The organism is Pseudomonas sp. WS 5411, from assembly GCF_012985595.1.
Lineage (GTDB): Bacteria > Pseudomonadota > Gammaproteobacteria > Pseudomonadales > Pseudomonadaceae > Aquipseudomonas > Aquipseudomonas shahriarae.
Window position 1 is genome coordinate 1 of the sequence record NZ_JAARMC010000029.1, and the last position, 57,671, is coordinate 57,671.

Annotated in this window: 47 protein-coding genes and 2 pseudogenes (1 of these 49 running past the window's edge); 7 read left to right on the top strand and 42 right to left on the bottom strand. The window is 54.6% G+C overall.

Translation table 11 applies throughout. The features are described 5' to 3' along the window. Positions 1-288: 288 nt before the first annotated feature. From HBR93_RS24405 to kdpF, 6 genes are all read right to left on the bottom strand, one after another. A complete protein-coding gene (locus tag HBR93_RS24405) occupies positions 289-984 on the bottom strand; it encodes a response regulator (protein WP_169961263.1) in 696 nt (231 codons plus the stop codon). Between the two features lie 49 nt (positions 985-1,033). Continuing rightward, complete coding sequence (locus tag HBR93_RS24410; RefSeq protein ID WP_169961264.1) at positions 1,034-3,685, bottom strand: sensor histidine kinase KdpD; 2,652 nt, start codon at positions 3,683-3,685, stop codon at positions 1,034-1,036. 126 nt (positions 3,686-3,811) lie between these two features. Further along, positions 3,812-4,357, bottom strand: coding sequence for a potassium-transporting ATPase subunit KdpC (kdpC, locus tag HBR93_RS24415; protein ID WP_057439203.1), 546 nt, complete (start codon positions 4,355-4,357; stop codon positions 3,812-3,814). A 55-nt stretch (positions 4,358-4,412) separates the two neighbouring features. Next, entirely contained in the window at positions 4,413-6,476 is a 2,064-nt protein-coding gene (gene kdpB, locus HBR93_RS24420) for a potassium-transporting ATPase subunit KdpB (RefSeq protein ID WP_057439204.1), read from the bottom strand. 5 nt (positions 6,477-6,481) lie between these two features. Further along, a complete protein-coding gene (gene kdpA, locus HBR93_RS24425; RefSeq protein WP_115127834.1) occupies positions 6,482-8,176 on the bottom strand; it encodes a potassium-transporting ATPase subunit KdpA in 1,695 nt (564 codons plus the stop codon). Positions 8,177-8,184: 8 nt separating this feature from the next. Further along, on the bottom strand, positions 8,185-8,274 hold the full coding sequence (gene kdpF, locus HBR93_RS24430) for a K(+)-transporting ATPase subunit F (RefSeq protein ID WP_032863112.1): 90 nt from the start codon (positions 8,272-8,274) through the stop codon (positions 8,185-8,187). 400 nt (positions 8,275-8,674) lie between these two features. Between kdpF and eat the strand changes: the two genes are divergently transcribed. From eat to HBR93_RS24445, 3 genes are all read left to right on the top strand, one after another. After that, positions 8,675-10,039 (top strand): ethanolamine permease, encoded by a 1,365-nt coding sequence (gene eat / locus HBR93_RS24435; RefSeq protein ID WP_169961265.1) that lies wholly within the window; start codon positions 8,675-8,677, stop codon positions 10,037-10,039. Between the two features lie 111 nt (positions 10,040-10,150). Then, positions 10,151-10,318: a DUF2897 family protein gene (locus HBR93_RS24440; RefSeq protein WP_081044204.1), complete on the top strand. Its 168-nt coding sequence runs from the start codon at positions 10,151-10,153 to the stop codon at positions 10,316-10,318. 134 nt (positions 10,319-10,452) lie between these two features. Then, positions 10,453-11,043 (top strand): TetR/AcrR family transcriptional regulator, encoded by a 591-nt coding sequence (locus HBR93_RS24445; protein WP_057439206.1) that lies wholly within the window; start codon positions 10,453-10,455, stop codon positions 11,041-11,043. Between the two features lie 17 nt (positions 11,044-11,060). On the opposite strand, the gene HBR93_RS24450 is transcribed toward HBR93_RS24445, so the two are convergent. From HBR93_RS24450 to HBR93_RS24560, 23 genes and pseudogenes are all read right to left on the bottom strand, one after another. Continuing rightward, a complete protein-coding gene (locus HBR93_RS24450; protein WP_169961266.1) occupies positions 11,061-11,396 on the bottom strand; it encodes a helix-hairpin-helix domain-containing protein in 336 nt (111 codons plus the stop codon). Between the two features lie 108 nt (positions 11,397-11,504). Then, a complete protein-coding gene (locus tag HBR93_RS24455; RefSeq protein ID WP_169961267.1) occupies positions 11,505-13,499 on the bottom strand; it encodes a nucleoside-diphosphate sugar epimerase/dehydratase in 1,995 nt (664 codons plus the stop codon). 87 nt (positions 13,500-13,586) lie between these two features. Beyond that, entirely contained in the window at positions 13,587-14,627 is a 1,041-nt protein-coding gene (locus HBR93_RS24460; protein WP_169961268.1) for a glycosyltransferase family 4 protein, read from the bottom strand. Then, a complete protein-coding gene (locus HBR93_RS24465) occupies positions 14,624-15,586 on the bottom strand; it encodes an SDR family oxidoreductase (RefSeq protein WP_169961269.1) in 963 nt (320 codons plus the stop codon). Before HBR93_RS24465 ends, HBR93_RS24460 begins: the two co-directional genes overlap by 4 nt. Beyond that, positions 15,586-16,839 carry a glycosyltransferase family 4 protein gene (locus HBR93_RS24470; RefSeq protein ID WP_169961270.1) on the bottom strand — a complete coding sequence of 418 codons (1,254 nt, stop codon included), beginning with the start codon at positions 16,837-16,839 and terminating at the stop codon, positions 15,586-15,588. Before HBR93_RS24470 ends, HBR93_RS24465 begins: the two co-directional genes overlap by 1 nt. Before the next feature lie 13 nt (positions 16,840-16,852). Further along, the gene (wecB, locus tag HBR93_RS24475; RefSeq protein WP_169961271.1) at positions 16,853-17,983 is read right to left on the bottom strand and encodes a UDP-N-acetylglucosamine 2-epimerase (non-hydrolyzing); all 1,131 of its coding nucleotides are present in this window, start codon (positions 17,981-17,983) and stop codon (positions 16,853-16,855) included. Positions 17,984-18,007: 24 nt separating this feature from the next. Then, positions 18,008-19,126 (bottom strand): NAD-dependent epimerase/dehydratase family protein, encoded by a 1,119-nt coding sequence (locus HBR93_RS24480; protein ID WP_169961272.1) that lies wholly within the window; start codon positions 19,124-19,126, stop codon positions 18,008-18,010. Positions 19,127-19,129: 3 nt separating this feature from the next. After that, positions 19,130-20,165: pseudogene (locus HBR93_RS24485) on the bottom strand (polysaccharide biosynthesis protein). A gap of 310 nt (positions 20,166-20,475) precedes the next feature. Continuing rightward, complete coding sequence (locus HBR93_RS24490; RefSeq protein WP_169961299.1) at positions 20,476-21,258, bottom strand: AglZ/HisF2 family acetamidino modification protein; 783 nt, start codon at positions 21,256-21,258, stop codon at positions 20,476-20,478. Between the two features lies 1 nt (position 21,259). Further along, a complete protein-coding gene (hisH, locus tag HBR93_RS24495; protein ID WP_169961273.1) occupies positions 21,260-21,874 on the bottom strand; it encodes an imidazole glycerol phosphate synthase subunit HisH in 615 nt (204 codons plus the stop codon). After that, a complete protein-coding gene (locus HBR93_RS24500; protein ID WP_169961274.1) occupies positions 21,871-23,013 on the bottom strand; it encodes an N-acetyl sugar amidotransferase in 1,143 nt (380 codons plus the stop codon). The genes hisH and HBR93_RS24500 overlap by 4 nt, the downstream gene beginning before the upstream one ends. Before the next feature lie 30 nt (positions 23,014-23,043). Further along, entirely contained in the window at positions 23,044-24,342 is a 1,299-nt protein-coding gene (locus HBR93_RS24505; protein WP_169961275.1) for a hypothetical protein, read from the bottom strand. 124 nt (positions 24,343-24,466) lie between these two features. Continuing rightward, positions 24,467-25,714, bottom strand: coding sequence for a hypothetical protein (locus tag HBR93_RS24510; RefSeq protein ID WP_169961276.1), 1,248 nt, complete (start codon positions 25,712-25,714; stop codon positions 24,467-24,469). Positions 25,715-25,760: 46 nt separating this feature from the next. Beyond that, on the bottom strand, positions 25,761-27,008 hold the full coding sequence (locus tag HBR93_RS24515; protein WP_169961277.1) for a hypothetical protein: 1,248 nt from the start codon (positions 27,006-27,008) through the stop codon (positions 25,761-25,763). Between the two features lie 65 nt (positions 27,009-27,073). Beyond that, the gene (locus HBR93_RS24520; RefSeq protein ID WP_169961278.1) at positions 27,074-27,835 is read right to left on the bottom strand and encodes an oxidoreductase; all 762 of its coding nucleotides are present in this window, start codon (positions 27,833-27,835) and stop codon (positions 27,074-27,076) included. Next, complete coding sequence (locus HBR93_RS24525) at positions 27,822-28,523, bottom strand: acylneuraminate cytidylyltransferase family protein (protein ID WP_169961279.1); 702 nt, start codon at positions 28,521-28,523, stop codon at positions 27,822-27,824. Before HBR93_RS24525 ends, HBR93_RS24520 begins: the two co-directional genes overlap by 14 nt. Further along, positions 28,520-29,527, bottom strand: a complete 1,008-nt coding sequence (locus tag HBR93_RS24530; protein ID WP_169961280.1) for a Gfo/Idh/MocA family oxidoreductase — start codon at positions 29,525-29,527, stop codon at positions 28,520-28,522. The genes HBR93_RS24525 and HBR93_RS24530 overlap by 4 nt, the downstream gene beginning before the upstream one ends. Before the next feature lie 11 nt (positions 29,528-29,538). Then, complete coding sequence (locus tag HBR93_RS24535; protein ID WP_169961281.1) at positions 29,539-30,585, bottom strand: nucleotidyltransferase family protein; 1,047 nt, start codon at positions 30,583-30,585, stop codon at positions 29,539-29,541. An 18-nt stretch (positions 30,586-30,603) separates the two neighbouring features. After that, positions 30,604-31,272, bottom strand: a complete 669-nt coding sequence (locus HBR93_RS24540) for an acetyltransferase (protein ID WP_169961282.1) — start codon at positions 31,270-31,272, stop codon at positions 30,604-30,606. Next, positions 31,269-32,354, bottom strand: a complete 1,086-nt coding sequence (gene neuB / locus HBR93_RS24545) for an N-acetylneuraminate synthase (protein ID WP_169961283.1) — start codon at positions 32,352-32,354, stop codon at positions 31,269-31,271. Before neuB ends, HBR93_RS24540 begins: the two co-directional genes overlap by 4 nt. Before the next feature lie 3 nt (positions 32,355-32,357). Continuing rightward, positions 32,358-33,512, bottom strand: a complete 1,155-nt coding sequence (gene neuC / locus HBR93_RS24550) for a UDP-N-acetylglucosamine 2-epimerase (RefSeq protein WP_169961284.1) — start codon at positions 33,510-33,512, stop codon at positions 32,358-32,360. Next, entirely contained in the window at positions 33,509-34,660 is a 1,152-nt protein-coding gene (locus tag HBR93_RS24555) for a LegC family aminotransferase (protein WP_169961285.1), read from the bottom strand. Before HBR93_RS24555 ends, neuC begins: the two co-directional genes overlap by 4 nt. 9 nt (positions 34,661-34,669) lie before the next feature. Further along, complete coding sequence (locus tag HBR93_RS24560) at positions 34,670-35,650, bottom strand: NAD-dependent 4,6-dehydratase LegB (RefSeq protein WP_169961286.1); 981 nt, start codon at positions 35,648-35,650, stop codon at positions 34,670-34,672. A 580-nt stretch (positions 35,651-36,230) separates the two neighbouring features. Here HBR93_RS24560 and HBR93_RS24565 point away from each other — a divergent pair. The 4 genes from HBR93_RS24565 to HBR93_RS24580 all read left to right on the top strand — a co-directional run bounded on the left by HBR93_RS24565 (position 36,231) and on the right by HBR93_RS24580 (position 41,003). After that, positions 36,231-37,265 carry a glycosyltransferase family 2 protein gene (locus HBR93_RS24565; protein WP_169961287.1) on the top strand — a complete coding sequence of 345 codons (1,035 nt, stop codon included), beginning with the start codon at positions 36,231-36,233 and terminating at the stop codon, positions 37,263-37,265. Between the two features lie 95 nt (positions 37,266-37,360). Then, positions 37,361-38,050: a hypothetical protein gene (locus HBR93_RS24570; RefSeq protein WP_169961288.1), complete on the top strand. Its 690-nt coding sequence runs from the start codon at positions 37,361-37,363 to the stop codon at positions 38,048-38,050. Then, a complete protein-coding gene (locus HBR93_RS24575) occupies positions 38,047-39,861 on the top strand; it encodes a hypothetical protein (RefSeq protein ID WP_169961289.1) in 1,815 nt (604 codons plus the stop codon). The genes HBR93_RS24570 and HBR93_RS24575 overlap by 4 nt, the downstream gene beginning before the upstream one ends. 101 nt (positions 39,862-39,962) lie before the next feature. Then, the gene (locus tag HBR93_RS24580) at positions 39,963-41,003 is read left to right on the top strand and encodes an acyltransferase family protein (protein WP_169961290.1); all 1,041 of its coding nucleotides are present in this window, start codon (positions 39,963-39,965) and stop codon (positions 41,001-41,003) included. A gap of 333 nt (positions 41,004-41,336) precedes the next feature. Here the strand turns inward: HBR93_RS24580 and HBR93_RS27100 are convergent, their stop codons facing one another. The 13 genes and pseudogenes from HBR93_RS27100 to HBR93_RS24645 all read right to left on the bottom strand — a co-directional run. Next, positions 41,337-41,750 (bottom strand): metallophosphoesterase, encoded by a 414-nt coding sequence (locus HBR93_RS27100; protein ID WP_346266855.1) that lies wholly within the window; start codon positions 41,748-41,750, stop codon positions 41,337-41,339. A 256-nt stretch (positions 41,751-42,006) separates the two neighbouring features. Further along, positions 42,007-43,543, bottom strand: a pseudogene (locus HBR93_RS24590) (IS3 family transposase). Between the two features lie 53 nt (positions 43,544-43,596). Next, positions 43,597-44,865, bottom strand: a complete 1,269-nt coding sequence (locus HBR93_RS24595; protein ID WP_169961291.1) for a Wzz/FepE/Etk N-terminal domain-containing protein — start codon at positions 44,863-44,865, stop codon at positions 43,597-43,599. 345 nt (positions 44,866-45,210) lie between these two features. Beyond that, positions 45,211-45,444 carry a lipopolysaccharide assembly protein LapA domain-containing protein gene (locus HBR93_RS24600; RefSeq protein WP_057439219.1) on the bottom strand — a complete coding sequence of 78 codons (234 nt, stop codon included), beginning with the start codon at positions 45,442-45,444 and terminating at the stop codon, positions 45,211-45,213. Positions 45,445-45,469: 25 nt separating this feature from the next. Further along, entirely contained in the window at positions 45,470-45,766 is a 297-nt protein-coding gene (gene ihfB, locus HBR93_RS24605) for an integration host factor subunit beta (protein WP_032888918.1), read from the bottom strand. Between the two features lie 329 nt (positions 45,767-46,095). Then, positions 46,096-47,790, bottom strand: a complete 1,695-nt coding sequence (gene rpsA, locus HBR93_RS24610) for a 30S ribosomal protein S1 (RefSeq protein ID WP_029298694.1) — start codon at positions 47,788-47,790, stop codon at positions 46,096-46,098. 121 nt (positions 47,791-47,911) lie between these two features. Then, on the bottom strand, positions 47,912-48,601 hold the full coding sequence (gene cmk / locus HBR93_RS24615; protein WP_057439220.1) for a (d)CMP kinase: 690 nt from the start codon (positions 48,599-48,601) through the stop codon (positions 47,912-47,914). Then, positions 48,598-50,808, bottom strand: a complete 2,211-nt coding sequence (locus HBR93_RS24620; protein ID WP_346266856.1) for a bifunctional prephenate dehydrogenase/3-phosphoshikimate 1-carboxyvinyltransferase — start codon at positions 50,806-50,808, stop codon at positions 48,598-48,600. Before HBR93_RS24620 ends, cmk begins: the two co-directional genes overlap by 4 nt. Positions 50,809-50,836: 28 nt before the next feature. Beyond that, positions 50,837-51,949, bottom strand: coding sequence for a histidinol-phosphate transaminase (gene hisC, locus HBR93_RS24625; RefSeq protein ID WP_169961293.1), 1,113 nt, complete (start codon positions 51,947-51,949; stop codon positions 50,837-50,839). 9 nt (positions 51,950-51,958) lie between these two features. Continuing rightward, positions 51,959-53,053 carry a prephenate dehydratase gene (pheA, locus tag HBR93_RS24630; protein WP_025113086.1) on the bottom strand — a complete coding sequence of 365 codons (1,095 nt, stop codon included), beginning with the start codon at positions 53,051-53,053 and terminating at the stop codon, positions 51,959-51,961. Further along, the gene (gene serC, locus HBR93_RS24635) at positions 53,053-54,138 is read right to left on the bottom strand and encodes a 3-phosphoserine/phosphohydroxythreonine transaminase (RefSeq protein ID WP_057439234.1); all 1,086 of its coding nucleotides are present in this window, start codon (positions 54,136-54,138) and stop codon (positions 53,053-53,055) included. Before serC ends, pheA begins: the two co-directional genes overlap by 1 nt. 227 nt (positions 54,139-54,365) lie before the next feature. Next, on the bottom strand, positions 54,366-57,020 hold the full coding sequence (gene gyrA / locus HBR93_RS24640; protein ID WP_057439222.1) for a DNA gyrase subunit A: 2,655 nt from the start codon (positions 57,018-57,020) through the stop codon (positions 54,366-54,368). A 332-nt stretch (positions 57,021-57,352) separates the two neighbouring features. Further along, a protein-coding gene (locus HBR93_RS24645; protein ID WP_169961294.1) for a membrane-targeted effector domain-containing toxin crosses the window boundary here: on the bottom strand, positions 57,353-57,671 show its 3' end. It continues 4,613 nt past the right edge of the window; the window shows 319 of its 4,932 coding nt (coding positions 4,614-4,932); its start codon lies beyond the right edge, outside the window; it ends in the stop codon at positions 57,353-57,355.

Sequence of the window (57,671 nt, forward strand, 5' to 3'; positions counted from 1 at the left end):
CACCCCGGCATGGATGCCGGGGTAGCCGCGACACGGCCATGGATGGCCGATCGCGGCGGGCCCACGGAGCAATGCCTGACTGCGGGCATGCCGAGCCTAGGCGAGGCACCGAGTGGTGGGGCAAGAGTGTTTTGCTTACTTTTGCGCTCTACAAAAGTGAGCCGCCGTAAGGGCGGAACCAATAGCCGCCGTAACCGCAAAAACGGATATGTACACAACCCCAAGAACCACGAAAGAGCTGTGTAGATACCTATGCCGCGATAGCGCCGGCCCAGCAATCACAATCTTTCAGCCCTCAGCCCCCAACAACCGATACCCCACCCCCGCCTCGGTCACGATAAAACGCGGCTGGGTCGGGTCATCCGCCAGCTTCTGACGCAAGTGCCCCACCACAATCCGCAGGTAGTGGCTGTCTTCGGTATGGGTCGGGCCCCAGATATCCTTGAGCAACTGCTGCTGGGTAATCACCCGCCCAGGGTGGCGCGCCAGTTGCGCCAGCACCGCGTATTCCTTGCGGGTCAGGGCCACGTCGACCCCCTCCAGCAGCACCCGCCGATAAGCCAGGTCGACCATCAGCGGGCCAAACTGCAGGGCGGCCTGCTGCGCCTCGCCGGTGGGCGCCTGGCGCAACAGCGCACGTACCCGGGCGAGAAACTCCTGGATGCCAAACGGCTTGGTCACGTAGTCGTTGGCCCCACCGTCCAACGCCTGGACCTTCTGCCCTTCGCCAGCACGTACCGACAACACCAGCACCGGGGCCGTCGACCATTCGCGCAACTCGCGCAGCACCTGCTGGCCGTCCATGTCCGGCAGGCCCAGGTCCAGCACCAGCAGGTCCGGCTTGCTCAAGGCCGCCTGGGCCAGCCCTTCGGCGCCGGTCCCGGCCTCGATTACTTTGTAGCCCTGGGAGGCTAGGCTGATGCGCAAGAACTTGCGGATCTGCGGCTCGTCATCAATGACCAAAATCGTCGCAGTCTGGTTCATGGTGTTCCATCACAATCACTGAAAAAAGTTAAGAGTAGCGCACTGCGTCTCACGCTTCACTGTCCGGGCTCGGCTGGGTCTGCAACGGCAGGAACAGGGTGATGCACGTGCCCCGCCCGTCTATGCCCTCGGTCACGCTGATATGCCCGCCGTGGGCGCCGACCATGCCCTGGCAGATTGCCAGGCCGAGCCCGGTGCCCTGCCCGCCCCGGTCGCCCCGTGCGGCGGTGTAGAACATATCGAAAATCTTCGCCCGCTCTTCCTCGGGAATACCCGGACCTTCATCACTGACGGAAAAAAACACCGCCTGCTCGGCGACGCCAGCACGCAGTTGCAAGCGGCCATGGGGCGGTGAAAAACGCGCGGCGTTTTCCAGCACATTGACCAACGCCTGCTCGATCAAGGCGGCATGCACATACAGCAATGGCAACTCTGGCGGCACATCGGTACCCACCTGCAACGGCGCCAGCACGGCACGCAAACGGCCGAGGGAGCTGCCGACGATATCGCCGGGCGACACCCAGTCCCGCGCCAGCTTCAAGGCGCCATGGCCGAGGCGGGTCATGTCCAGCAGGTTCTGGATATAGCGGTCCAGGCGCTCGGCTTCGTCGCGGGTGCCTTCCAGCAACTCGCGGCGATCTTCCAGGGGAATGGCTTCGCCCAGGGCCAGCAGGCTGTCGATGCTGCCGCGCATGGAGGTCAGCGGCGTGCGCAAGTCATGGGACACCGAGGCCAACAAGGCACTGCGCAGTTGCTCGGTCTCGCCATGCAAACGGGCGGCCTCCAGGTTCTGCGCCAACTGGGCGCGGGCCAGGGCCTGGGCCAATGGCTGGCTCAAGGCCGTGAGCAGGCGCCGACGTTGGCCACTGAGCTCCAGGCCAGCCTTGGGGCTGACGCCGAGCAGGCCCAGCGGACCGTTTTCAGCAGACAGCGGCCACCACCACCAACGCCCAAACGGCAAGGTTCCGGTACCCATGCCCGCCGGCTGGTCGTGCTGCCAGGCCCAGTCGGCGGCGGCGCGCTCGGCCTCGGTAAAGGTCAGCGGCCCGCCGGTCTCGACCGTCCAGTCACCGGGCCCGTCGCGATTGACCAGGCACAACTGCAAATCGCTCCAGCCCTGCAGATGATGGGCCGCCGCGCTGATCACCGCCTGGCGATCAGTGGCAGCGGTGAGTTTGCGCGACAGGTCGAGCAGTTCGCTGGTTTCTTCCTGGGTGTCGCGCAGGGCCTGCAATTGCCGACGCTGGCGGGCGGCGAGGTTGCCGGTCAGCGCCGCCATCAGCAGGAAGAACAGCAAGGTCAGCACATCTTCTTCACGCTGGATAGCGAAGGAGAAATTCGGCGGAATAAACAAAAAGTCATAGGTCAGGAACGACAGCGCAGCGCAGGCCAATGCCGGCCCCAGGCTGCTGCGCACCGCCACCAGCAGCACTGCGGCGAGGAACACCAGAGAGATGTTGGGCAGCGGCAGAATACTCGACACCGCCCACGCCAACGCACTGGCCAGCACCGTTGCCAGCAGCGCCAGGGCGTAATCGAACCACACCAGGCCACGCACATCGGGCAAACGCGGCGCGGCGGGTGTTCCATCGCTGTCGAGGATATTGATTTCCAGGCCCCGGGCATTGCGCAACAAACGCGCCGCCAGGCCGCCACCGAACAGTCGGCGCCGCCAGCGCGGGCGCGACTGCCCCACCAGCACCAGGCTGGCACGACGCTCGGCAGCATGCTGGATCAGGGTCTTGGCCACCTCGCCGGCACGCAGCAACACCACTTCGCCACCCAGACGCTCGGCCAGTTGCTGGGCATTTTGCAGCCTCAGCCGAGACTGTTCGTCACGCACCCGGCCGTTGTCCACATGCACCATGCTCCAGGGCAGATGCCGGCGCTGGGCCACACGGCTGGCGTGACGCACCAGGCGTTCGGCCTCGGCGTCGCCATCCACCCCCACCAGCAAGCGCCCGCGCACGGCGGGCGCGGCCTGGCCCAATTGCCGGTAGCCCTGGGCCAGATCGTCATCGACGTGCGCGGCGGCAGTCTGCATCGCCAACTCGCGCAGGGCCATGAGGTTGGTCTGGGTAAAGAATGCGTCGATGGCCGCGCGCGCCTGCTCCGGCACATAGACCTTGCCGTCGCGCAGGCGCTCCAGCAGCTCGCGGGATGGCAGGTCGATCAGCAGTAACTCATCGGCCTCCTGCAAGACCCAGTCCGGCAGGGTTTCGCGTACCTGCACGCCGGTGATGCCACGTACCTGATCGTTGAGGCTTTCCAGGTGCTGGACGTTGACCGTGGTGAACACGTTAATGCCGGCGGAGAGCAGCTCCTGGATGTCCTGCCAGCGCTTTTCGTGGCGGCTGCCGGGGGCGTTGCTGTGGGCCAGTTCGTCCACCAGCACCAGCTTGGGCTTGGTGGCGAGCAAGCCGTCGAGGTCCATTTCTTCGAGCATCACCCCACGGTATTCCGAGCGCAGCAGCGGCTGCTGGGGCAAGCCACTGAGCAAGGCCTCGGTCTCGGCGCGGCCATGGGTCTCGACCACCCCGGCCACCACTTTGACGCCCTGGCGCAACTGGGTGTGGGCGGCCTGGAGCATGGCGTAGGTCTTGCCCACGCCCGGTGCGGCACCGAGGAATACCTTGAGCCGGCCGCGGCCGTGCTTGGGTAGGTCGGCTAGGAGGGCGTCGGCGCGGCCGGAGTCACTCATGGGGCAGTCTTCTTTCAGTTAGGGATGTTGGGTACATACAGCCGCCATCGCCGGCAAGCCAGTTCCCACATCCGGAATGCATTCCAAGTGTGGGAGCGGGCTTGCCCGCGATGGCGGCGCAACGGTCTACAACTTTTCCAGCGCCATATTCAGCGCCAGTACATTCACCACCGGCGGCCCCACCAGCGGCTGTTCGATATGCTCATCCATCAAGCGCTCCAGGGTCGACACCGGCAGCTGGCGTGCCGCCGCCACCCGCGCCAGTTGATAGGCAATTGCCTGCGGTGGCAAGTGTGGATCAAGACCGCTGCCGGAGGTAGTCAAGAGTGCCAGGGGCACCGGGCCCTGGCCGGGGCCCTGGATTTTCGCGGCGTCGTCAAACACCCGCGTCGCCAGCGCCGGGTTGCTCGGGCCGAGGTTGCTGGCACTGCTGGACACGGTGGCAAACGCACCCGCCGAAGGCCGCGAGTGGAACCAGCGCTCGCCGGTAAATTCCTGGGCAATCAGGCTGGAACCGCGCACCTTGCCTTCGGCGTCACGCACCAGGCTGCCATTGGCCTGGTCGGGAAAGGCCACCTGGGCGACGCCGGTCACTACCAACGGATAGGCCACGCCCGTGATCAGGGTCATCAATACCAACAGGCTCAAGGCCGGACGGATCATGCTGGACATTTCATCTTCCTCTATTGATTCGTGACCTGTAGGAGCCAGCTCCTACAGGGTTGGGTCAGACCAGGTGCAGCGCTGTCAGCAGCATGTCGATCGCCTTGATCCCGGCGAACGGCACCACAAGCCCGCCCACGCCATAGATCAACAGGTTGCGTCGCAGCAGTGCCGCCGCACTCGCCGCCTGCACCCGCACACCGCGCAGGGCCAGGGGGATCAACACCACGATGATCAGCGCGTTGAACACAATCGCCGAAAGAATCGCGCTCTGCGGGCTGTTCAGGTGCATCACGTTAAGCACCCCCAGTTGCGGGTAGATCGAGGCAAACAGCGCCGGCAGGATTGCAAAGTACTTGGCGACGTCGTTGGCAATCGAAAAGGTGGTCAGCGCACCACGGGTCACCAGCAATTCCTTGCCGACCTGCACCACGTCCAGCAGCTTGGTCGGGTCGCTGTCGAGGTCGACCATGTTCGCCGCTTCGCGCGCCGCCTGGGTGCCGTCATTCATGGCCATGCCCACGTCCGCCTGGGCCAGGGCCGGGGCGTCGTTGGCACCGTCGCCACACATGGCCACCAGGCGCCCGTCGTTCTGCTCGTGGCGGATGCGCGCCAGTTTCTTCTCCGGCGTGGCTTCCGCCAGCACATCATCCACACCCGCTTCGGCGGCAATCGCGGCGGCGGTCAATGGGTTATCGCCGGTCACCATCACCGTGCGGATCCCCAGCTTGCGCAACTCGGCAAAGCGCTCACGGATACCCGGCTTGACCACGTCCTTGAGGTGGATCGCGCCGAGCAATTTACCGTCGGCACACACCAGCAACGGAGTGCCGCCGCTCTGAGCGATTTTGTCGATTTCCCGGGACAGCGCGGGCAACAGGTCTTGGCGTTGCAGACCGATAAACGCCAGCAGCGAATCGACAGCGCCTTTACGGTAGACGCGGCCCTGGTAATCCACCCCGGACAAGCGCGTTTCGGCGCTGAACGGCACGCCGGTCAGCTCTTGCACAGAGGGCTCGGTGTACGGATGCAAGGCGCGCAGGTATTCGACGATGGATTTGCCTTCTGCCGTATCGTCGGCCAGCGAGGCCAGCAGCGCGCCTTCGGCCAATTCCTTGCCATTAACGCCGGGCGCGGCATAGATGCCTGCACAGCGCCGGTTACCGAAGGTGATGGTGCCGGTCTTGTCCAGCAACAGCACATGCACGTCCCCCGCCGCTTCCACGGCGCGCCCGGACTTGGCGATCACGTTGAGGCGCACCAGGCGGTCCATGCCGGCGATGCCGATGGCCGACAACAGGCCACCGATGGTGGTGGGAATCAGCGTGACCAGCAGCGCCACCAGGAACACCAGGGGCAGGCTGCCATTGGCGAAGTGGGCGAAGGGCTGCAAGGTCACGACCACCAGCAGGAAGATCATGGTCAAGCCGATCAGCAGGATATCTAGCGCCACTTCGTTGGGGGTTTTCTGGCGTTTGGCGCCTTCCACCAAAGCGATCATGCGGTCCAGCGTCGATTCACCGGGGTTGGCGGTGATGCGAATCACCAGCCAGTCCGAGACCAGCCGAGTATTGCCGGTGACGGCCGAGCGGTCGCCGCCGGATTCGCGGATCACTGGTGCGGATTCACCGGTAATCGCCGCTTCATTGACCGCCGCAATACCCTCGATGACTTCGCCGTCGCCAGGGATCATTTCCCCGGCCGCAACCCGCACCACATCGCCTTTGCGCAGGCTGGTGGCGGGCACTACCGTGAAGCTGCCGTCTGCCTCCTGGCGTCGTGCACTCAGGCCTTCACTGCCAGCCTTGAGGCTGTCGGCACGGGCCTTGCCACGGCCCTCGGCCAGGGCTTCGGCGAAGTTGGCGAACAGCACGGTGAACCACAGCCACAGGGCAATCTGCACTGCGACAAAGGTCGGCACGCTGCTGTCCGGCACCAGGCACAGCACCGTGGTGAGGATTGCGGTCAGCTCGACCACCAGCATCACCGGCGAACGCTTCAACTGGCGCGGGTCCAGCTTGACGAACGCCTGGATCAGGGCCGGGCGCCACAGGGCCGAGATCGAGGTCTTCGCCGACTCCTGGGTCTTGACCGGAGCGGCATTGTTTACAGGCATATTCATGTTCATACCCCTTAGAAGCCCATGCTCAGGTGTTCAGCGATAGGGCCCAGTGCCAGCGTCGGCAGGAACGTCAGGCCGCCCACCAGCAAAATGGTCACGGTCAACAACGTCACGAACAACGGGCCGTGGGTCGGGAAACTGTCCTGGCCAATCGGTGCGCTTTTCTTCATCGCCAGGCTGCCGGCCAGGGCCAGTACCGGGAGGATGTAGCCGAAGCGTCCGATCAACATGCCCAAGCCCAGCATCAGATTGTGAAACGGGGTATTGGCGCCCAGGCCACCAAAGGCCGAACCGTTGTTGGCACTGGCTGAGGTGTAGCCATAGAGCAACTGGCTGAAGCCGTGGGGGCCGGGGTTGCTGATGGTTGCAGCAGTGGCCGGCACGCTGGCGGCAATCGCGCCGAGTACCAGTACGCCTACGGGCATCACCAGCAGGGTCACCACCAGCAACTGCACTTCCCGGGCCTGGAGTTTCTTGCCGAGGTATTCCGGGGTGCGGCCGATCATCAAGCCGGCGAGGAACACCGCGATCAGCACGTTGAGCAGCATGCCGTACATACCGGCACCGACGCCGCCGAAGATCACTTCGCCGACCATCATATTGACCAGCGCCACCATCCCGCTCAGGGGGTTGAGGCTGTCCTGCATGCCGTTGACCGAACCGTTGGACGCCGCCGTGGTGGTCACCGACCACAACACGGTGCCGGTGGTGCCGAAACGCATTTCCTTGCCTTCCAGGGGCGCAGTCTGCTCGACCGCCGGGTTGTTCAGGGTCGGGTTGGGCTGGTACTCGGACCACAGCGACACCGAACCGCCAATCAGGAACAGCGCGAGCATGCAGCCGAGAATCGCACGGCTCTGGCGCAGGTCCTTGACGTAGTGGCCGAAGGTGAACACCAGCGCCACCGGAATCAGGATGATCGCCGCCACTTCAAACAGGTTGGCCCAGGCAGTCGGGTCTTCGAACGGATGCGCCGAGTTGACCCCGAAGAAGCCACCGCCGTTGGTCCCCAGTTGCTTGATCGCAATCTGGCTGGCCGCCGGGCCGAGTGGGATCACCTGATCGACGCCCTGCATCGTCAGCGCGCTGACGTAGTGAGCGAAGGTTTGCGGCACGCCCTGCCAGACCAGAAACAGCGCCAGCACCAGGCACAATGGCAGCAAGCCATAGAGGGTGGCGCGGGTCATATCCACCCAGAAATTGCCCAGGGTGCTGGCGGACTTGCGACCAATCCCACGGCAAAGGGCGACAAGCACCGCAAGGCCAGTGGCCGCACTGACAAAGTTCTGCACGGTCAGGCCGGCCATCTGGCTCAGGTAGCTGAGGCTGGCTTCACCGCTGTAGGACTGCCAGTTGGTGTTGGTCATGAAACTGACGGCGGTGTTGAACGCCTGCGTCCATTCCTGCCCAGGCAACTGCTGCGGGTTGAGCGGCAGGTAGTCCTGGAACAACAGGATCGCAAACAACAACAAAAAGCCCGCCAGGTTGAAGGCCAGCAGGGCCAGGGTGTACTTTTGCCAACTTTGTTCTTGTTGTGCATCGACCCCGGCCACGCGATAACACACGCGCTCGACCGGCCCGAACACTGGCGTAAGCCAAGTGCGCTGCCCTTCCATCACCTTGTAGTAGAACCGCCCCAGAAATGGCGCTGGAACCAGCACCACGGCGAAGAAGGCGATGATCAGCCAATAGTCATAACTGTGCATAGCCGCTCCTAGCCCCGATCCGCGCGCAACAGCGCAACCAGCAGATAAATGAATAGCGCCACGGCCAGTAGCAGTGACACCCCATCCAGAACACTCATGGAAGTTTCTCCGTCAGACGGCGACTGCCGCGTATGGAGGTATTGTCCGCAGGAGGGGCGTAAAGGAACGAGGGCGAGGGGGTGGAGGGGGCGTAAAGATGGCGTAAAGAGTGGGTTGGACGTGAGGTTTTCGGGGCTGTTGAGGCCGCTATCGCGGGCAAGCCCGGCTCCCACAGTTGACCGGGTGCATCCTTGGGAATGCGGCTAAATGCGGCAGCCGGGCTTGCCCGCAATAGCATCAGCCTATCCGCCGCCGCCCTACCCTGGTGCACGGAATTACGGTCGCAAACAACAAACTATCTCCCGGGCGACAGTTCCTGCCCTTTACGACGCCCTTTTCCAAGCTGGCATGGCCGCTGCAATGTCCTGAAACATTCCAAACCGTTCTGGGAGCAGCGCAATGAACACCCAACTCAAGCCCACCTTGGGCACCTTGCATCTGTGGGGCATCGCCGTGGGGCTGGTGATCTCCGGCGAATACTTTGGCTGGAGCTATGGCTGGGGCGTGGCCGGGACGCTGGGCTTTTTGGTGACGTCATTGATGGTCGCTGCCATGTACACCTGTTTCATCTTCAGCTTCACCGAACTGACCACCGCAATTCCCCATGCCGGCGGGCCGTTTGCCTACAGCCGGCGGGCGTTCGGCGAGAAAGGCGGGCTGATCGCCGGGCTGGCCACCTTGATCGAGTTCGTCTTCGCGCCTCCGGCGATTGCCCTGGCCATCGGCGCCTACCTGAATGTGCAATTCCCGGCACTCGACCCGAAACACGCAGCGGTCGGGGCGTACTTTGTGTTCATGGGCTTGAATATTCTCGGGGTGAAACTGGCCGCGACCTTCGAGCTGGTGGTGTGCGTGCTGGCCGTGGCCGAACTGTTGGTCTTTATGGGCGTGGTGGCACCGGCATTCAGCTTCAGCAACTTCGCCCTCAACGGCTGGGCGGGTGCCGACACCTTTGGCGCGCCGGTGATAGCCGGGATTTTTGCCGCGATCCCCTTCGCCATCTGGTTCTTCCTCGCCATCGAAGGCGCCGCCATGGCCGCCGAAGAAGCCAAGGACCCCAAGCGCACGATTCCCAAGGCTTACATCAGCGGCATCCTGACCCTGGTGTTTCTAGCCATGGGCGTAATGTTCTTTGCCGGCGGCGTGGGCGACTGGCGCACCCTGTCGAACATCAACGACCCCTTGCCCCAGGCAATGAAAACCGTGGTGGGTGAAAGCTCCGGCTGGCTGCACATGCTGGTGTGGATCGGCCTGTTTGGCCTGGTGGCCAGCTTCCACGGCATCATCCTCGGCTACTCGCGCCAGTTCTTCGCCCTGGCCCGCGCCGGCTACCTGCCCTCCTCCCTGGCCAAGCTGTCACGCTTCCAGACACCCCTCCGGGCCATCCTCGCCGGCGGCGTGGTGGGCATCGCCGCCATCTACAGCGACGGCCTGATCAACCTTGGCGGCATGACCCTGACCGCCGCGATGATCACCATGGCCGTGTTCGGCGCCATCGTCATGTACATCATGAGCATGCTCAGCCTGTTCAAGCTGCGTAAGAGCGAACCGTTGCTGGAACGCACCTTCCGCGCGCCGGGCTACCCGATCGTGCCGGCCATTGCGCTGATCCTGGCGCTGGTCTGCCTGGTGGCCATGGCATGGTTCAATACCCTGATCGGCCTGATCTTCCTCGGGTTCATGGCCGCAGGTTTCATCTACTTCCAACTGACCGCCCAAGACCGCGCCGATGCGCCAGCGGATGCGATGTTGACCGGGCTCTAAACCAGCGAGGCAGAACGGGCCTACAATGGAACGACTGACGAAAGCCGTCACTCAAAGCTGATAGTGCCGTGGGGAATCTTCCCCATGGCAGTCGGCCTCAAGGAGAGCCCTATGCCCTGGTATGCCTGGTTGATCATGGTGGTCGCCATCGGTTCGATCGTTGGTGGCTTGCTGATGCTGCGTGACAGCGCCAACAAAGTGGAACTGACCGACGAACAACGCAAACGTGTCGCCGAGCGCAATGCTCAGGCCGACGCCAAGGACGCGCAGGATCGCTGAAACAAACGCCCCGTGCTGACCGTTACCGGCAGCACGCCAGGCGAGTCAATCTAGATTAAGGCAAATTTGTAATCGCTCCGCGAAACAGCACCAAACCTTGGTTAATATGGCCCCATGTTTCAGAGGGCCCTCTCATGCGCTACTCGCACAATCACAAAGCTCAAACCCACCAGCGCATCATTAAAGAGGCGTCGGTGCGCTTTCGCCGCGACGGCATTGGCGCCACCGGCCTGCAACCCCTGATGAAAGCCTTGAACCTGACCCATGGCGGGTTCTACGCCCACTTCAAATCCAAGGACGAACTGGTGGAAAAGGCCCTGCAAGCCGCCTCCGCCGAACTGGACGCGCATTGCGCGATGCTCTTCAGCCAGGAACGACCGCTGGAAGCCTTTATCGACAGTTACCTGTCAGAGTGGCATCACACCTCCCCCGACCAAGGTTGCCCGTTGCCCACCATGTCCTCGGAACTGGGACAGCGCGGGCAACAGAGCCCCACCACCGATACAGTCCTCGACGCCCGGCTCAAGCAAATCGAAACCGCATTGGGCAGCCCCAATGCCGACGAACAAAGCCTGGTGATGATGTCGACACTGGTAGGTGCATTGGTCCTGGCGCGCAGTGTCGAAAACCCGGAACTGGCGACACGCATTCTCGACGTGGTGCGAGAAAGCCTGAAAACCGGGGTCAATACAGCCCCTGCCGACATAAAAAAGGCCGGTCAATGACCGGCCTCCTGCCTTGATTACTTAACCTCCAGCCTGTCGCGATTCTTCTCCAGCAGCGACTTGCCAATCCCCTTCACTTCCAGCAACTCATCCACCACCGTGAACGATCCATTGGACTCGCGATAAGCAATGATCGCCTTGGCCTTGGCCGCGCCAATGCCGAACAGATCACGGCGCAGGGTTTCAGCGTCCGCTGCGTTGAGGTTGACCTTGGGGGTGGGTTGTTCGCTTGCGCTCAACTGAGCCGCGAGCGGCTGCGGCGCCTCAGGCTTGGCCGATGGGGCGGCAATCGACACGGCGGACAGGCTGGTGAGGAAGGCAAAAAGCAGGGAGGAAAAAACGGTTCTACGCATTAGAGACGCTCCATGACATCAGTGGGAAAAGCAGCTTTCCGAAGCTGCTTTTCAAACTTAGGTGATGTGGGGGGATAGTCAAAAATGGGTGAGTTACAGGGTGTGAGTTCAGGGTTCCAGACGACGTTGCTGGTAGATCCAATCGACGATTTCGCCATCTGGAGCGTAGCCGCTGACGGTGTCGCGTAGAAGCTGGCGAACACGGGTGTAATCGTCCTCATCCAGAGCGGCAAGCAACTCGGTTAACTTACCCTTGAGGATGTCCCAAGACAGGTGGTCTTCGTTGGCACTCATGATCATTGGGTGCTGGGTCGCCACCACGTTGTCACCGATCAGCAACTCCTCGTAAAGCTTTTCGCCGGGACGTAGCCCGGTGAATTCGATGGAGATATCGCCGTGGGGATTCTTTTCGGAACGAACACTCAGGCCTGACAGATGAACCATCTTCTCAGCCAGTTCGATAATTTTTACCGGCTCGCCCATATCCAGTACGAACACATCACCGCCAAGCCCCATGGAACCGGCTTGAATAACAAGCTGCGCCGCTTCGGGGATGGTCATGAAATAGCGAGTAATTTTCGGGTGGGTTACGGTCAACGGTCCACCGGATTTGATCTGTTTGTGGAACAGTGGAATCACTGAGCCGGAGGAGCCCAATACATTGCCGAAACGGACCATGGTGAAACGGGTTTTGTTGACATGTGACACGTTGGATCTATCACTGAACAATACCGGTGCCAGTTCACGGCTAAGAGCCTGGAGCGTCAACTCTGCCAGGCGCTTGGTGCTGCCCATGACGTTAGTCGGACGTACGGCTTTGTCGGTCGAAATCAGCACAAAGTTAGCGACGCCCGCCTGAAGAGCAGCTTGCGCGGTGTTCAGCGTGCCTATCACGTTATTCAACACGCCTTCGGCAATATTATGCTCCACCATTGGTACGTGTTTGTAAGCTGCAGCGTGGTAGACCGTATCGACGTTCCACGTCTTCATGACGTCCAGCAACTTGGATGGGTTGCGTACAGAACCGAGTATCGGCAACAATTTTATAGGCAACGACTCACGGGTAATACGCTGCTCAAGTTCGGATAGGATGCTGTAGAGATTGAACTCACTGTGTTCGAAGAGTAGCAACGTTTTTGGACGCAGTAACATAATCTGACGGCAGAGTTCGGAGCCGATGGAGCCGCCCGCGCCTGTCACCAAGACATTCTGGCCCTTAACGCAGTGCTCCAGGAGTTCGCCCTGAGCAGGTACGGTGTCACGGCCCAAGAGGTCGGCGATATCGACTTCCTGAATGTCATCGACCTTGACTCGACCGCTGGCCAGATCCATAAAGCCAGGAACACTTCGTACATGGAGGGGGAAGCCTTCGAGGAACCCAAGGATTTCACGACGCCGACCACGATTGGATGAGGGAATCGCCAGCAGGATCTCTTGAGCGCCGGTGGCGTCGATCATACGTTGGATATGTTTAGGTTTGTATACTTGTAGTCCGGAGATGACCCGCTCGGCAATACTGGCATCGTCGTCGATAAAGGCAACTGGGCGCATCGCGCGGCCCATGCGCAAGGCCGCCACCAATTGGTTGCCTGCTGCTCCCGCACCATAGATGGCAACACGCGGCAGACCGTCTTCACGACTGGTAAACGGCATGTGCTGCGATGCGGAGAACCAGTCTCCCAGAAAGTATTGGCGCATGGCTAAACGTAGCCCACCCACCATGATCAGGCTGAGCCACCAGTAGTTGAAGATAATGGAGCGTGGGACGACATTCTGGTGGTTGCTGTACCAGTAAACGACAACGCCCAAAATCAAGGACGACAAGCTGACTGCCTTGATGATTGCGATTAGTGCGTCGTTACCAAAATATCGCATCACTGCGCGATACATGCCGAAGCGGACAAACAAAGGAATAGCGACCACAGGCGCGGCTATAAACAGCCAGAGATGGTCCAGAAACGGATTGACCATCTCATCAATCCCAAGCCGTACGATGAACGCAAGCCATAGAGCCGCCCAAACGACCAACACATCAGTAGCCACCTGAATCAGTCGTTTTTTGCGGCGTGGCAACCCCACCAGGAATGCCCGTAATCTTTCCATAACTCCTTCGCCCACCTCAGACCGTTCCTATAATTAATTACCGTTTGCCCATTCTACGTTTCTCGACATACTCTGACCTATAAATCGTCAGCTGTTGCTGGTAGTCGCAGAAACGCTGCTTTCCAACTCACCGGCATGAAACTTGAGCGCCAGCGCAATAAGGGGTATGTAGGCGATAACCACGCCCAATGTGCCGTCCAGCCCCAGCAAGACCACGCACATCGCAATCGGTAGCAACCAAAACAGGTTCAGAGTTGCAACCGCCAGTGTCACCGGCAAATGCTTGCCGCAACGTCTGGAGGCAAATTGATAAGCGTGGCTGCGATGGGCCTCATAAACTTTGTCTCCGCGCACCAACCGGCGGGTCAGTGTGAAGGTCGCGTCCACGATGAATACACCCAACAGAATCAACCACGCCCATAACAACTGTGAGGAAGCCCACGCCGCCTGGATAGAAAGAACACCTAAGATTATCCCCAAAAAACCGCTGCCTGCATCCCCCATGAAAATTCGAGCAGGCGGGAAGTTCCAGAACAGAAACCCAGCGACAGCCATCGCCAGCAAGAGCGGAAGTAAAACCAAGCCCTCAAGACCATTAAACCAGTAGAGAAGGCAAATACCCAGGCACACACAGATAGCCTCAACGCTGGCAATGCCGTCAATACCATCCATAAAGTTGTATAAATTGAGCATCCATACAAGATAAAAAGCGGCGAGAACACCACCCACCCACCCTAGGTCCACGCTCATGCCAAAGAGCGTTATTGCTGGTAGCCCGCCCAACCAGAACAGCGCCCAGGCCGCAGCGGCAAAGTGCCCCAGCAAGCGCCAACGAGCGGCAATATGACCGTGGTCATCCATGAAACCTATAATCGCGATCAACGCGCCCGAACCACCCGCGGCTATCAAGACATCAAACGACACTGCGTGTGTCCAGCCCAAAAACGGTAAAGCCAAAGTGAAAGCAACCACAATAGCTACGCCTCCACCACGCGGGGTTGGCACGGAATGAGAGCTGCGGGCGTTTGGAATATCAATAATGCTGCGAACAAGCGCATAACGTCGCAGCGCTGCAGTCAACGCGAACGACAAAACAGCAACGACGGGAATCAACCACCAATAAATCATTGTTTTTTATGTTCCATATAATGCGCCGCGGCGACTTTTAATGCGTTGTCCACGGATACCGGGGGCGTCCATTGCAGTAAAGATCGTGTTTTGTTGATATCAACCTGCAAAGAACCGCAAAGTCGCTGAGACAATGACTTTTTACCGAGCAGGTTAGCAGTTGTGCTGAGTATCCAACTGGGGACCGGTAACAGCCGCGCCGATTTATCCAGCGCCAGGGCCATCCTGCGCAACAACTGGGTGGTTGAAAGATCCTCCCCATCGCTAACTAAAAATGTCTGATTGGCGGCCCCGCTATGGACAATGGACGTTACGATCAAGTCGACCAGATTATCCAGGGCCACCAGACTCCGGCCGTTATGAATTGCGCCAAATGGCAAAGGGACACCCTTGTCCAGCCAGCGCATCATGTTCAGAAAGTTGGCCTTCACACCTGGGCCATAAACTAATACCGGACGAATAATCACGACTTCCATTCCGGTGCGGCCTGCCAGGTCCCGCAATCCTTGCTCCGCTTCCATCTTGGAAACACCATAGGGGTCGCGTGGTTCAGGGCGGTCATCCGCAGTATAGGGCCTACCTGGCTCGGTGCCCTCGCCATTGACCTTGATGGAGCTAATAAAGACAAAACGTCGGACCCTCGCTTCAGCCGCTTGCCGAGCGAGATTTAAGGTGCCCTCAACATTAACCTTGCGAAAAGCGGCCAGCGGATCAGTTTCAGTATCGTTCATCACATGTACGCGTGCAGCGCAATGAACTACCACATCGACCCCGGCAAGATGTTCGCTCCAAGAAGCCCCTTCAAAAGAATCGAATCGAACGGTATCCACGCCCTCTTCAAACCCTTGAGATCCATTGCGAACAGCTGCTGTCACGGAGAAACCATCGACAGCCAAGCGGCGCAAAACAGCGCCACCGACAAAACCGGAGGCACCGGTCAAAAAAACAGATTGCGACATTACTGGCGTCCTTTACGTAAGGTTGCATCACGAAACAGCTGTTCCAGGCGAGCTAACAAAGTGGGCTTTGAATAGTTACCCAAGTAGTACTCACGACCAAACTTACCCATGTTCGCCCGCTGATCCGCGTCGGTGGTCGCCAGTTCAAGCGTGATACGGGCGAGCGCTACAGCATCGCCTGATGGACACGACAACCCTGCCCCGGACTCATCGATGACGCGCGCGGCCTCGCCATTGATCATGCCAAGGATGGGTTTACCAGAAGCCAAATAAGCCTGGACCTTGCCGGGAATAGTCTTCTCGAATACGTCATTTGTCTTCAACGAGACCAGCAACGCATCGGCACAAGCAAACAAGGCGGGCATTTCCTCCAGAGGATGACGTCCCAACAACAGAACATTATCCAGCTGGCGGGACTTGACCTGGTCGGCGAGCCATTCGCTCATACGCCCATCACCGACAATGACCCAGCGTACGGGTACTTTATCCACCAGAGCCTGAGCGGCATCTATAACAGCGGGAAAATCCTGTGCATCACCCAGATTGCCCGCAAATAAAACAGTAAAGACTGTTTCGTCACGCTCCAGCAAGGACGAGGCAGGAGGCGTAGCGCTGGAAAAGTCATCTTCAGCCCAACTGGGAAAGTAAATTAAACGCTCGGGGGTAATTTCCTGAGTACAGTAGTGCTTTACGTTTTCAAAAAAGCCGTGGGATTGCAGCAAGAGATAATCTGCTCGATTATAAATCCAGGAAACCATTCGCCCTACCATCGCCAGTAACAATGGTTGCCGTAACACGCCGACTGCCCGAAGGGTTTCGGGCCATAAATCCAGGACCCAGATGAAAACTGGAGCTTTCTTCAAGCGGCCGATTACCAAGGAGGGTATCGCCGCCATGATTGGAGAAACCGCATAAACAAAAATTGCATCAAACCTCTCACCACGTAACTTCCATGGTCCTACTGTTGAGGCCGAGGTAAAAAAAGAGAGATAGTTCAGTATCAGACTAATACTCCGTTTACCACGAGGGATCAGCGGTACCCTGACAACCTTAGCACCTGAATATTCCATAAAACTACCTGGCTGCGCACGGTAACTTTCGTAAACCTTGCCTTCAGGATAGTTGGGCAGTCCGGTCAATACCGTGACATTGTGCCCCTTATCGGACAAGTCTCGAACAAGATCATTAATGCGCATATTTTCTGGCCAAAAATATTGTGTCACCACCAGAATATTCAGTTTATTATCAGGCATTAAAATAACTCAATCAGTAGCGTTTCCAGACAATACGGTTCACATAATCGGTATAGCTATGAATAATCCTGGCAACTTTCTCTGAAACATTAGGCATGCTGTAGTCGCCCACCAGACGCAAAGTGCGCTCATCACCCGAACCTTGACTCTCTAGGATATTTAGCCCTTGAAGTACACGGTTGATCTCAAGCCCAACCATCATAACCGCTGCCTCCTCCATCCCTTCTGGACGCTCATGTGCCTCACGGATATTCAAGGCAGGGAAGTTCAGGATAGAGGACTCCTCGTTGATCGTACCGCTGTCCGACAATACCGCCTTGGCGGTCAGTTGCAATTTGTTGTAATCCTTGAAGCCCAGCGGTTTGAGCAACTGTACGTTCTTGTGAAACGTCACACCCATTGCATCCACACGTTTTTGTGTACGAGGATGGGTTGAAACAATGACCGGAAGCTCATAGTGAGCAGCCACGGTGTTGAGCACATCCACCAGTTTGAGAAAGTTTTTGTCCGAATCGATATTCTCTTCGCGGTGAGCACTGCAGACAAAAAACTTGCCATGCTCCAGACCCAGGCGTTCAAGTACATCCGACCCATCAATACCCGCGCGATAGTAATTAAGCACCTCGAACATAGGGCTGCCGGTCTTGATCACCATGTCCGGGGATAGCCCTTCACGTAGCAGATAATCGCGCGCGATTGTGCTGTACGTCAGATTGATATCGGCGGTGTGATCAACGATACGGCGGTTGATTTCCTCAGGAACCCGCATATCGAAGCAGCGATTGCCCGCCTCCATGTGAAACGTCGGAATCTTGCGGCGTTTGGCAGGAATGACTGCCATGCAGCTATTGGTATCACCCAGTACCAGCAGCGCTTCCGGCTGGACTTCAGCGAGCACGCGATCAACAGAAATAATCACATTACCAATGGTTTCTGCGCCGCTCGTACCGGCCGCATTCAAAAAATGATCGGGCTTGCGAATGCCCAAATCCTGGAAAAAAATCTCATTGAGTTCATAGTCGTAGTTCTGCCCGGTATGAACCAACACATGATCACAATGCCTGTCGAGCGAATCAATGACTCGCGACAGACGAATAATCTCGGGGCGAGTGCCTACTACCGTAACAACTTTCAACTTCTTCATGGCTGTCTCTACTTGAGCATGTGTTTAGGCTTCAGTGCCCACGGGCAACGCATAGGTGTCAGGGTGTTCACGATCAAAAATTTCGTTAGCCCAGAGCATGACGATCATCTCATCATGGCCGACGTTAGTAATATCGTGGGTCCAGCCTGGCACTGTTTCTACAATTTCAGGTTTTTCACCAGTGGTAAATAGTTCGTAAAATTCGCCTGATACGATGTGTCGAAAACGAAAACATGCATCACCTTTGATCACCAGAAATTTTTCGGTCTTCGAATGATGGTAATGGCCACCGCGGGTGATTCCAGGGTGCGCGGTGAAGTAGGAAAACTGGCCAGAATCCCGAGTCTTGAGCATCTCGACAAAGACACCACGCGGATCACCATACTTGGGAACTTCATAGGTAAAACGCTCTGGGGGCACGTAACTCAGATAGGTGGAATAGAGTGCCCTGGTCAACCCGGTGCCAACCGCTTCCGTTAATAGGGTTTCACGGCTATCGCGAAAGGCCGTCAATTGTGTTGAAAGCGCTCCTACCGTTGTTCCATAGACGGGCTCAACCGTGATGAAGGGATTACCGGACAGCTTGCCATCCATCACCGCGATAAACTGGGCGATCACATCGTCGATATAAACCAATGTAATAGCAGCGTCAGGATTATTGATCTGGATTGGCTGGTGACGGGCAATATTATTACAGAACGTCGCTACCGCCGAGTTGTAGTTGGGACGAGCCCACTTTCCAAACACATTGGGCAAACGAAAAATATGTACCTGTACGCCATGCTCCGCGGCCAAATCAACCAACGCTTGCTCAGCACCCAATTTGCTGAGTCCATAGGCATTATCAAGCTCTGCCTGACTGGATGAAGTGTAAAGCACTGGGATTTTTCTACCGCTGGCAACAATACCGTCACAGACTGCACGGGTCAGATCCGTATTACCGGTTTTGAAATCTTCAGGATCCTGCGGCCGATTGACACCCGCTAGATGAAATACAAAATCGGCCTGCAAGAGCATTTCTTTCAACGAAGAAATGCTGTCCTCACGAGAAAATTGCAAAACCTCAACATCCGGACGCTCTCGCAAATGTACACAGAGATTTTTAGCTACAAAACCTTGGGCGCCTGTGATCAGTACCTTCATTGCTTACTCCTCAAGAGTGGCGAATTCGCCACGCTGGATGGCGCGCATGAATTCCAGTTTCAGGAGCAACTCCTGCATGCCCTCTACATCCAAGCGATCGGTGTTGTGAGAGTTATAATCTTCCATCGTAGAAATCTTCTCCTCACCTTCCTCCACAAATTTACTGTAGTTCAAATCACGTAAATCGGGTGGTACGCGGAAGTATTCACCACGGTCTTCGGCGCACGCCATTTCCTCACGACTCAAAAGTGCCTCGTACAGTTTCTCGCCGTGGCGGGTGCCAATGATCTGAATGGGGTGCTGCGGCAGCCCCATCAAGGCAGTCAGCGCTCGCGCCAAAGTTTCAACAGTGGCCGCAGGAGCCTTTTGAACGAACAGATCGCCGTTATTCCCGTGCTCAAACGCATAAAGAACCAAATCAACTGCGTCCGCCAACGTCATCATGAAACGAGTCATGTTGGGATCAGTGATCGAGAGCGCCTTTCCAGCTCGAATCTGATCGATAAACAGTGGAATAACTGAACCACGGGACGCCATGACGTTACCGTAGCGTGTACCGCAAATGACAGTTTTGGTTTCGTCAACATTACGAGACTTAGCTACCATGACTTTTTCCATCATGGCTTTTGAAATACCCATCGCATTGATTGGGTAAACCGCCTTATCGGTACTGAGGCAGACAACTCGCTTTACTTCGTTTTGAATGGCTGCTTCCAGCACATTGTCAGTACCAATAACATTGGTTTTGACAGCCTCCATCGGATGAAACTCGCAAGATGGGACTTGCTTGAGTGCAGCCGCATGAAAGATGTAATCGACACCACGGGTAGCATTCAGCACGCTTTGGTAATCACGAACATCACCAATATAAAACTTCAACTTTGAATTGTTGTAGTGCTTGCGCATGTCGTCTTGTTTTTTTTTCATCACGACTAAAAATGCGGATCTCGGCGATATCCGTATCTAAAAACCTCTTCAGGACTGCATTGCCAAAAGAGCCGGTGCCGCCTGATATGAGAAGTTTTTTTCCATTAAACATAATTCACCTAAACCTTTATATGAAATCCAAATCAGTCAGAATACGGCACAAAGCAAAGACATCTATTTTTCCGGTCCCTCGAAAAGCCAACAAATACTGCGTAAGCACCTGACAGCAGCCGCTTTTCCAGGCCTCATTTCACCCAGCGCAGTAACGGGCTTATGTACAGGGCAAACTCATATCATACCACCTCGCTAGCCTGCACTCCCCAACAAGTCCGGCGTAGCGCCAGTGGCCATGCATCAAGCTCAGCCGCCCTTGCGCGACTCGAATAATGCGATCATCACTACAAGCTCATCGCCCCGAAAAATCAATGTAATTTCAAAGCCGAAAGTATCAATGTATCCTTTTGTGCTGCACTGGGATAGCTGATCAGAACGGCACGATAAGGTCCCTTGAATACAAAGAAACTGCCTGCTGCGACGCCCACGACACCACAGACCGAAATCACCTCGCCCATATGCTCCAGCGAACCACCGCCCCCCAAAATGGTGACAGGAATACTCACGGCCTTACGTAATTCCATCGCCAGATCAATGTCATAGCCCTTCATCCGGCCATCATTGTCGATGGAGTTGATCACGATCTCTCCCGCCCCATGTTTCTCCACCTCGGCTGCGACATCCAACACATTACGCTTGGTATTACGCGTGCCATTGTGCGTCCAGACATCATGTTGTTTGCTGAGCAAGCGCTTCTTATGATCGAGCACAACCACAACGCTTTGCCGACCGATTTCTTCAGCAATACGGGTAATCAGCTGTGGATCTTCCAACGCGGCAGCGCTGATAGCCACCTTCTCTACACCAGACGCAATGATTCGCTTGGCCTGTTCCGGCGTGCGAATACCACCGCCATAACACAGAGGCATACGGCATTCAGCAGCCAAGTGCGCAATCTGCTTGTAATTGGGCTCACGACCATTAACGGTGGCGTCGATGTCCACGACAATCAATTCGTCGGCTTCTTTCTCGTTGAAAATTTTCACCGCGTTGATCGGATCGCCCACGTACTTGGGATCTTTGAAACGTACGGTTTTTACTAACCCGCTATCCTGAATCAATAAACAGGGAATAATTCTAGGTCTTAGCATTTCATAGTTCCGCGAAATTTTTAAGAAGGCCCACCCCAAAATGATGGCTCTTCTCCGGGTGGAACTGAACGCCATAGACATTATCCACAGCCACCGCACAACTGAAATCCAGACCGTACGAAGCTCGGGCAGCCGCATGGGACTCCTGACTACATTCGAAATAGAAGGAATGGAGAAAGTAGAAACGCGCGTCCTCTTCGAACCCCTTAAACAAGGGATTCAAGTGCAATGGCTCGACATCATTCCACCCCATGTGAGGCAGCGCCAAGCGTTCCAGTCCAGGCACAGAACGAAAGTGTCGTACTCGCCCCGGCACCCAGCCGAGCCCTGGCAATGACCCTTCGTCGCTAGAGTCTGCAAGGATCTGCATACCCACGCAGATACCAACAACCGGGACTTTTTTTACAAGAACCAACTCATCGAGTGTTTCACGCATCCCGGATGCATTCAAACGCCCCATAGCATGATCAAACGCACCTACACCCGGCAAAATTAGCTTGCTTGCACCCAGCAGTTCCTGCGCAGAACGGGCGACCGTCACTGGTATATGAAGGCGCTTGTAGACATTCACGAAGGCCTGGATATTGCCCAAGCCGTAATCGATTATGGTAATCATCTGAACAGTCTTCTTTCAAGACCGAGCGCACCGAGCACACGGGCCCCCAGACCGATCATGAAACGTTTATTTTTGTAGTCATGGAACGTTTTGTTCTGGCCTTCAAAAAGCGCTTGCAACTCCTCGACACTCAAGTCGAGCTTATTGGCAACGTATTCAAACTCCGACTTCAGGAACTGTTCATCCAGTTCGGGCCGGGAGATGCGCTCCAACGCCGCCTCACGGGTCATTTGCCCCGTCATGATCAAGCTGGAGAAGTGAGCCCGGCGCTTTTCGTAACCAAATTTCCGGGGCATCCAGTAATCTTCGTAAAAACGGGTAAAGCGCGACTCATGGTGCTTGTGCTGGAACTTCTTCCATCCAAACAACCGCTCAAGAGTATCTTCTGCATCCTGCTTGATGTAGGGCAACAAATTCAACGGGCGCACCACTTGCATACCGAGTACATAGCGGTAATAAATCTTGTATGCCAACACATCAACAATCGGGAAACTTTTCAACTTTCGTGAGCCGAACTTTCCATGAATATCATTTATCAGTGTCTTATCGATTCCCGGGTAAGCGCCCCATTCCTCAGGTTCGCGGCAGCATTCAGTAGAGAAATTCCCCCCAGTCAACACATATTTTATCTTGTGTGCCTTGGCGAATTTGTACAGTCCAGAGAAAAACGCAGTGTCTTGGGGGATATCCTGGTCAGCAACCTGAGCCTTGAGAAAAGCCAGTTGCAGGCTTTTCATCTCTTCCCAGTTGATGACTTCGGTGTATAGATCCAGACCCAGACCGTCAACCAGCTTTTCAATGTTGCTTACCGCCTGATCAGTGTTCCAACCAGCGTCGACGTGAAAAAGCAGCGGCCGCAAACCCATTACTTCTTTGGCTATATAGCTTACATATGAGCTATCCAAGCCACCGCTCAGCCCAATGATGCAATCAAAATCTCGATTTTTACCATCCCTCTTGATTTTTTTGCTCAACGTCATGAGCTCTGCGTACCCTCGTTCGTCCGTGTTCCAATTCGGCTTGATGACCAAATTGAAATTTACACAGTAGTCGCACAAACCCTGCTCATCAAAGTGGATATTCGGATCACTGCTATCCATAATACAGCGTGAACACATTTGATAGGTTTTATCGCTCATCCCCCCCCCCTTAATAATTAGAAATCATATTTATGACCGTTTCTCGCAAGCCAACAGGTCTAATTTTGTCTTGACTGACTCTAGAAGGCCAGTAGAAAAATCCTCATCCAAATCCAACGAGTGGAGCACCGCCGGAATACCTGAGGTAGCGTACTCACTCACAAGCGTCGATGGATATGCTATGAGGAAATCCACCACGGGGAAAACGTTTCGCCCGACGATGACTCTCCATTTTTTTTGCTTCACCGACTCACTGAATCCTGCTGTTGGATGCGGTTTATAATAAAAGCTGACATTATATTCTAGACTCAAGCTTTCATACAAAAAAATATGTAAATTCTCGCAAATCGGGTGCCCGACAAACAAAATGCGCAATCTATGTTCAGAGTGCAATTGTACCAACTCGATCATCGGCTTAAAATAATTAACATCTACCCCGCGAGCAACACAACTAACAGAAAACACATCACCTTCAAATGCGAGACGTGAGACGTCATCATATGCGTAGAGCTGAGTTACGCTTGCAAGTCGACATTTAAGAGCAAACGGCAATCTCGCTGGAGACTGACATTCTAATGTCAGCCCGGAAAGCGTGCCGTGCTGTATCAAGATCAACTCTGTCTGCCCGCCCCCAATTGAAGGCGAACGTGATCTCCTGCGCGAAATAATTTTATCCGCAAGCACCGCCCACCTATCATAATGTTCGGCAATAACAAACCGCTTAATTTCGAGCTTTTCAAGTGCAATTCTGACAGCAAACCAGCGAAAAGCGGTGTAACTTTGTAAAGCCCAATTTTTCGTCTGCCTACGAGATACAAGTCTTCTAGAAGCCGTAACCGCAAGCATATACGCGCTAATAAAATCTTTTCTTTCAAGCAGAGAGAAAACATCAATATATCGCCCACTCTGCTTAGGATGCGTTAAGGGTACCCATGGAAAAGTAATCCAACACTTTGGCTCAAAGCCAAGCACCCCCGACTGCAAAATGTCGGCAGCGCGGGATGAAAAAACCAGTGCGTACTCACCCAACCCATTACAACTACTTACGTTATCTGCGCATCGCCTAGAGTAACGATAAAAAACAAACATCTCGTATAAAAAAAACATTGACGCCCCGCCAAACCTCCATATCACTTTAAAGAGAACCATGAATATTCTGAAGGCAACCCTATTCCTGGAAAATATGCTAAGTATCTTAGCCGGACGCGGCGCATAACCGAGTTCTTTTGGAGACACGCCTGAAAGTTTATAGATGCTGGCATCGATGGAAATCTCATTCTCAGTTGCACAAATATAATCAACAATAAACTTTAGTTTTTGAGTAATCATTAATTCCACCAAACCAAATCACCAGTTAAACAATATCTACACATCAGCACACAAAAACCGACAAATTGAAATATATCAACTTACCAATAAACAACGTTACCGCCCCCAACAACAATAGCCAAACTCAAGTCGAAACATCTCGCTCCATCAGCATCGACCAATAAGCAATTAACTTCCAGCTAAAAATCAAGATAAATGCTGCACACATCCCTATTGGCACAGCCACAACACCCAAGGAGTCACCAAAGCTATACACCAAAGCCAAAAACACAAAAAACCCTGTCAGCTGACTATAAGAAATCGTCTTATCATAGCCAAAAGCATAAAGACCAAGATGAGGAATCATACTAAGTGAATATATAGCCACCGCTAGCAACAGCCAGTACAAGATAAAGACATTCTCTGCATAAACAGGGTTATTTAGCCATCGTAAAACATAGCTACTTACGCCAAAACAAGCCAAAACAAGAAAAGCAGTAACCCCCATGACATTAATCGTCAAGCTCCACATATGTTTTTTAAAAAAAACTATCTGATCGCCCTTCGCGGAGGACACTAACTTCGGATAAAAAAATACAATAACCCCCGCATCTAAAAAGGACAGCACTGCGGATGCCATACCCACGAATAGTACATATGCCCCTAATACGCTCAAACTTGAAATACTCTCCACCCAATATCTATCGATTGTGAAAATCCCTCTCATCGCGAGGCTTGCTATCAGCAACGGGATGGCAGCCCTGATCCCTCTCCTGATCCAAGTCCAATTTATTGGATGACTTAACGATACTTTATCAAAACTTAAAATTTTTCTTATGGCAATTAGGCAGGCAAAGAAACAACCAACGACCCATCCCGTCAGCGCAAATTCCAGCTTACGTACAGCTGGGTCGGCCCACATTACCGCCACTACAACCAAGCACCAAGCACCACTGCGTAAAAACAAAACGCAACTAGCAAGTAATTGCTCTGAAGTAGCCACCAGTATTCTATTTAGCTCTTGAGCAATGTGCTCCAGCAATGCCAAAACCAAAAACCAAAAAATATACGCCCAAGGCAGCCATCCGTTGAAAAAAACAAATAGTGCAAATGGCAAAAATACAAAATATAAAATCAGATAAAGTACAAGCTGATCCCTGATCATTCCTAGCCAAAGCTTAGGATTTTCACCAATCATCTCTCGTGTAGAAAAATTATAAAACTCAAAACCAACCACATACAACGCATATCCGATGGTCGCAGACAGCAACCCGTACAACCCCACCTCGCTGGATTGCAGGAATTTAGCGAGAAAAAAAATCAGCACGAACTTACTGATCAGCGTCATGCCACGAAGTAAAATATTTACGCACCGTATTAGATTATCTTTCAAGACGACCCCAACTAGTACAAGCATGAATTTTGGTTAGTCAAATAAATCAAAGAGACTGAACCCGAACAAACAACAAACGTCTCACACACCAAATAAAAAAATAGAAGCCCACATTAAATAATGCGATCCACTGAAACATACTGCCTCTGAACATACTTAAAAACAACAACAACTCTGAAATGTAAATGAATAAAAAAACCGGCCCCCCTCTGAAGCGCATGTAGTAAAGGCTGCAAATATATAAAGAGCAAAAAAATATTGGAACTACCCAAAAAACATAATACCCGTAATTTAAATACAACTCAGTCTCTACAGGCCATTGTTGAGTCGCTGACTCATCGAACCACTGCGATGGAAAATAAATCGATGTAAGCCATCGACTTATATCATGCAAATAGCCTTCAGAAGGCACGCCGACGAAAGTCAACCATTTATTAAATGGATACTGGAAAGTCAGAAAAAAATCAGGTGACATATCCTTCAAAATCATATCATGCAAAAATATAGTGTTAAAATAAGTCAAGAAGTACTCCAAAAGCATTTCTGGCGTACTGTAAAATGCATTTGACCTAAAATACATTGCAAAGCTGAATAATAGAACGAATCCAAAAAAAATCACCGTACTTTTTAAAATAGTCACTTTAAATGTACATAGCCATGGAAGACTAAAAAATATCATAAAATAGAAAATCCTACTTTTGATTCCTTGAATGTAGGCACAAAAAGACAAAACAACCAAAACAACCAAAACAAGAACTATACTGAAGTTTTTCTTTGTACGAAAATACACACCAAGAGTAAAAGCTAGAAAATTAGCCCCCATTAACAATAGGAAATTTAGAACACCATATCCTTTCTTTTTTTCAAGGTAGGTTTGACTATAATCGTTGAACCACGCTTCCGTGCCACCGGTCACTTGAAAAAAATAAACACCTCCGATAAAAAGCATCATCGCACAAATAGCAATCCCGAGAGGTCTTACTTGATACTCCTGGAAAGGGTCTCTAACCGGGCGACTATCTATTAATACTTCCATAGACCTTATGATTACAAAAAAAACAGTAAAGACGTACGCAAAAGAAAGTACGGCCTCATCAGAAAGAGCAGACCAATCGTTAATTTTCCCCCAGGGAAGAACATATTGCCAATTGATCGCTTCAAGAAAATAAAACAGTAAGCCAGGAAAAACAAAATACAAAAAATAACTGGCAAATACAACATTTGACGGACTTAGGGCTTGTTTATTTCTAAAAAACAAATACACCCCAAGCATGTACATAATAATTATTAGCATCATAACGCCTGCATCTAGTTAAACTCATCTACTTATTGAATCTATTGCACTAAATAACGATTTTTTCATAACGAGAAACCATCATCTACAACTATATTCTGACCATTCAGATATCTAGACTCATCAGACAATAAAAATATAATAGAGCCTATCACATCGACTATGTCGAGCATTCCTTTCCCTAAACAGTGCTTCCTATATTTCTCTACAAATACTTCTGGTTGATTATCAAATATCCCGCCAGGACTAACACAATTAGATCTAAACTGACTACTCGAAACATAACGGGTCAAATACTTACTCAACTGCAGCACGGCCGATTTTATCGCGGCGTACTCCACGGGCATCGTCATCGATGTATCGTCGTACACTTCAAATCTTGGAGCCACAACACCATAGACAGAAGATATGTTAACTAGTGAGAACAACGTGCGTTCTTTTTGAAAATATGCCGCACACTGCTGCATAAATAAGAACGACGCACCTAAATGAAGTGAAACATTTTCATTAAAGTCTTCAAGCTCTACCGCAAAAAACGCAGCCCCATACTTTTTATTCCTTGGGTACGCACAATTGACCGCGCCGTCCAACCCTTTCACCGTTGAAAAAAATAATTTTACTTGGGCTGAATCATTTAAATCCAGTTGGACACCAGAAATCTTTTCCAAACCTTTGCCTGGAAGTTTTTTTTCAAAACGAGCCATCATGCCTTGCACATCAACATCTGTAGCTATTACGGATGCACCTTGCTCAACCAGGCTGAATACCAATCGGGTTCCGAGCAAACCACCAGCACCCGCGACCAAAATGGTTTTATTTTTCAACATGACCAGTACCTTTCTCTGCTAAAAAAAACTCAGCCATCTTAAAATCGTAAATGTCATCGATATCAACAGCCCGCTCACGGGGCACTACAACAGACCTCACCCGCCCGGAAAAGATACGTTCATTGTTTAATATAAATTCAGGGCTTGTTACGTAAGCCACCGTGGTCATATCATAAATCGCCGGGGCATCTTGGCGCCGGTGGACACCACTCCCAGAACACACCAGTGTGCTGGTACCTTGGTCATCGCGAACGACCATGTTGAAGTAAGGGCTGCGAGAAGCAGGTGTTACGGTCACAACAACATCGGTATTAGGATCAAGGCTTGCCATGCACAACTCAACATCCTCTACACTTCTTAGCGGGCTGGTTGCCGGCAGGCTGACGAACACATCAAATACATGCCCTTGAGCTCGCAAATGATTGATCGCATGTCGCCACGCTAGCCATTCTGGCGCTGTATCTGTGGCTAACTCATCTGGCCTCCTGATGACAATAGCCTGATAAGCTTCTGCTACTGCGGCAATCTCATCAGAATCAGTAGACACGAAGATCTTACTGATACCCGCAACTTGCTGCGCCACCATTATGGAGTGTGCAAGTAACGGATGCCCCGCCAGCGGCCTGATGTTTTTCCCTGATAACCCCTTGGAATTACCCCTCGCAAAAATAAAGGCGTACACTTTCACGCTTGAATATCTCCGATTTTGACAACCTGACCAGTCACGGCGGATTTTTTCATCGCCTCAATCAGGCGAAGTGTTTGAAGTCCATCCTCAAGTCTGATCGCAGGCATTGCACTCCCCATTGCCACTTGGGAAAAATGGCGAAGCTGATCAATGTACATATTGTTACGGTCGTAGCAACTATCTTCGAACAGCACACATTGCTGATCCCTGCCGACGTGCAGGATGATCCTATTGTTAAGAATGTCCCAGATCAGCGTGCCTTTTTCCCCGACCACCTTACATATTCGTACCGGCGCCCTCTGCAGGAAATCCATATGCACACTGATAGCAAGTTGATCTGCCCGGACCAGCAACGCATCCACTGTGTCTTCAACATCTACTTCCAGCGCACCTGTATTTCGGGCGACACAATAGGCAGTCGAAAATGGGCCAAAAAGCCATCCTAGATAATCAAGTTCGTGGCTTAGTTCCAGCAACACGCCACCACCCAACTCGCTACGAGCAGAAACATTCTTCCGATAATCGGTCATGGGACGCCAATCAGGCAGATATTGCCCGACATCGACACTTACACTTCGAACTGCACCCACGACGCTCTCGGACAGTAAGTCCCTAAACTTCACGGCCGACGACATAAATCGTAGATTGTAGGCAATCTCAATTTTATTGCTGTGCGCCGTTAATGTATCACCGTGAGCAGCAAAACGCGCCAATGAATCCGACACCGGTTTTTCAATTAGGACCGGCACTTGCTGTTTGAGCAACTGTGCAGCGTGTATCGCATGCAGTGGCGCTGGAGAAGCAATAATTGCGAACACCGGATTATCATTAAGTGCTTGTGCTAATGACTCATAGATGACCGTATCGTTACCGACCTCTTGCGTAGACAATACCCTGCCAGTCGCAGAAATACAGCCTATACGAGCTGTCACTGTGCCAAAGATCTGTTTGAGATTTTCAATATGACGTTTCGCAATACTGCCGCTACCGATGACCAAATACATGGGTAGCCTGCTCATAGCCCACCAAATTCCTGCTGGGCCCGCTGAAAATCTTCCATGCGTCCGATATCAAGCCAATACTCGTGGACAGGAAACATATTGACCTCGCGACCGGCGCTAATCTCTTGCTCAAGCAACGTAGGCATATCCACCCGTGTCCCTGCGGCAACACTCTTTACTAGTTCCGGAGAGAGTAAATAGATTCCCGCATTTATGAAAAAATGCTGGATCGGCTTTTCCACCATTGATTGGATGCGATGTCCATCATTCTGAACAACGCCGTAGGGAACGCAATACTCATACTCGCGCACGCACATGGTCGCTACGCCAGGATGCCCCTGATGGAACTCCAGAAGATTCTCGAAGTTAAGCGTGGTCAGCAAGTCACCATTCATCATAAACAACGGAAGATCGATCTCGTCATGAGGTAACAACCCAAGAGCACCGCCAGTACCCAGAGGTGCATCCTCATGAATGTAACGAATCGAGACACCCCATTGACTACCGTCACCAAAATGTTCGCGAATCATTTCCGGCATGTAGTGGGTGGAGATAAAGAAACGGTGAAAACCGGAATTAATAAACCGCTCGAGAATCAGCTCCAGGATCGGCTTGTCTCCGACCTTGAGCAGGGGTTTTGGGCAATTATGTGTCAGGGGACGCAAGCGGGTACCAAAGCCCCCCGCCATCAAAAATACCGGATTATCCCTGCGGCGCTTGTGCAACAGATCGTGCAATGTTTCCAAGCCAATGACTTGCCCATGAGGATCCACCACCGGCAGTTGCAACAACTGATAAGTTTCCATGACAGCTAGGATTCTTTCCCTACTCCAGCCAAGACCAGCGGTACGCGGCGTCGTGCACATGATTTCCTGGATAGGGGTCGTCAATGGTCGCTGCTTCAATAAGGCCCGGCGGACATCGCCATCGGTCAGGGTGCCCAACAGACGAAGCTCTTGATCGACAACCATGACAATACGCACCGCAACACGATCAAGCGTTGCGATGGCCTCTTCCATTGAGCACTCTGGACCGACGAGTGTTAACTCCCATTGTTTCATTGAATACCTTCTCTATGTTTACTCGTCCGACACAGGTCTGGAACGCGCCGTTTGTCCTAATAAAATGCTCCGGGCTGGCAAGTCACGAACCATCACCGCCCCGGCACCGACAACTGCATACTCTCCAATCACCAGCCCTTGAATCACCGTCGCACCGGCACCGACGAACGCACAGGTTGCCACCTGAACGTTTCCACAAAGTGTCGCACCGGGGGCAATGTGCACATGGGCAGCCACACGGCAATCATGGTCCACACTCGCCCTAGTATTGACTATGGTGTTGCATCCCAGGCTCGCATCCGGCTGGATGACAACTCCCGCCATCACCTGCACCCCCTCTGCCAAAACCGCAGACCCATCGACGAAAGCTGTCGGATGCACCAGCGTGGGAAATCGAAAACCCTTGTCCACCGCTCGCTCATAGATTGTTTGGCGAAGGCTACTCCCCACTACCTGCCCAATGCCGTTTATCAGACCAACGCGCGCACAATCGAGTTTCTCCAGCACCTCGTCGCCGCCCAACACCTTGATTCCACGCCATTCTACAACTCCCAACCGATGGAGTTCCGGATCACAGACACCCTGCACTTCCAAGCCTCTGGCGATAGCCAGTGAAAGCAAGACCTTCGCGTGACCACCCGCCCCCAGCATGACCAACTTCAGCGACCCACTCGGCGGAGTGGTCATTGCTCAATAATCTCACCAGCTTGAACAGCCCGCTGACTGCGGCTGCCAACCAGTTCCCACAAAGCCGTGGGCGGCAAACCGGAGCCACTGCGAGCGGTTGTCAGGTCATCTCTGGTAATGATCGAGTCTGATTTGATATCTCTTGCCGCCACCACCTGCTGTCGAGCAGCTTTACGAGTATCCCATTCACTCGGCTGAGGCGCCTTGCACCCATCTCCCAACGCCAACTCCAGAGCGCGAATCTGGCTGACCATGGACTTCAACTCATCAGGCTCCAGCGATGCCTTATGATCCGGCCCCGGCATCGAGCGATCCAACGTGAAATGTTTCTCGATGACCTTGGCTCCACGGGCTACTGCAGCGATGGAAATCAAACTACCTTCCGTATGATCCGAATAACCCACCGTCAAACCGAAAGCCTTCAACGTGTCCATCGCCCGCAGATTGACCTCTGCCCAAGGCGTCGGATATTGAGATGTGCAATGAAGTAACGTGACGTGGCCATGAAGACGCTGACGAACCTCTGGGCGGCTCCAATTCTTCCAGACTTCGTCCATATTGGCAGGTTCACGGTCAGAGACCACTGCATGCGCTACGATCGCTAACCCCTGCTCAACTTCGCTAATGGTCGCCATCCCGGTAGAAAGCACAAGGGGCTTGCCAGTATGTGCGAATTGCCATAGCAGCGGTCCATTCGTAAGCTCTCCAGAGGGCACCTTGAAAAATGGCAACCCCATTTCACACAAAAAATTCAGGCTGTCGGTATCAAACGCGGTAGACAAAAATTCGATACCACTACGCCGCGCATGGGCCTGCAAATCAACATGCCACGCTCTTGGCAACTCAAGCTTTTTGAGCATGGCAAGCTGGCTTTCTGCCACGTCAGTACTCTGCTTTTGATATGAGGCCTTGGGAGCAGCCTTTGATGCTAGACGTACTGCGTCAAACGTCTGAAACTTCACTGCATTAGCACCCGCTGCCGCTGCCGCGTCAACGAGGGCGAACGCCAGATCACGCTCACCATTATGGTTAACGCCCGCTTCAGCGATGATGTAAACCGAATCTTCGTTGGATGCTTTCATGGTTTAACTCAAATCGTGAAATGACTTGTGATAGGCCCCATCGAAACGCTCGAGAACATCAACAATGCGATGGGCCGCATTGCCGGCGCCGTAGGGGTTGACCGCCTCTTTGCAAACACTGGCGAACGCTGTAGAGAGCGCGCGGCGAATTGCGTCTTCAATTGATCGTATGTCAGGTGTGCAATTGATCACAGAAGCAGAGGCGAGGCGACCGGCTTGCCGGGCACCAATGTTTACAGTTGGGACACCGAAAGCCGGCACTTCAATAATGCCGCTGGAAGAGTTACCCACCACCACATCGGCCAACGCAACCGCGCTCAGGTAGCGCCTGAATCCGAGTGAGGGAATTGCCTTGACTCGCTCAGGCGCACGCTGCGCATATTCTTCCAGCAACGGAATAATTGCCCGCCCACCGTTATCGGCGTTGGGATACGTGAGAATAATCTTGTGCTCAGGAAACTGATCAAGAGCGGACAACAGAGCATTGAAGCTTTGCCTTGGATCTTCTTCAAGCATCGTGACGGGGTGGTAAGTCACCAACAGAAAAGGCGAATCCAGATCAAACTCCAGACTCTCCGACAACTCATCCCGCGTCATTCTTGGAGTGCGCAGCAGATGGTCCAAACCTACCGCTCCCACGTTGAATACTCGCTCAGGTGACTCACCCATCTGGATGACACGCTGGCGATACGGCTGCGTAGCCACAAAGTGGAAATAGGCCATTTTGGTAATGGCGTGGCGAATAGCATCGTCGTAAGCGCCCTCGGTAATTTCGCCACCATGCAAATGCGCCACCGGGATCTTCATGATCAGTGCGGCCTGCACGATTGCCAGCGCCTCGAAACGATCCCCGAGCACAATCAAAATATCAGGACGCAAACGATCCAGGGTATCGGCGAAACCAAGGGTGCCGAGCCCTATGGACTTCACTACTCCCACGTCGCTATCCGAAGACAGGAGCATTTCGACTTTGGCATCAATGGCAAAACCGTCAGCCTCAATGCCTTTCCAGGTTTCTCCAAACTCAGGTGAAAGGTGCATACCACTCACAATCACCTGCAACGCCAAGCGCTCACTCGCCTGAATATCTTTCATCAGCCAATAAAGCAAACCGTACTCGGCGCGAGTTCCAGTAAACACTGCAATGTTGCGCTTCAAACCTGCAACTCCGGCACAACGCTGCTCGGTATATTAACAACCCGCTCTTCCAGCCACAGGGCGTTGCTCAAGTCACCCTGCAGACTCGTCGAATAAGCAGGCAAATGACTCATCAACTTCCAGATTGGCCGCGTCATTACGCCTGCCTGGTTGCTGAACGCCAGTAACTCATCGCGCTGTATGAGGTTTTCACAAATCACGGCGTTGAGCCAGTAATTGGAACGACACCCCTGGGGCTCAACGACAAACTGGAACTGGCTGCCCTCGAAGAATGCCTGGTAACGGCCTGCCAGAATGCGCTTGGCCGCAATAAAGGAGTCCAACTGTTCAAGCTGGGCACACCCAAGGGCCGCATTCAGATTCGGTAACCTATAGTTATAACCCACCTCGTCATGAACGTACTCGTACGCATGGGCCTTTTTCGCAGTGGTAGTGAGATGTTTTGCCCGGCCCCCCAGAGCTTCATTGGCCAGGATCATACCGCCGCCGCCAGTGGTGATAGTTTTATTGCCGTTAAAACTCAACGTCCCCACACAACCGAACGTACCGGTATGACGCCCCTTGTAAAGACTGCCCAGAGACTCCGCGGCATCTTCAACCAACGCCAGCCCCCAGCACCGACACACTTCAATCAGAAAATCCAGTTCTACAGGGTGACCAAATGTATGCATGGGCAAACAGGCGCGGAGCACCCTGTCACTACTTTTTACTCTGCAGACACCGTCGACGTCCAAATAGGCATGTTCCTGCAGCCAGCGTTCAAGCGCTACCGGCGAAAGCCCCAGCGTGTGTTTGTCCACATCAATAAATACAGGCTCGGCACCGCAGTAAGCAATAGCATTACAGGTCGCTACAAAGGTGAGTGGTTGCGTCAGGACCAAATCACCGGGCTTGACACCAGCCAGCATCAAGGCGACATGCAAGGCGGCGGTACCATTGACAGTTGCGACCGCTCGCGGACTGCCGGTATAGGCTTCCATCTCGCGTTCGAAACGATCAACGAAAGCACCGACGCTGGAAACAAACGTCGAGTCTACGGTTTCCAGCACATAGCGCTTTTCGTTCCCGCCAAAGACAGGAGCATGCAAAGGAATGAATTCATTAGTGCGATATTGTTCCCGCACAAACTTCACAAGTGAGTCGAGCATGGCAGCGCCTCAGACGTTGTAGAGATCGGCTTTATATTTGGCCAGGTTCTCTGGGCGAGTAAACCAGTCAATGGTTTCCTGCAGACCTTGGCGGATCGAATACTGCGGTTCAAAACCTGTAAGGCCATGAATTTTGCTGTTGTCGCACCACAGCCGGAACACTTCCGACTTCTCTGGGCGCAAACGCTGGTCATCTGTCAAAAACTCCACATCGCTACCCATCAACTCGCGAATGAGGTTAAGGGTATCACCCACAGTGATCTCGTAGTTGGAGCCAATATTGACGACTTCACCGACAGCCTTTTCGCAACGTAATAGATCCAGAAAACCACGGCAGGTATCAGCCACATAATTGAAGTCACGAGTTGGCGAGACATCACCCAGCTTGATCTGCTTCTTGCCACTGGCAATTTGCGTGATGATCGTCGGAATAACCGCACGCGCTGATTGACGGGGTCCGTAAGTGTTAAACGGACGAGCAATAGTCAATGGAAGATCGAAGGCGTTGAAAAAGCTCATGGCCATGGCATCAGCACCCATCTTCGATGCACTGTAAGGTGACTGCGGCTGGAGCGGGTGATTCTCATCTATTGGTACATATTGGGCAGTACCATAGACCTCGCTGGTGGAGGTATGGATAACCCTCTGCACGCCGTTATCGATAGCAGCCTGACAAATGTTCAAGGTGCCCTTGACGTTAGTGTCCACATAACTGTCAGGCGCAACGTACGAGTATGGGATAGCGATCAACGCCGCCAGATGAAACACCGCATCAACACCCTTAGTAATATGCTTGCAATAGTGCGGATCACGGACGTCACCATTCAACACTTCAATATCTTTCAGACAACTTACATCTTCCAGCCAGCCCCAATAATTGAAAGAATTATACTGAGATAACGCTTTGACTTCGTACCCTTCCCGAACCAAGAGCTCGGTCAGATGCGACCCAATAAATCCATCTGCGCCGGTCACCAAAATTTTCTTCATCACGTCACCTTAACTGTAAATCCAACTACGATACGATTCGCCAGCGCAGGTAGAGCGAAAAACCTCCCAACACCTACATCGGACTACGCGTCGCGCGCTTCATTTCAGACCACATCAAATTTTTCTTCGAGCAATTTACAGTCTTTAGCCTAACAACACTAGCGTTCAAGCCTCACAGCCCACCAGTGTCGGCGTACCGCGATCAATCCAATACCACACGCCCACCCCCTCCAAACGACCTGCACTCAACCCCACAGAAGATGAGATCGCAGCCAGTCAGGATGGCGGAGACGCGGCGGGAGAGCGATGTGGTAAAGCTGTTCGTAGGGGTATTTATTGATCAGCTGGGATGAAGCGAAGGCCCACAGCTTATCAGGAACAAAGCGGAGCTAATAAATGTGATGCCCCATAGAAAATTATGATCTGCTCCCGCGCCCGTACAGCGAAGCTTTGGGGTCAGTCATTTTCAGCAAGATGCGTACGGACAGCTTGCGGTAGTAGCATTTTGCCGCATTTTTGATTGCAATACAGTAGCATTTAGACATAAGATAACTAGACACATAACAAAATGGACTTTTCCGTGATTTTGATTCCTGCCTACGAACCGGACGGCACTCTAGTCAAGCTAGTGGATGAACTTTTGGCATTGATGAACACAAATGAGCAGACAATACCGCTACTCATTGTGAATGACGGTTCGCGCACTGCGACTGCGCTTAAGGTGTTCGCCATCTTGGTAGAACGTGGCATTGAAGTATTGACACATGCCGTGAACATGGGGAAAGGGGCGGCGCTGAAGACGGGCATCGCTGCCGCCCGCGATCGGGGACTTTCCTTTGTAGTCACAGCAGACGCCGATGGACAGCATCTGCCGGTAGACATCATGCGTGTATTGGCGGCAGGCGTGGAAACGGAGGATTCAGTCATTCTTGGTCGTCGCGTATTTGACGCTTCGACGCCCTTGCGTTCGAAGTTTGGCAACGAACTGACGACACGTGTATTCCATCTTGTTCATGGCAAACGTGTAAATGACACGCAAACTGGACTTCGATTTATTCCAGCTTGCTTTTATGAAGACCTGCTGGCCATACCCAAAAATCAATATGACTTCGAGCTGGCGGCACTTATTTTGTTTGCCCGCAAGAACAAACTGCGGGAAGTCGTGATTAAAACCATTTACGAGCCGGGCAACCCGTCGTCGCACTTTCGTAAACTTCAGGATTCAGCAAAAATCTACGCCGTACTATTACGCGGCGGATTAGCTTCATTGTTCCTAGCACTCATGGATTTCCTGACGTTCCACCTGCTCGACTTGTTCAGCGGCTCGACAACCTTGTCCGTAATTGGAGCCCGCACCGTCGGAACACTCGGTTATTTCTACCTCGCTCGCAATTTTGTCTACAAAGTCGATGGCGATGTAGTCAGCACATTCATCCGGTACTTGCTGCTAGTACTGCTCAATATCTCAATACTGGTGCCGATGATCGATATCGCAAAGGAGCAGTTTGCGATACCCAAGATAGCCACTTACATCTTCGGGACTCTGGTGCTGTTCTTCTTCAATTTCTTCGTTCAGAAAGCCTTCATTTTCAAGTCACCTGCCACCGTGCGATAGCGAATAGGGCCTTTCTCTAGGCCCCCTCGATACATATACGTGCAATAAACAGTAATCGGAGTGCCAATTTTGGTACTGCGTCTTGGCGAGCCAGAATGCCCCATACAACCCAATCGTTTTCTCCTGCGCCCCCTTCATCTGCCGAGGCGCTATTACCGCAACGTGCATTCCGCTGGATCGCAGCGTTACTCGGGTTATGGCTCGCCGTTGGCGCGTGCTATCTGTACCGGCAGGAACTGGCGATGAAACTCGGATTATGGGATGCCTTCGCGATCAACGCGGTGAACTACTCAAGATTCAGCGACGCTCGCGATTCCGAACCAGTCTTCCAGGACCAACTACTGCTAGTCCGGCAAGGGTATCGCTCCGGTGCGCTGTTCGTCGGCCCTATCACCATTTATAGCCGTCAATTGCTGCCGATTGACAGCCAGATGAGCTACCAGATGAGTTTCGACCTGATAACCGTCACCGACGGCACAAATGATCAGGGCTCAGAAACCTACGCTGGCGTAGTGTTCTACGACGAGGATCAGAACATCATCGTTCAACCGGAGTCGCACATGTATGGCGTTGCCTGGAAGAACCGTGTTCTTCGTGCCACGGGCAGGCTTACCTTACGCGGAGTCTTCTCGCCGACGGGGCTGGCCCTCAACCAGATCCCGGCGAATGCCCGCTACATTAAGATCGCCATCGATCTTAATTATGCTGATCCTCGCGCGGCGGCCATCCTTTCAAATATCACTTTTGTGCCGCTTCCATCTGTTGCGCCAGGAGAGAACAAATGACGCTGTTTCATGGTTTTCTGGCAGTTGCCGTATTTCTGTTGTTGATCGGCTTCACCTGGCCGATCAAAGGCAGAATTGACGTGCTGTCTCTGACGACACTGACCGTCGCTAAATCGATGTGGCTGAGCTGGATGGTGGTTTTTTCTTCATACTGGCTGAATCTGGGTGATGTGTCGGCGATGGTCCTGCTAGCAGTCACTTTGCTCACGCTCTGGCGTTTGCGCCAAGGGGGCGTTGCAGACGTCTGGTTCAGCGGCTACGGGCTATTACTCGCGATTGCACTAATGGGAATTGGCTATGCGCTAAGCCCATTGGAGGCGATCAAGCCGATTTTGGAGGGGCAGATCGTGCTATCGGGCTGGGATGTGAATGCATCCTGGAACAATTGGGCGATGCAGCTCTTCGAGAATACCTATTCGCCCTATATAGCGGCGTATCCGCTTTTCCTCCCGGGATTGTGGTCCCTAATCTACAAGGCGCAGGCCAACCCGATGGTATGGGTAATGACACGCCTTATGCTGTGTGCATTTCCACTGATCCTGATGATACAGATCGGCTCGCTCGCGATTGCACGGCGCCCACTGGCAGCGCTATTGGTGTTCCTGTCGTTATGGGAGATCTTCCTCGCTAACCCGTTGCTTTTGATCGGTCTCACCGACCCGATTGTAATGATGCTGACCTTGATTGCAGGTGTGGCACTGTACCTAGCGATCTGCAGCGACGAGCAGGAAGGCCCGGTCGACCATTACACCTTGTGTGCCGCTCTGTTCGCCGGGGTCGGGGCAATAACCAAGCAACCTGGCACACTGAGCGCTGTGATCATCGGCCTAGGGTTGCTGCTGGTCGGCATTCATCGCTCAAAACAGCTAACGTGGTACTTGGTACGGCTGCTGGTGCTGGTACTGCCGGTTGCGACCTTCATGCTTATCTTCTTCACGAGACCGTCGCTGCCCACTGCACTGGGCAACCTGAGCTTCCTTATGAGCCTGACCTCCAAGGCGTCCGCCGGTGGTGGTATCTACGAGCACGGCTGGAGTTACGTCGTTTCCATGTTTGGCAGGTTTCCATTACTACTGATGCTTACGCTGGCAGCATTAAATCTGGCGACACCCAAGCGCAAGCTCAGTCAGATCGGTCTTTTGTACCTCGCAGGCTTTGGCATCGCGTTCACGACCTATTCGAACTGCTGTGCCTACGATGAGCGTAATGGCTGGTTCCTGATCGCATTGCTGAGCATGTCGGCGGTCTGTGGCGTTTCGATTCTTGAAGGCGCAATGATGCGTGAACTCGCTCCGTGGCGTCGCTTTTTTGGCCGTCTGTTGCGTCATGATGATCCATTGGCGCGCCCGCGCGCAATACGCAGCGCACAATTGCAGTTGCTGGCCATTGTGCTTGCAGTGACCGTAGCGGGACTGCTGCAGATGGTGGTGGGGGAGTCGCGCTATCTCGAGGCTGAAAAGAATGCCCGCCGCAATATTGTTTGGCCAACGGTCAACAACCTTGCCTATTTGAACATCGACTCGCTAGGGAAAGGTCTGATCATCACCAATTACCAGTTCGTATCCTTGTTGCCCGACCTGGAGAAACGCTATCGTATCTGTCCGGACATTGCATGCGTCGCTGCGGCCATCAAGCAGTTCCCGGGGAGCAGGGTGTTAATAGGCCCAGAGTCGTTCGACTATCCCCCCTTGAGGGCGGCGCTGGGCCCGGGCGATTATCTTGCAACCGAAGCTAAGTATGGGTTCAGCCTCACTCGAGGGCTGACCATCAACGACCTGCCGTTGAGTCTAGTGACGCCCCTCCATCCGTGACCGGGAGCGCTTTGCAGGCCTGCTCCAGGCATGCAAGGTTTTACTTGGACAGATACTGATAAACTGCGAGTCTTTGCTTAAATTCGAATAAGGGGGTGGTAGTGAGTCCGTTAAGTCCTAGGTGTATTACTTATTTCGACTGCCTGAGGTTTTTACTTGCTCAAACAGTGGTTGTGGGCCATGGCTTCGGTTTCTTTTTCGGTTATTGGGGTGGTTTTTTTCCATCAAAGGCACCTTATATTCAGTCGATTGCGGTTGTTGGTTTCTTTTTTGTCTCTGGTTTTCTAATATGTCGGAGTGCAGTTGCAAACATAAAGTATAACGGCGGCGACTATGTGCGCTACTACGTGGATAGATTATCTAGAGTGTACACCACTCTTGCTCCATGTTTGATTTTTGTTTTTTTGGTTGATCTTTTCTTCTCTTATCAGGTTTCTGATTTTGAGTTGGGGGATAATTTAGCAATAAGTACGTTCTTCAAAAATCTTCTACTTCTTCCGTCGATGCCGTTCGGAACGATGAGGCCGATATGGAGTTTGATGTTTGAGTGGTGGATATACATCCTATTTGGAGGAGTTGTATTTTTTCGAAAAAATTGGATTTTTTCGGCCATATGTATTGGGGTGGGTGGTTATTATACCTTTAAGGTAAATGCGAAAGGAGAGGCTGGTCATTTAGAGGTTATTTGGATGGCTGGAGCTATCGCGTCAGTTATGTTTGAGAGCATTGAAAGATATGCTTACTCTCGATATGCAGCCTGGGTGTCTTTATCGTTTGCGATTGTTATTTATTTGCTGACACGTGATGCTTATAATATTTTTGCTGGCTTACTTTTTTCGTGCGGCTTATTGTTTATGGCCATAAGCCTTAACTGTAATAATGCGATTATTAATTCAAAAGTTTCGTGGTGCTTTAATAGGTTGGCAGGTTACAGCTTTACGTTATTTTTAACGCATTATACAGTTCTGTACTGGCTGCAGAAGATGGGCTTCTCAGGATTGGGCGGTCTTTTTCTGGCGCTCATTCTAGCTAATATTACTGCCTTTTTTATTGCATCGTTTACTGAGGAGCATCACAAAAGTGTATCGAGAAAAATCCTAAACGTCATTACGAACTTAAGAGCAATAGTAATTGCACGATAGCGGTTCTGTAAGCGGTGCGGTTTTGTTTTATATATGCCTGGCTATAATTATTTTGTGTTCGTGCGGTGAGACTTCTGACCAGGCACGCAGTGTTTTTTTCACTACACTGCACGCATGGAGACGCTTATATTGGCCGGAGCATTAAGCTCAATGATAATTAATGCTCCATCATCAAAGGAACAGTCCGTATCGATGCATACTACACTCCCAAAACATGTAACCGAGGTTACTGTTGAGTGGCCGGCATAAACTTGGTTTATGCCCTGAATTAAAACCTCATCCTGATTTTCGATTTCGTTTCTGGCATACCGTTCTTTTTCTAAAGCTAAACGGTCATAAAATAGTGTCTTTTGCATTCTGCCATTTGTCATTATTATGTATAATCGGCGCTTCAGCATGCACAATACCAATTGTTCGTCCATTCGTTAAATCAACCTCAATTATTAGAGGGAGACTTTGCAATGCATCAGACAGTGTTTGTTGGAATATAGACGGTAGTTCATAGAGCCATGCCCCACCATTGCGAGAATGCCTGGCAACGTCCCCCTTGCCAGAAACACAGTCGATGAGCATCTGTTCGTGATTACCTCTAACGGCATGAAACCATGGCTCCTGCAGCCAATCCATGACGTCGATGGGGTCGGGTCCTCTGTCAATGAGGTCGCCCACGGAGAAAATCCGATCGGCGCTTTTATTAAAACCGGTTTTGTTTAAAAGATATGTTAAGAATTTGAAGCATCCGTGGATGTCACCGACTACAAAATCTCAACCGGTTTTGTTCGTAAGCGCTCCATGAACCCCACATTCAAAGTCACCACCTGATCCCAGTCGCGGTGCCCCATATTTATCTACCTGTGGCACATAAATAGCTCACTTAACATTTTTCTGGCATAAGAATGCCAATGTTTGGCTATTTTAGTGGCACAAAAATGCCAAAGTTTGGTTATTGTTGCCGCTGACCGAAAACTGACCCAGTGGGGATGCGGACAAAAACTTGGACTGGTTATTCCGCGAAGCCCAGGCTCTCACGATACTCAACGGGACTGAGAGCGCCGAGGGAAATCTTAATGCGTTTCTCGTTGTACCAGCGGATGTATGAGTCAAGGGCTTGAATGAACTGCTCGATGCTCGTTGACTGCCAGTTGCGAGGATAGAACAGCTCCGTTTTCAGCCGGCCGAAGAAGCCTTCACAAGCCGCGTTATCAGGTGAGCAGCCCTTGCGCGACATCGACCGAATCAGCTTCGCATCAGCGATGCGAGATAACCGGCCGGGCCAGCGGTAGTGCGCGCCACGATCGGAGTGAACCACAGGCCGTTTATCGATGCCGGCCACCGTTTCGACAGCGGCATCCAGCATCGTGTTCACGAGCTCGGCGTCGGGACGCGTGCCGATCGACCAACTGATAACCTTCCCATCGAAGCAGTCGATGACTGGAGACAGGTACACCTTGCCGGCTGGGATCTGGAACTCCGAGATGTCAGTCAGCCATTTCTCATTCGGAGCAACAGCTGTGAAGTCCCGGTTGACGAGATTTTCCGGCGCGGGACTGATCTCCCCGAGGTAGGAACCGTATCGACGCCGTTTTGGCTTGGCGACGACCAGGCACTCCTGCTTCATCAAACGCTGCACCACCTTCTCTGACAAACGCACGCGCTGCCGGCTCAGCGAAGCCCTCATCCGTCGGCAGCCATAGCAGCGATGATTGCGCTCGAAGATGTCTGTCATGGCACGACGCACTTCGGTGTATTTTTCCGCCACCTGCATTCGGGCTCGATGGTAGAAATAGGAACTTCGGGCCAAGCCCAGCGCTTCAAGCAACTCTGACAAGGAGTATGTCTGCCTCAGCGCATCAGCCGCAATGTCTTCTCCCGGTTGGTCAGTATCTGCCGGTCGATGCCCGTATCTTTTTTTATGAGTTCATTCGCCTTCATCAACAGGTCGTGTTCAAGCTGCAGACGGCGCACGTCGAGCCTGAGAGATTCGAGTTGTCGTTCCAACTCTTCTCGCTCCGATGACGATGGGGCGTCTAGTCGGCGTTTCATGGATGCAGATACCTCTGGGCCGAGTAGCTGGTTTTCCAGTTGTACAAGGTCGGCCTACATACGCCTAGTTTTTCAGCCAGGGCTTTCGCACTTTCTTTTCGCGTGCACAGCGCGATGACCGCTGCATGCTTCATCGCTGGCGGGCGGGCCAACCCGTCAGATCGGCCAACGACACGCGTATGCAACTCGGGGTGCAATTCGTAAATCCAGGCACGCAACGAATCCCGTGCCGGGTAGCCCAGCGCCGTGACGGTAGCGGCGATGCTGCGACCGTGTTCGAGATAGTACTCGACAGCCTTTTCCCTTTGGGCCAATGAGTACTTCGACTTCGAGGTCTTGTAGCCACGCGCCAAGTCGAGGCATCGCTCATACTCTGCATACCAGCTCTTTAAAGAGTTCTTCGTCGGGTAGCCCAGCTAACGAATCGTCACCCCGATGCGTTTGCCCACTTTTATGTAGAGTTCGACCGCTCGGATGCGGTCTTCGTATGAATACATGAACTACCTCCAGGTAGTCCAAGTTTTCCGCCGCATCCCCCAACAACCTGCTGTTAACGAGCCACTTGGAGGGCATGTCGAACAAGCGCTATGCATACTGCAATAACGGCTCCCAAGAGTAGACCAAGCGTAACCACCAACAGTCGATTTGGCTTGGCGGCAGACAAAGGCTCCAGCGCTTGCTGATCAATGACCACCAGCTTAAGCCGACTCATATCAATATTCAGATTATTAAGACGAGTTACCTCTGCACGCAGAGGCTGCACGCCGGCAAGAAAAATATCTTCATTCTCTCGGCGATTGAGCACTTCGATTTCGCGATTGGTCGCCAACATTTGAAGCTCCTTGGCGATCTGCGCTATTCGAGCCTCAGTGAAGTCGTCCGATTTTCTCTGCTGCAAGGCTGTCAGTTCGGCTTTTAGGGCCTCTACACCCATAAAGTAAAGCGGGATCTGTTGGTTGTTGATCTCAGTGCGCATTACGCTGGAAGCACCAGAACGTAACGACTCACCCAACGAAGATGGCGTCGTCGGTTTTTGGATATCCAGTGACCGGGCGATACCAATAGCTTCATTGAGCTGGGCCATTCGATCGCTACGCTGGGTTTTAAGTTGTGAGCGAAGCGCCCTCAACTCATCCTGCAACTGAGCCCGCCGGGTAGAGTCGGCTTCCTGCAAAGACGCAATCTTGGCTTCCTTTTCAATATCATAGCTTGACCGAGCGGAATCGAGTTTTCCTTTAAGTTCATTGAGCCGATTCTTAACAATTACCTGCAAGTCAGCAGCAATCTGCTCACGCTCGTTAGCGATGGCGTAATCAACAAATCCATTGAGAATAGCGACGCCATCAATGCCCTTCGGATAGTTCATTTCGAGCTTGATATACGCACTCAAGGAATCTTTCTTGCTGGCGTCTGGCAAAACCAACTTGATCGCATTGCGATTGAACTCTTCAAAGCTCTGCTCCAAGGTCCGGCCTGGTCGCTCGAACTCTTTGAACAGATTTTGATTAGCCCTGAAAAAAGCCAGGCGGGTATCGTACGATTCAAGGGATGCACCCACCTTGAGCAGCGCGTCCGGAGGAGGAAGTTGATAAACCTCGGAGCGATTCAACGCATCCAGTTCATTGAGCGCCGCGGGTCGAAGTACGGTGCTGACCCGGTACTCGGGAGTCGCTAGAAACGCATAGGCGGCGGCCACCAAGCCAACACCAATAGTCACCGCCGCAAGGAGCTTCTTTTGCCGCCAAACGATATTAAACAAAGCAACGAGATCGATCTCGCCGGACGGGGGAACAGGGGGCGCGCGGAAGCTACTACTCACAACAAAAACCTGCCTTCAAAGAGAAACTGCGGGCTCGTTATGCAGACGATCTTGTGTTTTTTTTATATTTATAAGGGCGGCCAATAAACCCAGCGTCGCTGCCAGGCTCTGGACACACAAAATGACTGGAATCGAGAACAGGTTGCATTTTGCCATCTCGCCGTAACATTGCAAGGCTTGACATGCCTGTAAGGCAATTCCTATTTCGCGACCAAATTGCAGGATAGATGATTGTAGGGAGCCCTAAAGCCGCTACTTCCTGACGACAGAGCAGTGCTCAACGCATCGCAGTCCGGGGAACCAGCGTGCGCTACAGGCGACAGACGGTCTCCACCACTAATCAACCTACAACGCTGGCTTATGACGCTTTTTGGACTGGATCAGCAGGCTCAGGACCGGCCCCACCAACATCCCAACAATCAACGCCAACGTCACAAACACCGACACCGGCAGCTCCGGCGTAGACCACCCCAAGAACGCCAGGGCGACGTCTTGCTGGTTTTCCAGTACGAATGCCAGGATCGCCAAGGCGACGATCAGCACTATCAGTACCAGGGCGACGCGCTTAACACCGCGCATAAACTTCTCCTATCCCCAAAAAAGCTCAGACGCCGTCTTCTTCGTCTTCGTTCACTCGATCACGCAATTCCTTGCCCGGCTTGAAATGGGGCACGAATTTGCCGTCAAGGCTGACCGACTGGCCGGTTTTTGGGTTGCGGCCCACGCGTGGTGCGCGGTAGTGCAGCGAAAAGCTGCCAAAGCCGCGGATCTCTATTCGGTCACCCGTGGCCAGGCACTGGGACATTTGTTCAAGCATGGTCTTGATGGCCAACTCCACATCCTTGGATGAGAGCAGCCCTTGATGGGTGACAATTCGTTCGATCAACTCCGACTTCGTCATATTTTTCCCTTCTTTTTCAAGCAGCTAGGAAAAGCGCTCCGAAGGTTTTAGCATGACCAGATGAATTTGAACAGCCTGTGGCTTGACTTATCTTGCGCAAACTATGGCAACCCTCACAGAATCCGCGATAACAGCAGATAGCCCCCAGGAAGCCACAGCAGACGTCTTACTGACAAACCGCTGTCAGTGCCGGAATCAGCAACCCCCAGCCCGTACGCAGCCTCAGGCCGCCCCCATTGCGCAGACCAATCGCACCCAAGGGCAAAACCCAAATTCCAGACACAAAAAAGGGCGACCGAAGTCGCCCTTTTTCTATGGTCTGACAGAACTTAGTTCTGTTTTTCCATTTGTGCACGCAACAGGTCGCCCAGAGTGGTCGGACCCGAAGCAATGTCAGAGGTAGCTGGCTTGTCGCGCAGGCTCTGGATTGCTTCTTTCTCTTCGATCTCGTCTTTCGACTTGATGGAGAGTTGGATTACGCGGCTCTTGCGGTCAACGCTGATGATCTTGGCTTCTACTTCCTGGCCTTCTTTCAGAACGTTACGCGCGTCTTCAACGCGATCACGGCTGATTTCGGAGGCTTTCAGAGTCGCTTCGATATCGTCACCCAAAGTGATGATGGCGCCTTTAGCGTCAACTTCCTTCACGATGCCTTTAACGATTGCACCCTTGTCGTTCTCTTGAACGTACTCGGAGAACGGATCGCTTTCCAGTTGCTTGATACCCAGGGAGATGCGCTCGCGCTCTGGGTCAACCGACAGGATAACGGTGTCCAGCTCGTCGCCCTTCTTGAAACGACGAACAGCTTCTTCGCCAACTTCGTTCCAGGAGATGTCGGACAGGTGAACCAGGCCGTCGATGCCGCCGTCCAGACCAATGAAGATACCGAAATCGGTGATCGACTTGATGGTGCCGGAGATTTTATCGCCCTTGTTGAACTGGCCAGAGAAATCTTCCCATGGGTTAGATTTGCACTGCTTGATGCCCAGGGAGATACGACGACGCTCTTCGTCGATGTCCAGAACCATAACTTCCACTTCGTCGCCGACTTGTACGACTTTCGAAGGGTGGATGTTCTTGTTGGTCCAGTCCATTTCGGAAACGTGTACCAGGCCTTCCACGCCTTCTTCCAGCTCTGCGAAGCAGCCGTAGTCGGTCAGGTTGGTAACACGCGCGGTGACGCGAGTGCTTTCTGGGTAACGGGCTTTGATAGCAACCCATGGATCTTCACCCAGTTGCTTCAGGCCCAGGGAAACACGGTTGCGCTCGCGATCGTATTTCAGAACCTTGACATCGATCTCGTCGCCAACGTTGACGATTTCGGAAGGATGCTTGATGCGCTTCCAAGCCATGTCGGTAATGTGCAGCAGGCCATCGACGCCACCCAGATCGACGAATGCGCCGTAATCGGTGAGGTTCTTGACGATACCTTTGACTTGTTGGCCTTCCTGCAGGGATTCCAGCAGAGCTTCACGCTCGGCGGAGTTCTCTGCTTCCAGGACGCTGCGACGGGAAACGACAACGTTGTTGCGCTTCTGGTCGAGCTTGATGACCTTGAATTCGAGCTCTTTGCCTTCCAGGTGCGTGGTGTCGCGCACTGGACGAACGTCGACCAAAGAACCTGGCAGGAACGCACGGATGCCGTTAACGTCGACTGTGAAGCCGCCTTTAACCTTACCGTTGATAACGCCCTTGACCACTTCTTCAGCTGCGAAGGCTGCTTCCAGAACAATCCAGCATTCAGCGCGCTTGGCTTTTTCACGGGAGAGCTTGGTTTCACCGAAGCCGTCTTCAACCGAGTCCAGAGCAACGTGAACTTCGTCACCGACATTGATAGTCAGGTCGCCAGCGTCGTTGTAGAACTGCTCAAGCGGGATGAGTGCTTCAGACTTCAGACCAGCGTGAACGGTTACCCAGCGAGCTTGGTAATCGATATCAACGATAACACCGGTGATGATGGAGCCAGCCTGAAGATTCAGGGTTTTTAGGCTTTCTTCAAAGAGTTCCGCAAAGCTTTCGCTCATTTTAATTCCTGTTGATAAGGGCGAAGAATACGCCCATCTGCCACACCCCAGACGGTGTGGGTTACGTTCATATAAGAGAAGAAGCGCAGGTCTAGGACTGGTCCCCTGCACTTCCTCTAAGTCATCCGGCGATATCGCGCAGGGCGATTTCACTCAAGATGCGTTCCAGCACCTGCTCGATGGACAATTCCGTGGAATCCAGCTGTATGGCGTCAGCCGCCGGTTTGAGCGGGGCTACCGCACGCTGGGTGTCGCGCTCATCGCGCGCACGAATCTCATCTAGCAGACTCGACAGACTAACACCATCCACCTTGCCCTTCAACTGCAAGTAACGGCGGCGCGCCCGCTCCTCGGCGCTGGCCGTCAGGAAAATCTTCAGCGGCGCCTCGGGAAACACCACGGTGCCCATGTCGCGACCATCGGCCACCAGGCCCGGCGGCTCCTGGAAAGCCCGCTGGCGCTGGAGCAATGCATCACGCACGGCAGGCAACGCAGCAACCTGGGACGCCCAGGAGCCGACCTGCTCGTTGCGCAGATCATCCGTCACATCATCCCCTTCCAGGATAATGCGCAGCGCATGACCTTCGGTCGCACCGACGAACTGCACATCCAGGTGCGCCGCCAGCAGCACCAACGAGGCTTCGTTGGTCAGGTCGACGCCGTGATTGCGCGCCGCGAAAGCCAGCAGGCGATACAACGCCCCGGAATCCAGCAGGCACCAACCCAGGCGCTTGGCCAACAGGCCCGCGACAGTGCCTTTGCCAGAGCCGCTTGGCCCGTCGATGGTAATCACCGGTGCTTTGATATTCACAATTGAGCCTCTTGGGCAACACGCATGCCGACTTGGGCAGACAGTGTAAGAAAATTCGGAAAAGATGTAGCTACGTTGGCACAGTCATGGATACGAATCGGCGCAGTGGCGCGCAGGGATGCCACGCTGAATGCCATGGCAATCCGATGATCGCCGTGGGCATGCACCTCACCACCGGTCATGCCGCCGCCATCAATGATAATCCCATCAGGGGTCGGCACACACTTCACCCCCAGCGCCAGCAGACCGTCGGCCATCACCTGGATGCGATCGGACTCCTTGACCCGCAACTCTTCGGCGCCACGCAATACCGTGCGCCCTTCGGCGCAGGCAGCGGCGACAAACAACACCGGGAACTCGTCGATAGCCAGGGGCACCAGGGCCAGGGGAATCTCGATACCCTTGAGCCGTGCGGCGCGCACACGCAGGTCTGCAACCGGCTCGCCGCCCACTTCACGGGGGTTTTCCAGGGTAATGTCTGCCCCCATCAGGCGCAGGATATCGATCACCCCGGTGCGGGTCGGATTGATCCCCACATGCTCCAACAACAACTCGGAACCCTCGGCAATCGAAGCCGCCACAAGGAAAAACGCCGAAGAGGAAATGTCGCCCGGCACCTCAATGCGGGTTGCCACCAACCCATGACCTGACTCAACCGCTGCCGTCGCCCCCTTAACCTCCACCGGGCAACCAAAACCGCGCAACATGCGCTCAGTATGATCGCGGGTGGGCGCAGGCTCGGTCACCGCCGTCCGGCCTTCGGCGTATAGCCCCGCCAGCAACAGGCTGGATTTGACCTGGGCACTGGCCATCGGCAGCGTGTAATTCATACCCTTGAGCACCTGCCCGCCACGAATAGTCAGCGGCGGCTGCCCCTGGGGCCCGGTCTCGATCACCGCACCCATTTCTCGCAACGGCTTGGCCACACGATTCATCGGGCGCCTGGACAGCGAGGCATCACCGGTCAGGACGCTGTCAAAACGCTGCGCCGCCAATAAACCGGACAACAGACGCATGGACGTACCCGAGTTACCGAGATAAATCGGACCCGGCGCAGGCTTCAAGCCGTGCAGGCCAACGCCATGGATAGTCACCCGCCCATGGTGCGGGCCCTCGATCACCACGCCCATGTCGCGGAACGCCTGCAGGGTCGCCAGGGCATCTTCACCCTCGAGAAACCCTTCGACCTCGGTAATACCCTCCGCCAGCGACCCGAGCATGATCGAGCGATGGGAAATGGATTTATCCCCCGGCACCCGGATCTTGCCGCTCAACTGCCCGCCCGGATTGGCGACAAACACCACATCATCCGCATTGGCGGCAGCATCCATATACGCCCGGCGCGCGAGGATCTTGCTGAAGTGCTCCCGCGCCACTCGCGCCCGGGTAAAGACGCCCAGCAACTGGTGCCCATCTCCCGCATCGACCGCATCGCGCAAGGCGTCAAGGTCACTGCGAAAGGTGTCCAGGGTGCGCAACACGGCCTCGCGGTTGGCGAGAAAGATGTCGTGCCACATCACCGGATCGCTCCCGGCAATTCGCGTGAAATCGCGAAAACCGCCGGCGGCGTAACGGAAAATCTCCAGGTTCTCGTTGCGCTTGGCCAGAGAATCCACCAGGCCAAAGGCCAGCAGATGCGGCAGATGGCTGGTCGCCGCCAGCACTTCATCATGGCGCTCGACCTGCATATGCTCGACATCCGCGCCCAGTTCGCGCCACAGCCGATCCACCACGGCCAGGGCCGCCGGGTCGGTTTCTGCCAGCGGCGTGAGGATCACCTTGTGCCGCTGGAACAGCTGGGAGTTGGACGCTTCCACCCCACTCTGCTCGGAACCGGCAATCGGATGCCCCGGCACGAACCGCGCCGGCATGCCGCCAAACGCCAGGCGCGCAGCGCGCACCACATTGCCCTTGGCGCTACCGACATCCGTGAGGATCGCCTGCCCCAGATCCATGCCGGCCAACAGCGCCAACAGTTTCTCCATGGCCAGGATCGGCACCGCCAACTGAATGACATCAGCGCCCTGGCAGGCAACGGCCAAGTCCGCCTCACAACGGTCCACCACCCCCAGCTCTACCGCCAACTGGCGCGATTGCGGGTCCAGGTCCACACCGACCACTTCGCCACACAGGCCGCTTTCGCGCAGGCCCTTGGCAAAGGAGCCGCCAATCAATCCCAGACCGACCACTACCAGGCGACCGATCACAGGCACAACAGGTTGCGTTGCAATCACATCAACCACGGGCCAGGACCTTGGCCAACGCCTCAAGGAAGCGACTGTTTTCAGCCGGCAAACCGATGGTGATGCGCAAGTGGTTCGGCATGCCGTAATTGGCCACCGGACGCACGATCACGCCTTCGCGCAGCAGGCCCTGGAATACCGGAGCGGCCTCCCGGGCGAGATCCACGCAGACAAAGTTGCCCTTGGACGCAATCCAGCTCAGACCCAGCTCGCGGAAGCCTTGCTGCAGCTGATGCATGCCGCTTTCGTTGATCCGCCGCCCTTCTTCCAGGTACTCGGCATCCTTGAGCGCCGCACAAGCCGCCGCCAATGCCAGGCTGTTGACGTTGAACGGCTGGCGCACGCGATTCAGCACATCCGCGACGACGGCTGTGGATAACCCGTAGCCGACCCGCAGCGACGCCAGGCCATAGGCCTTGGAGAAGGTGCGCGATACCAGCAGGTTCGGGTAGGCCGCAAGGAAGTCCAGGCCGTCGGGCAGGTCGCCGCCCTCGGCATACTCGATGTAAGCCTCGTCCAACACCACCAGCACATGCTCAGGCACATCCTGCAGGAACTCGTTCAGCGCGTCGGCACCGAACCAGGTACCGGTCGGATTGTTCGGGTTGGCGATAAACACCACGCGGGTCTGGGCATCAATGGCCGCCAGCATGGCCGGCAGGTCATGCCCCCAGTCCTTGGCCGCAATCACCCGCGCCTCGGCACCGACCGCCTGGGTGACAATCGGATACACCGCAAACGCGTGCTCACTGAATACCGCGTTCAGGCCAGGGGCCAGATAGGCACGCGCCACCAGCTCCAGGATGTCGTTGGAACCGTTGCCCAGGGTGACCTGGCTCAACTCGACCCGGCAGCGCTCGGCCAACAGGGACTTGAGCGCAAAGCCGTTACCGTCGGGGTAACGGGTCAGCTCCGCCAGTTCTTCACGGATCGCCGCCAGCACCTTGGGGCTTGGGCCCAACGGGTTTTCATTACTCGCCAGCTTGACGATCTTCGCCGGATCCAGATTCAACTCGCGCGCCAACTCGTCCACAGGCTTGCCCGGAACGTAAGGCGAGAGTTGTTGCACGCCCGGCTGCGCCAGGGCGAGGAAGTTGCCACTCATGTCAAAGCCTCACAAAACCGCTTTCGGGTAAGAGCCCAGCACCTTGAGTGCCACGGCTTCCTGACTGATTTTCTCCAGCACACTCTTGACCAGCGGATCACGGTGGTGGCCGACGAAGTCGATAAAGAACACATAGGTCCATTTACCGCTGCGCGAAGGACGCGTCTCGATGCGTGTCAGGTCTATCCCGTTGTCGTGGAACGGCACCAGCAGTTCATGCAGCGCGCCAGGCTTGTTGCTCATGGAGACAATGATCGAGGTCTTGTCGTCGCCGGTTGGAGGCACTTCCTGGTTGCCGATCATCAAAAAGCGCGTGGAGTTATCCGGGCGATCCTCGATTTTCTCGGCCAGGCGCGTCAGGCCGTACAGGCCAGCCGCCATATCCCCGGCAATCGCCGCCGAGTTCCACTCACCCTTGACCCGCTTGGCCGCCTCGGCGTTGCTGGACACCGCCACGCGCTCGACATTCGGGTAATGGGCATCCAGCCACTTGCGGCACTGGGCCAGGGACTGGGCGTGGGAGTAAATGCGGCTGATGCTGTCGGTCTTGGTGTTTTCACCCACCAGCAAATGGTGGTGAATACGCAGCTCGACTTCGCCACAGATCACCATGTCGTGTTCAAGGAAGCTGTCGAGGGTGTGGTTGACTGCGCCCTCGGTGGAGTTTTCCACCGGCACCACACCAAAATTCACTGCGCCAGCGGCCACTTCACGGAACACTTCGTCGATGGCGGCCATCGGCTTGCTGATCACTGCGTGACCGAAGTGCTTCATGGCCGCCGCCTGGGTGAAGGTCCCCTCGGGGCCGAGGTAAGCCACTTTCAAGGGCTGTTCAAGGGCCAGGCACGAAGACATGATCTCACGAAACAAGCGCGCCATTTCTTCATTGCCCAGCGGCCCCTGGTTACGCTCCATCACGCGCTTGAGCACCTGGGCTTCGCGCTCCGGACGGTAAAATACCGGCACTTCGCCTTCAGCCAGGGAGGCCATCTTGACCCGCGCCACTTCCTGGGCACACCGCGCCCGCTCACTGATCAGCTCCAGGACTTTGGTGTCCAGGGCGTCAATGCGCACACGCAGGGCCTTGAGTTCTTGCTCAGACATTAGCCGTGTTCCTTTTCGAACTCTGCCATGTAGGCCACCAGCGCCTTGATGGCATTGATGTCGACGGCGTTGTAGATCGAGGCGCGCATGCCGCCTACCGAGCGATGGCCCTTGAGGTTCAGCAGGCCACGCTCGTCGGCACCGGCCAAAAATGGCTTGTCCAGGCGGTCGTCGGCCAGGCGGAACGGCACGTTCATCCACGAGCGGGCGCTCAGGTTGATCGGGTTGCTGTACAGGCCGCTGGCGTCGATGAAGTCGTACAGGGTGCGCTTCTTCTCTTCGTTGAGCTTGCCCATGGCAGCCACACCGCCCTGCTCCTTGAGCCACTCGAACACCAGGCCCGAGAGGTACCAGGCAAAGGCCGGCGGGGTGTTGTACATCGAGCCGTTGTCGGCCGCGACCTTGTAGTTGAGCATGGTCGGGCACACCGAGCGAGCACGCCCGAGCAGGTCTTCACGGATGATGTTGACCAGGATGCCGCTTGGACCGATGTTCTTCTGTGCGCCGGCGTAGATCATGCCGTAGCGCGACACATCCATCGGGCGCGAGAGAATGTCCGAGGACATGTCGCACACCAACGGGACATCACCCACTTCAGGCACCCAGTCGAATTCCAGGCCGCCGATGGTTTCGTTCTGCACGTAGTGAACGTAGGACGCGTCCTTGGACAGCTTCCACTCGTTCTGGCCTGGAATAGCGAAATAATCGTAAGGCTTGGCCGTACCGGCCACGTTGATATTGCCGTAGCGCGAGGCTTCTTCAATGGCCTTCTGCGACCAGATACCGGTGTCGATATAGTCGGCAGTCCCGTCTTCGGGCAACAGGTTCAGCGGCAATTGGGCAAATTGCTGGCTGGCGCCGCCCTGCAGGAACAGCACCTTGTAGTCCGACGGAATGTCCAGCAGGTCACGCAGATCCTGCTCGGCCTTGGTGGCAATGGACACGAACTCATCGCTGCGATGGCTCATTTCCATGACCGAGAGGCCTTTGCCATGCCAGTCGAGGAGTTCACCCTGCGCACGCTGCAGGACTGCTTCAGGAAGTGCCGCGGGACCAGCACAGAAGTTATAGGCTCTCTTGCTCACATCCAATCTCGCTCTGATCTGGTGGTCACATAATTCGTGTTCGACACATAACCCCATGTGGAAGCGGGCGTGCTCGCGAAGGCGGCGTGTCAGGCCACACATGCGCTGACTGATACACCGCCTTCGCGAGCAAGCCCGCTCCCACAAGGGAATGCGCAGTATTGCAAATTTTCAAAGGGGACAAATAACAAGGGGGCGAATCTTCATCCGCCCCCTTGGTTGCCCGCTTATTCCTGCGGTTCTTCTTCGTCTGCGGCAGCATCGAGGGTTGGCTCGTCGACGCTGTCATCGCCGGCTGCGATCACCTCGCCATCGAATTCCTCGCCTTCCAGCTCCTCGCCTTCGACTTCCGATGGCTCCTGGACACGCTCCAGACCCACCAGGGTCTCGTCGCTGGCCAGCTTGATCAAGGTCACGCCCTGGGTGTTACGGCCCAGGCTCGACACTTCATCAACACGGGTACGTACCAGGGTGCCCTGGTCGGAAATCAGCATGATTTCCTCGCCATCGAGCACCTGGACCGCGCCGACCAGGCGGCCGTTGCGATCGTTGCTGACCATGGCGATAACACCCTGGCCGCCACGCTTGTACTCGGGGAACTCGCCGATGGCGGTACGCTTGCCATAACCACGGGCCGAAGCGGTGAGGATCTGGCTGCCTTCTTCCGGGATCAGCATGGAAATCAGCTTCTGCCCTTCCGGCAGACGCATGCCGCGCACACCACGGGCGGTACGGCCCATGGCACGCACGTCGGATTCCTTGAAGCGTGTCACCTTGCCGCCGTCGGAGAACAGCATGACTTCACGCTCGCCATCGGTAATGGCTGCGGAAATCAGTACGTCGCCTTCGTCCAGCTCCAGGGCGATCAGGCCCACGCTGCGCTGGCGGCTGAAGGATTCCAGCGGGGTCTTCTTCACAGTGCCCTTGGCGGTGGCCATGAAGATGAAGTGACCTTCGGTGTATTCCTCGACCGGCAGCATGGTGGTGATGTATTCATCAGTGTCCAGCGGCAACAGGTTGACCAGCGGACGACCACGGGCGGCGCGGGACGCTTCCGGGATCTCGTAGGTCTTGAGCCAGTACACCTTGCCCTTGCTGGAGAACAGCAGCAGCGTGGTGTGGCTGTTGGCTACCAGCAGGTGAGCGATGTAGTCCTCATCCTTGACGCCCGTCGCCGACTTGCCTTTACCACCACGACGCTGGGCCTGGTATGCAGCCAACGGCTGGGTCTTGGCGTAGCCACCGTGGGAAATGGTCACCACGCGCTCTTCTTCCGGGATCATGTCACCCAGGGTCAGGTCGAGGCGCGCATCAAGGATTTCAGTGCGGCGCACGTCGCCGTATTCGGCGCGGATCACTTCCAGCTCTTCGCGGATCACTTCCATCAGGCGCACGGCGCTGTTGAGGATGCGGATCAGCTCGCCGATCTGGTTGAGGATTTCCTGGTACTCGGCCAGCAGCTTTTCGTGCTCGAGGCCGGTCAGGCGGTGCAGGCGCAGTTCCAGGATAGCCTGGGCCTGTTCCGGCGACAGGAAGTACTTGCCATCGCGCAGGCCGTATTGCGGGTCCAGGGTCTCCGGACGGCACGAGTCGGCACCGGCACGTTCAACCATCGCTACTACCGCGCTGGATTCCCAAGGCATCTTGATCAGTGCTTCCTTGGCTTCCGACGGCGTCGGCGAAGCCTTGATCAGGGCGATGACCGGGTCGATGTTCGACAGCGCAACCGCCTGGCCTTCCAGGATGTGACCACGCTCACGGGCCTTGCGCAGTTCGAACACGGTACGGCGAGTAACCACTTCGCGACGGTGACGGACGAAGGCTTCCAGCAGATCCTTGAGGTTCAGGATGCGCGGGCGACCGTCGATCAGGGCCACGACGTTGATACCAAACACGCTTTGCAGCTGGGTCTGGGCGTAGAGGTTGTTGAGGATCACCTCAGGCACTTCGCCACGACGCAGCTCGATCACCACGCGCATACCGTCTTTGTCAGACTCGTCGCGCAGTTCAGTGATGCCTTCGAGTTTCTTCTCTTTAACCAGCTCGGCGATCTTCTCGATCAGACGCGCCTTGTTCAACTGGTAAGGCAGCTCGGTGATGACGATCTGCTGGCGGCCACCGACCTTGTCGATGTCTTCGATCATCGAACGGGCGCGCATATAGATGCGGCCACGACCGGTACGATAGGCTTCGATGATGCCGGCGCGACCGTTGATAATTGCGGCGGTCGGGAAGTCCGGGCCGGGGATGTACTGCATCAGCTCATCGACGGTCAGCTCAGGGTTGTCGATAAGCGCCAGGCAACCGTCGATGACTTCACCGAGGTTGTGTGGCGGGATGTTGGTGGCCATGCCCACGGCGATACCGCTGGAGCCGTTGACCAACAGGTTGGGAATACGGGTCGGCATGACCGCCGGGATCATTTCGGTGCCGTCGTAGTTCGGCACCCAGTCCACGGTTTCTTTATGCAGGTCGGCCAGCAGCTCGTGCGCCAGCTTGGTCATGCGTACTTCGGTGTATCGCATGGCTGCGGCGTTGTCGCCGTCCACCGAACCGAAGTTGCCCTGGCCGTCTACCAGCAGGTAGCGCAGGGAGAATGGCTGGGCCATCCGTACGATGGTGTCGTACACCGCAGTGTCGCCGTGAGGGTGATACTTACCGATCACGTCACCGACAACACGGGCAGATTTCTTGTACGGCTTGTTCCAGTCGTTACCCAGCTCGCTCATCGCGAACAGCACACGCCGGTGCACGGGCTTCAAGCCATCGCGCGCATCAGGCAGTGCCCGCCCGACAATTACGCTCATTGCGTAGTCGAGGTAGGACTGTTTCAGCTCGTCTTCGATATTGACCGGGAGGATTTCTTTGGCCAGTTCGCCCATGAGAAGCCTGATTCCTTTTTCGGGTGAAACCTCGTCGCGTCCATATGAGACGAACGAAGCTCGCCGCTGCCGGCAAAGTGCCTGACAACGACTTACGACAAATCAACGAGTTATGACACGGATCTGCACGTTATAGGTAGCCCCTCGGGGCGACCCTGGAAACCGCCGAATGTTATCACAATCGCCGCCACGCACCTATCCCCCTGATGCGCATGGAGTGTAGTTAGTTGACCAGTGACAGGCTGAATGGAGCCGAGAGGCGCTCAGAGACCCAACGGCCTCGCAATTGAGCCCGCAATTGGCTGTATTTCGCCGCGCAAACGCCAATAGGCCTATAAATTGTCAGGCCCTTCAGGCCGACGCGCAGGAGAATGGGTGACATCCAACTCAATTTCCACATCCGGCGCAGCCGCCCCTGAAAACCATCCGCGCCTGCCCGGCGCCCTGAGAACCGTGGGCTGCCCGGCCCTGGCGTCGCTGATGCGCACGCCAATCCCCCCGGTAAGCTCGGCAATTCCCGGCACGCCGTCGGTGGTATTCATGTGGGCTGCTCCCACCCACGCGATCCATCGGCCGCCGTCTTCTGGGTGATAAGCCTGAATCTGACGAACAGCGAAGTAATTCATGTCTTCAATCCGGCTCGACATATCA

Excerpts from the sequence above, each read along its gene's own strand:
- hisC (WP_169961293.1), bottom strand. The coding sequence starts at position 51,949 with ATGAGTGGCAACTTCCTCGCCCTGGCGCAGCCGGGCGTGCAACAACTC.
- rpsA (WP_029298694.1), bottom strand. The coding sequence starts at position 47,790 with ATGAGCGAAAGCTTTGCGGAACTCTTTGAAGAAAGCCTAAAAACCCTG.
- HBR93_RS24405 (WP_169961263.1), bottom strand. The coding sequence starts at position 984 with ATGAACCAGACTGCGACGATTTTGGTCATTGATGACGAGCCGCAGATC.
- ihfB (WP_032888918.1), bottom strand. The coding sequence starts at position 45,766 with ATGACGAAGTCGGAGTTGATCGAACGAATTGTCACCCATCAAGGGCTG.
- HBR93_RS24440 (WP_081044204.1), top strand. The coding sequence starts at position 10,151 with ATGCCCTGGTATGCCTGGTTGATCATGGTGGTCGCCATCGGTTCGATC.
- HBR93_RS24460 (WP_169961268.1), bottom strand. The coding sequence starts at position 14,627 with ATGATTTATTGGTGGTTGATTCCCGTCGTTGCTGTTTTGTCGTTCGCG.
- hisH (WP_169961273.1), bottom strand. The coding sequence starts at position 21,874 with ATGATTACCATAATCGATTACGGCTTGGGCAATATCCAGGCCTTCGTG.
- HBR93_RS24445 (WP_057439206.1), top strand. The coding sequence starts at position 10,453 with ATGCGCTACTCGCACAATCACAAAGCTCAAACCCACCAGCGCATCATT.
- HBR93_RS24455 (WP_169961267.1), bottom strand. The coding sequence starts at position 13,499 with ATGGAAAGATTACGGGCATTCCTGGTGGGGTTGCCACGCCGCAAAAAA.
- wecB (WP_169961271.1), bottom strand. The coding sequence starts at position 17,983 with ATGAAGAAGTTGAAAGTTGTTACGGTAGTAGGCACTCGCCCCGAGATT.
- HBR93_RS24490 (WP_169961299.1), bottom strand. The coding sequence starts at position 21,258 with ATGCTAAGACCTAGAATTATTCCCTGTTTATTGATTCAGGATAGCGGG.
- HBR93_RS24410 (WP_169961264.1), bottom strand. The coding sequence starts at position 3,685 with ATGAGTGACTCCGGCCGCGCCGACGCCCTCCTAGCCGACCTACCCAAG.
- HBR93_RS24515 (WP_169961277.1), bottom strand. The coding sequence starts at position 27,008 with ATGCTAATAATTATTATGTACATGCTTGGGGTGTATTTGTTTTTTAGA.
- kdpC (WP_057439203.1), bottom strand. The coding sequence starts at position 4,357 with ATGTCCAGCATGATCCGTCCGGCCTTGAGCCTGTTGGTATTGATGACC.
- HBR93_RS24555 (WP_169961285.1), bottom strand. The coding sequence starts at position 34,660 with ATGCTCGACTCACTTGTGAAGTTTGTGCGGGAACAATATCGCACTAAT.
- eat (WP_169961265.1), top strand. The coding sequence starts at position 8,675 with ATGAACACCCAACTCAAGCCCACCTTGGGCACCTTGCATCTGTGGGGC.
- HBR93_RS24450 (WP_169961266.1), bottom strand. The coding sequence starts at position 11,396 with ATGCGTAGAACCGTTTTTTCCTCCCTGCTTTTTGCCTTCCTCACCAGC.
- HBR93_RS24600 (WP_057439219.1), bottom strand. The coding sequence starts at position 45,444 with ATGCGCGGTGTTAAGCGCGTCGCCCTGGTACTGATAGTGCTGATCGTC.
- HBR93_RS24535 (WP_169961281.1), bottom strand. The coding sequence starts at position 30,585 with ATGAAACAATGGGAGTTAACACTCGTCGGTCCAGAGTGCTCAATGGAA.
- gyrA (WP_057439222.1), bottom strand. The coding sequence starts at position 57,020 with ATGGGCGAACTGGCCAAAGAAATCCTCCCGGTCAATATCGAAGACGAG.
- HBR93_RS24560 (WP_169961286.1), bottom strand. The coding sequence starts at position 35,650 with ATGAAGAAAATTTTGGTGACCGGCGCAGATGGATTTATTGGGTCGCAT.
- HBR93_RS24500 (WP_169961274.1), bottom strand. The coding sequence starts at position 23,013 with ATGAGCGATAAAACCTATCAAATGTGTTCACGCTGTATTATGGATAGC.
- HBR93_RS24505 (WP_169961275.1), bottom strand. The coding sequence starts at position 24,342 with ATGATTACTCAAAAACTAAAGTTTATTGTTGATTATATTTGTGCAACT.
- HBR93_RS24570 (WP_169961288.1), top strand. The coding sequence starts at position 37,361 with ATGCCCCATACAACCCAATCGTTTTCTCCTGCGCCCCCTTCATCTGCC.
- kdpA (WP_115127834.1), bottom strand. The coding sequence starts at position 8,176 with ATGCACAGTTATGACTATTGGCTGATCATCGCCTTCTTCGCCGTGGTG.
- kdpF (WP_032863112.1), bottom strand. The coding sequence starts at position 8,274 with ATGAGTGTTCTGGATGGGGTGTCACTGCTACTGGCCGTGGCGCTATTC.
- HBR93_RS24470 (WP_169961270.1), bottom strand. The coding sequence starts at position 16,839 with ATGCCTGATAATAAACTGAATATTCTGGTGGTGACACAATATTTTTGG.
- HBR93_RS24540 (WP_169961282.1), bottom strand. The coding sequence starts at position 31,272 with ATGACCACTCCGCCGAGTGGGTCGCTGAAGTTGGTCATGCTGGGGGCG.
- HBR93_RS24575 (WP_169961289.1), top strand. The coding sequence starts at position 38,047 with ATGACGCTGTTTCATGGTTTTCTGGCAGTTGCCGTATTTCTGTTGTTG.
- HBR93_RS24520 (WP_169961278.1), bottom strand. The coding sequence starts at position 27,835 with ATGTTGAAAAATAAAACCATTTTGGTCGCGGGTGCTGGTGGTTTGCTC.
- neuB (WP_169961283.1), bottom strand. The coding sequence starts at position 32,354 with ATGAAAGCATCCAACGAAGATTCGGTTTACATCATCGCTGAAGCGGGC.
- kdpB (WP_057439204.1), bottom strand. The coding sequence starts at position 6,476 with ATGAACATGAATATGCCTGTAAACAATGCCGCTCCGGTCAAGACCCAG.
- HBR93_RS24465 (WP_169961269.1), bottom strand. The coding sequence starts at position 15,586 with ATGTCGCAATCTGTTTTTTTGACCGGTGCCTCCGGTTTTGTCGGTGGC.
- HBR93_RS24530 (WP_169961280.1), bottom strand. The coding sequence starts at position 29,527 with ATGTATTTGGTCATCGGTAGCGGCAGTATTGCGAAACGTCATATTGAA.
- HBR93_RS24480 (WP_169961272.1), bottom strand. The coding sequence starts at position 19,126 with ATGAAGGTACTGATCACAGGCGCCCAAGGTTTTGTAGCTAAAAATCTC.
- pheA (WP_025113086.1), bottom strand. The coding sequence starts at position 53,053 with ATGTCTGAGCAAGAACTCAAGGCCCTGCGTGTGCGCATTGACGCCCTG.